General features: G+C 67.7%; 54 protein-coding genes (2 of these 54 cut by a window edge). 24 read left to right on the forward strand and 30 right to left on the reverse strand.

Going from position 1 to position 56,363, the window contains the following annotated elements; translation table 11 throughout:
- Together SLW55_RS14725 and acpA are read left to right on the forward strand one after the other, a co-directional pair.
- Positions 1-152, forward strand: the 3' portion of a protein-coding gene (locus SLW55_RS14725) for a hypothetical protein (protein ID WP_320745345.1). The gene continues 139 nt to the left of window position 1, outside the view; 152 of the gene's 291 nt are visible here — the last part of the coding sequence; the start codon falls outside the window, past its left edge; its stop codon occupies positions 150-152.
- Between the two features lie 159 nt (positions 153-311).
- Positions 312-2,030: an acid phosphatase gene (acpA, locus tag SLW55_RS14730; protein ID WP_320745346.1), complete on the forward strand. Its 1,719-nt coding sequence runs from the start codon at positions 312-314 to the stop codon at positions 2,028-2,030.
- A gap of 68 nt (positions 2,031-2,098) precedes the next feature.
- Here acpA and SLW55_RS14735 read toward each other — a convergent pair whose 3' ends face one another.
- Positions 2,099-3,403 (reverse strand): MFS transporter, encoded by a 1,305-nt coding sequence (locus tag SLW55_RS14735; RefSeq protein ID WP_320745347.1) that lies wholly within the window; start codon positions 3,401-3,403, stop codon positions 2,099-2,101.
- A 377-nt stretch (positions 3,404-3,780) separates the two neighbouring features.
- On the opposite strand from SLW55_RS14735, the gene SLW55_RS14740 reads away from it, so the two are divergent.
- Both SLW55_RS14740 and SLW55_RS14745 read left to right on the forward strand, forming a co-directional pair.
- Positions 3,781-4,248: a metallophosphoesterase family protein gene (locus tag SLW55_RS14740; RefSeq protein WP_320745348.1), complete on the forward strand. Its 468-nt coding sequence runs from the start codon at positions 3,781-3,783 to the stop codon at positions 4,246-4,248.
- 147 nt (positions 4,249-4,395) lie between these two features.
- Positions 4,396-4,824 (forward strand): hypothetical protein, encoded by a 429-nt coding sequence (locus SLW55_RS14745; protein ID WP_152181846.1) that lies wholly within the window; start codon positions 4,396-4,398, stop codon positions 4,822-4,824.
- A gap of 58 nt (positions 4,825-4,882) precedes the next feature.
- On the opposite strand, the gene SLW55_RS14750 is transcribed toward SLW55_RS14745, so the two are convergent.
- The 14 genes from SLW55_RS14750 to aroE form a co-directional block, all read right to left on the reverse strand.
- Complete coding sequence (locus SLW55_RS14750) at positions 4,883-6,454, reverse strand: SDR family oxidoreductase (RefSeq protein ID WP_320745349.1); 1,572 nt, start codon at positions 6,452-6,454, stop codon at positions 4,883-4,885.
- A 234-nt stretch (positions 6,455-6,688) separates the two neighbouring features.
- Positions 6,689-7,246 (reverse strand): ankyrin repeat domain-containing protein, encoded by a 558-nt coding sequence (locus SLW55_RS14755; RefSeq protein WP_320745350.1) that lies wholly within the window; start codon positions 7,244-7,246, stop codon positions 6,689-6,691.
- 66 nt (positions 7,247-7,312) lie between these two features.
- Complete coding sequence (gene katB, locus SLW55_RS14760) at positions 7,313-8,836, reverse strand: catalase KatB (RefSeq protein WP_320745351.1); 1,524 nt, start codon at positions 8,834-8,836, stop codon at positions 7,313-7,315.
- Between the two features lie 530 nt (positions 8,837-9,366).
- On the reverse strand, positions 9,367-9,864 hold the full coding sequence (locus SLW55_RS14765; protein ID WP_267100109.1) for a hypothetical protein: 498 nt from the start codon (positions 9,862-9,864) through the stop codon (positions 9,367-9,369).
- A 365-nt stretch (positions 9,865-10,229) separates the two neighbouring features.
- Positions 10,230-10,757, reverse strand: a complete 528-nt coding sequence (locus SLW55_RS14770; protein ID WP_106405187.1) for a DUF6624 domain-containing protein — start codon at positions 10,755-10,757, stop codon at positions 10,230-10,232.
- Positions 10,758-10,834: 77 nt separating this feature from the next.
- Complete coding sequence (locus tag SLW55_RS14775; RefSeq protein ID WP_267100108.1) at positions 10,835-11,977, reverse strand: hypothetical protein; 1,143 nt, start codon at positions 11,975-11,977, stop codon at positions 10,835-10,837.
- Between the two features lie 11 nt (positions 11,978-11,988).
- Positions 11,989-12,156: a hypothetical protein gene (locus SLW55_RS14780; protein ID WP_157835383.1), complete on the reverse strand. Its 168-nt coding sequence runs from the start codon at positions 12,154-12,156 to the stop codon at positions 11,989-11,991.
- 26 nt (positions 12,157-12,182) lie between these two features.
- Positions 12,183-14,354, reverse strand: coding sequence for a peptidase domain-containing ABC transporter (locus SLW55_RS14785; RefSeq protein ID WP_152181842.1), 2,172 nt, complete (start codon positions 14,352-14,354; stop codon positions 12,183-12,185).
- Positions 14,351-15,634, reverse strand: a complete 1,284-nt coding sequence (locus SLW55_RS14790) for an HlyD family efflux transporter periplasmic adaptor subunit (protein WP_017907402.1) — start codon at positions 15,632-15,634, stop codon at positions 14,351-14,353. The genes SLW55_RS14785 and SLW55_RS14790 overlap by 4 nt, the downstream gene beginning before the upstream one ends.
- A gap of 210 nt (positions 15,635-15,844) precedes the next feature.
- Positions 15,845-17,974 (reverse strand): ATP-dependent DNA helicase DinG, encoded by a 2,130-nt coding sequence (gene dinG / locus SLW55_RS14795; protein WP_017907401.1) that lies wholly within the window; start codon positions 17,972-17,974, stop codon positions 15,845-15,847.
- Between the two features lie 67 nt (positions 17,975-18,041).
- Positions 18,042-18,401: a hypothetical protein gene (locus SLW55_RS14800; RefSeq protein ID WP_267100107.1), complete on the reverse strand. Its 360-nt coding sequence runs from the start codon at positions 18,399-18,401 to the stop codon at positions 18,042-18,044.
- Between the two features lie 43 nt (positions 18,402-18,444).
- Positions 18,445-18,789: a hypothetical protein gene (locus SLW55_RS14805; protein WP_267085649.1), complete on the reverse strand. Its 345-nt coding sequence runs from the start codon at positions 18,787-18,789 to the stop codon at positions 18,445-18,447.
- Positions 18,790-18,919: 130 nt separating this feature from the next.
- Positions 18,920-19,249: a hypothetical protein gene (locus SLW55_RS14810; RefSeq protein ID WP_267100106.1), complete on the reverse strand. Its 330-nt coding sequence runs from the start codon at positions 19,247-19,249 to the stop codon at positions 18,920-18,922.
- 52 nt (positions 19,250-19,301) lie between these two features.
- Complete coding sequence (gene aroE / locus SLW55_RS14815) at positions 19,302-20,150, reverse strand: shikimate dehydrogenase (RefSeq protein ID WP_267100105.1); 849 nt, start codon at positions 20,148-20,150, stop codon at positions 19,302-19,304.
- Positions 20,151-20,202: 52 nt separating this feature from the next.
- Here aroE and SLW55_RS14820 point away from each other — a divergent pair, with 52 nt between their 5' ends.
- The gene (locus SLW55_RS14820) at positions 20,203-21,093 is read left to right on the forward strand and encodes a TolB-like protein (RefSeq protein WP_267100104.1); all 891 of its coding nucleotides are present in this window, start codon (positions 20,203-20,205) and stop codon (positions 21,091-21,093) included.
- Positions 21,094-21,362: 269 nt separating this feature from the next.
- Here the strand turns inward: SLW55_RS14820 and SLW55_RS14825 are convergent, their stop codons facing one another.
- Positions 21,363-23,870 (reverse strand): sulfite reductase flavoprotein subunit alpha, encoded by a 2,508-nt coding sequence (locus SLW55_RS14825; protein WP_320745376.1) that lies wholly within the window; start codon positions 23,868-23,870, stop codon positions 21,363-21,365.
- 200 nt (positions 23,871-24,070) lie between these two features.
- On the opposite strand from SLW55_RS14825, the gene SLW55_RS14830 reads away from it, so the two are divergent.
- Complete coding sequence (locus SLW55_RS14830; protein ID WP_295906980.1) at positions 24,071-24,826, forward strand: DNA/RNA non-specific endonuclease; 756 nt, start codon at positions 24,071-24,073, stop codon at positions 24,824-24,826.
- Between the two features lie 116 nt (positions 24,827-24,942).
- Here SLW55_RS14830 and SLW55_RS14835 read toward each other — a convergent pair whose 3' ends face one another.
- Positions 24,943-25,830, reverse strand: coding sequence for a LysR family transcriptional regulator (locus SLW55_RS14835; protein ID WP_295931518.1), 888 nt, complete (start codon positions 25,828-25,830; stop codon positions 24,943-24,945).
- A 91-nt stretch (positions 25,831-25,921) separates the two neighbouring features.
- Between SLW55_RS14835 and SLW55_RS14840 the strand changes: the two genes are divergently transcribed.
- Positions 25,922-26,911 (forward strand): NAD-dependent epimerase/dehydratase family protein, encoded by a 990-nt coding sequence (locus SLW55_RS14840; RefSeq protein ID WP_320745352.1) that lies wholly within the window; start codon positions 25,922-25,924, stop codon positions 26,909-26,911.
- A gap of 246 nt (positions 26,912-27,157) precedes the next feature.
- On the opposite strand, the gene hemB is transcribed toward SLW55_RS14840, so the two are convergent.
- Positions 27,158-28,150 (reverse strand): porphobilinogen synthase, encoded by a 993-nt coding sequence (hemB, locus tag SLW55_RS14845; RefSeq protein ID WP_152181559.1) that lies wholly within the window; start codon positions 28,148-28,150, stop codon positions 27,158-27,160.
- A 207-nt stretch (positions 28,151-28,357) separates the two neighbouring features.
- Positions 28,358-28,606 carry a hypothetical protein gene (locus SLW55_RS14850; RefSeq protein ID WP_010340624.1) on the reverse strand — a complete coding sequence of 83 codons (249 nt, stop codon included), beginning with the start codon at positions 28,604-28,606 and terminating at the stop codon, positions 28,358-28,360.
- A 172-nt stretch (positions 28,607-28,778) separates the two neighbouring features.
- Here SLW55_RS14850 and SLW55_RS14855 point away from each other — a divergent pair, with 172 nt between their 5' ends.
- Positions 28,779-29,222: a hypothetical protein gene (locus tag SLW55_RS14855; protein WP_152181558.1), complete on the forward strand. Its 444-nt coding sequence runs from the start codon at positions 28,779-28,781 to the stop codon at positions 29,220-29,222.
- A 213-nt stretch (positions 29,223-29,435) separates the two neighbouring features.
- Complete coding sequence (locus SLW55_RS14860; protein WP_295957579.1) at positions 29,436-29,813, forward strand: hypothetical protein; 378 nt, start codon at positions 29,436-29,438, stop codon at positions 29,811-29,813.
- Between the two features lie 41 nt (positions 29,814-29,854).
- Here SLW55_RS14860 and SLW55_RS14865 read toward each other — a convergent pair whose 3' ends face one another.
- The 4 genes from SLW55_RS14865 to SLW55_RS14880 all read right to left on the reverse strand — a co-directional run bounded on the left by SLW55_RS14865 (position 29,855) and on the right by SLW55_RS14880 (position 35,533).
- Positions 29,855-31,660, reverse strand: coding sequence for a DUF885 domain-containing protein (locus SLW55_RS14865; protein ID WP_295928821.1), 1,806 nt, complete (start codon positions 31,658-31,660; stop codon positions 29,855-29,857).
- A 244-nt stretch (positions 31,661-31,904) separates the two neighbouring features.
- Complete coding sequence (locus SLW55_RS14870) at positions 31,905-32,489, reverse strand: cytochrome c oxidase assembly factor Coa1 family protein (RefSeq protein ID WP_148827527.1); 585 nt, start codon at positions 32,487-32,489, stop codon at positions 31,905-31,907.
- A gap of 52 nt (positions 32,490-32,541) precedes the next feature.
- Positions 32,542-34,773: a S9 family peptidase gene (locus SLW55_RS14875; RefSeq protein ID WP_267087642.1), complete on the reverse strand. Its 2,232-nt coding sequence runs from the start codon at positions 34,771-34,773 to the stop codon at positions 32,542-32,544.
- A 70-nt stretch (positions 34,774-34,843) separates the two neighbouring features.
- A complete protein-coding gene (locus tag SLW55_RS14880; RefSeq protein WP_043094212.1) occupies positions 34,844-35,533 on the reverse strand; it encodes a glutathione binding-like protein in 690 nt (229 codons plus the stop codon).
- A gap of 113 nt (positions 35,534-35,646) precedes the next feature.
- Between SLW55_RS14880 and SLW55_RS14885 the strand changes: the two genes are divergently transcribed.
- Positions 35,647-36,255: a TIGR00645 family protein gene (locus tag SLW55_RS14885; protein ID WP_017908501.1), complete on the forward strand. Its 609-nt coding sequence runs from the start codon at positions 35,647-35,649 to the stop codon at positions 36,253-36,255.
- A 171-nt stretch (positions 36,256-36,426) separates the two neighbouring features.
- A complete protein-coding gene (locus tag SLW55_RS14890) occupies positions 36,427-37,443 on the forward strand; it encodes an energy transducer TonB (protein ID WP_267100096.1) in 1,017 nt (338 codons plus the stop codon).
- 96 nt (positions 37,444-37,539) lie between these two features.
- On the opposite strand, the gene SLW55_RS14895 is transcribed toward SLW55_RS14890, so the two are convergent.
- The 7 genes from SLW55_RS14895 to SLW55_RS14925 all read right to left on the reverse strand — a co-directional run bounded on the left by SLW55_RS14895 (position 37,540) and on the right by SLW55_RS14925 (position 43,998).
- Entirely contained in the window at positions 37,540-38,448 is a 909-nt protein-coding gene (locus tag SLW55_RS14895; RefSeq protein ID WP_267121767.1) for a CPBP family intramembrane glutamic endopeptidase, read from the reverse strand.
- A gap of 173 nt (positions 38,449-38,621) precedes the next feature.
- Entirely contained in the window at positions 38,622-39,803 is a 1,182-nt protein-coding gene (locus SLW55_RS14900) for an ABC transporter permease (protein ID WP_048491277.1), read from the reverse strand.
- Complete coding sequence (locus SLW55_RS14905) at positions 39,800-40,546, reverse strand: ATP-binding cassette domain-containing protein (protein ID WP_017908432.1); 747 nt, start codon at positions 40,544-40,546, stop codon at positions 39,800-39,802. Before SLW55_RS14905 ends, SLW55_RS14900 begins: the two co-directional genes overlap by 4 nt.
- 31 nt (positions 40,547-40,577) lie before the next feature.
- The gene (locus tag SLW55_RS14910; protein WP_017915439.1) at positions 40,578-42,092 is read right to left on the reverse strand and encodes an alpha/beta fold hydrolase; all 1,515 of its coding nucleotides are present in this window, start codon (positions 42,090-42,092) and stop codon (positions 40,578-40,580) included.
- Positions 42,093-42,182: 90 nt separating this feature from the next.
- Complete coding sequence (locus SLW55_RS14915) at positions 42,183-42,383, reverse strand: helix-turn-helix transcriptional regulator (RefSeq protein ID WP_010340539.1); 201 nt, start codon at positions 42,381-42,383, stop codon at positions 42,183-42,185.
- Positions 42,380-42,958, reverse strand: a complete 579-nt coding sequence (locus tag SLW55_RS14920; RefSeq protein WP_026144274.1) for a hypothetical protein — start codon at positions 42,956-42,958, stop codon at positions 42,380-42,382. Before SLW55_RS14920 ends, SLW55_RS14915 begins: the two co-directional genes overlap by 4 nt.
- Positions 42,959-43,287: 329 nt before the next feature.
- The gene (locus SLW55_RS14925) at positions 43,288-43,998 is read right to left on the reverse strand and encodes an FAD-binding oxidoreductase (RefSeq protein ID WP_267087645.1); all 711 of its coding nucleotides are present in this window, start codon (positions 43,996-43,998) and stop codon (positions 43,288-43,290) included.
- A 137-nt stretch (positions 43,999-44,135) separates the two neighbouring features.
- Between SLW55_RS14925 and SLW55_RS14930 the strand changes: the two genes are divergently transcribed.
- The 13 genes from SLW55_RS14930 to SLW55_RS14990 form a co-directional block, all read left to right on the forward strand.
- A complete protein-coding gene (locus SLW55_RS14930) occupies positions 44,136-45,137 on the forward strand; it encodes an ABC transporter ATP-binding protein (RefSeq protein ID WP_295965734.1) in 1,002 nt (333 codons plus the stop codon).
- A gap of 19 nt (positions 45,138-45,156) precedes the next feature.
- Positions 45,157-45,972: an ABC transporter permease gene (locus SLW55_RS14935; RefSeq protein ID WP_017907701.1), complete on the forward strand. Its 816-nt coding sequence runs from the start codon at positions 45,157-45,159 to the stop codon at positions 45,970-45,972.
- A 132-nt stretch (positions 45,973-46,104) separates the two neighbouring features.
- A complete protein-coding gene (locus tag SLW55_RS14940) occupies positions 46,105-46,440 on the forward strand; it encodes a hypothetical protein (protein ID WP_043094202.1) in 336 nt (111 codons plus the stop codon).
- A gap of 852 nt (positions 46,441-47,292) precedes the next feature.
- Positions 47,293-47,565 (forward strand): hypothetical protein, encoded by a 273-nt coding sequence (locus SLW55_RS14945; protein ID WP_043094200.1) that lies wholly within the window; start codon positions 47,293-47,295, stop codon positions 47,563-47,565.
- Positions 47,566-47,683: 118 nt separating this feature from the next.
- The gene (locus SLW55_RS14950) at positions 47,684-49,216 is read left to right on the forward strand and encodes a pilus assembly protein TadG-related protein (protein WP_267100094.1); all 1,533 of its coding nucleotides are present in this window, start codon (positions 47,684-47,686) and stop codon (positions 49,214-49,216) included.
- Between the two features lie 113 nt (positions 49,217-49,329).
- Positions 49,330-50,007: a hypothetical protein gene (locus tag SLW55_RS14955; protein ID WP_152236809.1), complete on the forward strand. Its 678-nt coding sequence runs from the start codon at positions 49,330-49,332 to the stop codon at positions 50,005-50,007.
- 13 nt (positions 50,008-50,020) lie between these two features.
- Positions 50,021-50,842: a TadE/TadG family type IV pilus assembly protein gene (locus tag SLW55_RS14960; protein ID WP_152236808.1), complete on the forward strand. Its 822-nt coding sequence runs from the start codon at positions 50,021-50,023 to the stop codon at positions 50,840-50,842.
- A gap of 4 nt (positions 50,843-50,846) precedes the next feature.
- Positions 50,847-51,506, forward strand: coding sequence for a hypothetical protein (locus SLW55_RS14965; protein ID WP_267100093.1), 660 nt, complete (start codon positions 50,847-50,849; stop codon positions 51,504-51,506).
- A gap of 11 nt (positions 51,507-51,517) precedes the next feature.
- A complete protein-coding gene (locus tag SLW55_RS14970) occupies positions 51,518-51,703 on the forward strand; it encodes a hypothetical protein (protein WP_052250845.1) in 186 nt (61 codons plus the stop codon).
- A complete protein-coding gene (gene cpaB / locus SLW55_RS14975; RefSeq protein WP_267100092.1) occupies positions 51,700-52,479 on the forward strand; it encodes a Flp pilus assembly protein CpaB in 780 nt (259 codons plus the stop codon). Before SLW55_RS14970 ends, cpaB begins: the two co-directional genes overlap by 4 nt.
- Before the next feature lie 57 nt (positions 52,480-52,536).
- Positions 52,537-53,970 carry a pilus assembly protein N-terminal domain-containing protein gene (locus tag SLW55_RS14980; RefSeq protein WP_267085503.1) on the forward strand — a complete coding sequence of 478 codons (1,434 nt, stop codon included), beginning with the start codon at positions 52,537-52,539 and terminating at the stop codon, positions 53,968-53,970.
- 25 nt (positions 53,971-53,995) lie between these two features.
- Positions 53,996-55,723, forward strand: a complete 1,728-nt coding sequence (locus tag SLW55_RS14985) for an ATPase, T2SS/T4P/T4SS family (protein ID WP_295965742.1) — start codon at positions 53,996-53,998, stop codon at positions 55,721-55,723.
- Positions 55,716-56,363 carry the 5' portion of a type II secretion system F family protein gene (locus tag SLW55_RS14990; RefSeq protein ID WP_043094193.1) on the forward strand. The gene runs 204 nt beyond the window's last position, so the window shows 648 of its 852 coding nt (coding positions 1-648); its start codon is at positions 55,716-55,718; its stop codon lies off the right edge, out of view. Before SLW55_RS14985 ends, SLW55_RS14990 begins: the two co-directional genes overlap by 8 nt.

Consider the following 56,363-nt stretch of genomic DNA (forward strand, 5'->3'; position numbering starts at 1 on the left):
AGTTGACGGAACTGGCCGTGCGCCTGGGCGAGGCGCGACTCGGCGCGGCGCTGAGCACCGCCATCGCCAGCGGCGCGGCCGCGCGCGACGGCTCGGGCGACTATGTGGTGCTGTGCGAGGAGGTATTCGGCCGCGCGCGGGTGCGCCGCTGACGGCCTCGGGCACCGACTGGCGCAGCGTCATCCAGCGTCACGGGAGCGCGGCCTGCGATACGGCCGCTGAACGCCGGTCCCGCGCTGGGACCGGCTGGCTTTGACTTGTCATTCACGCGGCCCACACTGGCGGGTGCCTTTCCCTCGCCCGATGACCCCGTGAAGAAGCCGCCCCAGGATCCCGCGTCCACCCCGCCCGCCGACACCGACACCGACACCACCCCCGAAAACCCGCAACGCCGGCGCCTGCTCGGCGGCCTGGCGCTGGCCGGCAGCGCCCTGGCGCTCGGCGGCCCCGCCGAAGCCCACGCCGAGAGCCCCAAGCGCGCGCCAGCGCGTGCGCTGTCCGCGACAGAACTGGATCGGCAGCTGCGGCAGAAGATCGAGCACGTGGTGGTGATCTACGCCGAGAACCGCAGCTTCAACAATCTGTTCCCCGAGTTCCCCGGGCTGCAGCAGCCGCTGTCCAAGGTGACGCCGGCGCAGGCGCGGCAGATGGACCGCGACGGCAGCGTGCTCGACATCCTGCCGCCGATCTGGGGCGGACTGGCGCCGGACGAACAGGTGGTGGCGCATCGCCGCTACAAGATCGGCGAGGACGCGATCGGGCCGCTGCCCAATGCGCCGTTCGCGCTGCGCACGCCGGACGGCCAGCTGCTGCCGCACGGCATCGTGACCCGCGACCTGGTGCATCGCTTCTACGAGAATCAGATGCAGATCAACGGCGGCCGCAACGACGGCTTCGCCGCGTGGAGCGACGCCGGCGGCCTGGTGATGGGCCACTACGCCGACGCGCCGGCCACGCTGCGGCTGTGGAGCCTGGCCCGCGACTACACGCTGTGCGACAACTTCTTCATGGGCGCGTTCGGCGGTTCGTTCCTCAACCACCAGTACCTGATCGCCGCGCAGGCGCCGTACTACCCCAAGGCCGACAGCAGCCCGGGGCGGACGCAGATCAGCGTGCTGGCCAGCGACCGGCCCGACGAGATCCGCCTGGCGGTGCAGGACGATTCGCCGGGTACCGCGCTCAACGGCCGGCCGCGCTTCGTGCGCAACGGCGCGCTGACCCCGGATTTCTGGGCGATCAATACCCTGAGCCCGCCGTTCCAGCCCAGCACCAGCCAGGACCCGACGCGCCCGGACTACGCCGACCCCAACAGCCCCAACACGCTGCCGCCGCAGACCCACCGCCACATCGGCGACGCGCTCGACGCCAAGGGCGTGGACTGGGCCTGGTACGCCGGCGGCTGGGCGCTGGCGGTGCAGGGCAAGGGCGACACCGGCGACACCAACGAGTTCCCGGGCAGTCCCAACTTCCAGATCCACCACCAGCCGTTCAACTACTTCGCCAACCTCGCCCCGGGCACGCCGGCGCGGGCGCGCCGGCTGCGCGACGGCGGCCTGGGCGACACCGCCCCGGAGAACCGCTTCCTCGCCGACGTGCAGGCCGGCACGTTGCCGCCGGTGACGTTCTACAAGCCGCAGGGCAACCTCAACATGCACGCCGGCTACTCCGACGTGGCCGCCGGCGATCGCCACATCGCGATGGTGGTGGACGCGCTGCGCAACAGCCCACTGTGGGAGAAGACCGTCGTGTTCATCACCTTCGACGAGAACGGCGGCTGGTGGGATCACGTGGCCCCGCCCAAGGCCGACCGCTGGGGCCCGGGCTCGCGCATCCCGGCGCTGGTGGTGTCGCCGCACGCCAAGCGCGGCCACGTCGACCACAGCGTCTACGACACCGGCTCGATCCTGCGCTTCATCACCCGCCGCTTCGGCCTGGAGCCGTTGCCGGGCCTGGTCGAGCGCGAACGTGCGATGCACGCTGCCAGCGGCGTGGTGCCGGGCGACCTCACCGCCGCGCTGGACCTGGCCTAGGCCGGCGCGGGTTGCGCAGGGCGGGGCGGACTGCCGCCGCCCTGCCCCGCGTCCAGGCAATGCGGCACTCAGGCGGCGTGGAACGTGCCAGCGCCGCGCTGGCGGCGGAACAGCAGCAAGGTGCAGGCCAGGCCGATCAGCGCCGCCAGCGACAGCCACAGCGCCGGGGCAGCGCGGCTGTGGGTGGTATGGATCAGCCAGGTCGACACCGCCGGGGTGAAGCCGCCCATCGTCGCAGTGGCCAGGCTGTAGGCCAGCGAGAAGCCGGTGGTGCGCACCTCGGCGGGCATCACCTCGGTCAGCGCCACCACCATCGCACCGTTGTAGGCACCGTACAGCAGCGACAGCCACTCGCCGACCAGCAGCAACCGCACGAACGAGGGCGCGTCGACCAGCCACTGCAGCGCCGGCCACACCGTCAGCAACATGGCCACGCTGGCGAACACCAGCAGCGGCTTGCGGCCGATGCGGTCGCTCAGCGCGCCCATCACCGGCAGCCACACGAAATTGGACAGGCCGATGCAGCCGGTCACCACCAGGCTGTCGAGCTCGCTCAGGTGCAGCTCGGCGCGGCCGTAGGTCGGCATGTAGGCGGTGATCAGGTAGAACGACACGGTGGTCATCATCACCATGCCCACGCCGGCCAGGATCAATCCGACATTGGCGCGCAGCGAACGGGCGATGCCGGCCAGGTCCGGGGCCTGACGCGCGGCGAACTCCGGGGTTTCCTGCAGCGAGCGGCGGATCAGGAAGATCAGCGGCACGATCAGGCTGCCGATGGCGAACGGCACGCGCCAGCCCCAGCTGTCCATCGTGCTGTCGGAGAGCAGCGCGTGCAGGGCCACGCCGAGCGCAGCGGCGAACACCACCGCCACCTGCTGGCTGGCCGACTGCCAGGCCACGTAGAAGCCGCGCCGGCCCGGCGTGGCGATCTCGGCCAGATACACCGACACGCCGCCCAGCTCGGCGCCGGCGGAGAAGCCCTGCAGCAGGCGGCCGAGCAGCACCAGCAACGGCGCCAGCACGCCGATGGTGCCGTAGCCGGGGACGAAGGCGATCAGCAGCACGCCGGCCGACATCAGCCCCAGGGTCAGGATCAGGCCCTTGCGACGCCCGTGCCGGTCGATGTAACCGCCGAGCACCAGCGCGCCGATCGGCCGCATCAGAAAGCCGGCGCCGAACGTGGCCAGCGACAGCATCAGCGAGGCGAACGCGCTATGCGACGGGAAGAACGCATGGCCGATGGCCGTGGCATAGAAGCCATAGACCATGAAGTCGTACATCTCGAGGAAGTTGCCGGTGACCACGCGGAACACGGCGGCGGCGCCGTGCGGCGCGGCCTCGGCGGCGGGGGGCGTAGCGGAAGAAGTCATCGATCGGAGTCTGCTGGAGAAGAAACGGCACCGCCTTGCGATGTCGTGCGACGGCACGGGCGGCGCGCGCGGCAACGGTACAACACGTCGCGTACGCATGCCGCCATGACGCTGCACGTCGCTACGTACGGGTTAATGCACAGCGGTACGACGCCCAGGCCGGAACTGCCGCTGATGCAACATCGGGTGCATCCCGATACGCGCCGGTGATGCACCAAGCGTCGATGTCGATGTCGATGTCGATACGATCTCTACGTCCGCTCTCGGCTCGCTGGCGCCATCGCCTCACGAAACAGGCCAGCACGCGCAGGTCGCAACGACGCCACCACGTCCGAACGGGTAGCCTGCACGCTGTCACGCACCAGGAAGCGCCACCGATGCGTCCCGTTCGACCGCTACATCTCGGCGTGATCGCCGATACCCATGGCCTGCTGCGCCCCGAGGCGCTGGCGGCCTTGCGCGGCTGCGCCGCGATCGTGCATGCCGGCGACATCGGCAAACCGGACGTGATCGACGCACTGCGGGAACTGGCACCGCTACACGCGATCCGCGGCAACATCGACACCGCGCCATGGGCACAGGCGCTGCCCGAGACCCTGGACCTGGACATCGACGGCGTGCGCCTGCACGTGCGCCACGACCTGAAGACGCTGGATCACGTCGCCGACGGCGTGGACGTGGTGATCAGCGGCCACTCGCACAAGCCCTTGCTGGAGACCCGCGACGGCGTGCTCTACCTCAACCCGGGCAGTGCCGGGCCGCGCCGTTTCCGCCTGCCGATCAGCCTCGGCCACCTGTATCTGACACCGACCGGCCCGCGCGGCGAGTTACAGATCCTGGGCTAGCGCAGGCGGTTCCCGCGCCGTGGCGCAGCGACACGCGACGGGCAGGCGACGAACGCGCGCGATCTTCGCTACAGTGGAGGCGGGGAGGCGTGCGGCCAGCGGAAGGCGTGGCGACGCCAGGATGCGGCAATGCGATGGGGAGCGAGCATGCGCAAGGGATGGAACGTGTTCGGCAAGGTCGGCCTCGGCCGCATGACCAGGGACGAGTACCAGGCCAATCTCAACGGCCTGAACATGTTCTTCGGTGCCGTCCTGGGCCTGGTGCTCACCGGCACCGAGCGCCTCAACGCCTGGCAGTTCGGTGTGGTCCTGGGCGTCCTCGCCAGCCTGGTCATCTCGATCCTGTTCATTTCCAGCAGCCGGCACCGGGTGGCGTACGCGATCTACACTCTGCTGATGGTGCTGGCGCTACCGAAGGTGATCGACGTGATGCTCAAGGGCCAGGCCCTGCTGCCGGACAAGGTGCAGCCGACGCTGATCGTGTGGACCATGATGACCATCATGGTCGAGTTCTGGGGCCGCGAGAAGGACGCCGAGAACGCTGCCGCGACGGCCGTGGACCGCACGCTCGGCTAGACGGCGCGCAGGCGCGGACGCACGTCGCGCACCGTCGCGATCGCGGCGGCGCGTCGCCTCACCAATCCGTCGGCGCGTAGTCCTTGAGGAACTGGCCCCACACGTGCTCGCCGGTGTTGAAGCCGTGGATGATCGGATCGACGATGCGCGCGGCGCCGTCGACGATGTCCAGCGGCGGATGGAAGCGCTCTTCCTCCACCTTGCGCGCGGCGATCTCGGCCGGATCCTCGTCGGTGACCCAGCCGGTGTCCACGCTGTTCATGTGGATGCCGTCGTTCTGGTAGTCGGCCGCCGAGGTGCGGGTCATCATGTTCAACGCGGCCTTGGCCATGTTGGTGTGCGGATGCCGGGTGGTCTTGAAGTTGCGGTAGAACTGCCCCTCCATCGCCGACACGTTGACGATGTGCTTGTCGCGCTCGGGCGTGCGCAGCATCAGCGGCTTGAGCCGCGCGTTGAGGACGAACGGCGCGACCGCGTTGACCAGTTGCGTCTCCAGCAGTTCCACCGAGGACACTTCGTCCAGCAGCAGGCGCCAGGAGTTGCGCCCGCGCAGGTCGACCTGCTGCAGGTCCTGGTCCAGGCGCCCCTCCGGGAACAGGTGCTGCTGGGCGAGCAGGTCGTCGGCCAGCAGCGGCACCTGCGACAGTTCGGCGGCGCGCAGCAGGCCGTCGGCACCGCTGCGCCCCTGGCCCGCCCCGGCCATCTGCGTGTTGCCCCCAGCCGGCAGCAGATCGGGACCGCGCAGGCCTTCGTATTGGCCCACCAGCCGGCGCACGTGCTCGGGCAGGTCGTGCAGCGCGGCGGTCTCGCCGGCCAGCATGTGCGCGTAGAACTGCGGCGGCCGGCGCACGGTCTGACAGGCGTTGTTGACGATGAAATCCAGGCGGCTGCGAGTCGCCAGCAGCTCGCTGCAGAACGCCTCGACGCTGGGCGTGTGGCGCAGGTCCAGCCCGTACACCTGCAGGCGGTGGCCCCACTCGGCGAAATCCGGCTCTTCCGCGTAGCGCGCTGCCGAGTCGCGCGGGAAGCGCGTGGTCACGATCAGCTCCGCACCCGCACGCAGCAGCTTGAGCCCGGCCTGGTAGCCGATCTTGACCCGGCCGCCGGTGAGCAGCGCCACGCGCCCGCGCAGGTCCGCGGTCTCGGTGCGCTTGAAGTAGTTCAGCTCGGCGCAGGGCGGGCACATCTGGTCGTAGAAGTGATGCAGCTCGGTGTACTTCTGCTTGCACACGTAGCAGTGGCGCAACTCGGGCGAATGCACCGCCGGCGCCTCGGCCACGGCCTGCGCATGGGTCAGCGCTTCCGGGGTGTGCGGCGGGAAATAGTTGGGCGTACTGAATACCGGTTTGCGCCGCAGCGCGCGGATGCCGGTCTGCGCCAGCAGCTCCTCGGCCTTGCGCACCTTCTCCTGGTGGCGCTCGCGCGCCTGTTCCTTGAGCAGCTTGCGCCGCGCCTTGGGCTCGGGATTGAAGACCTGGGCGACCACCTGCAGCAGACGCACCCGCTCGGCTTCCGGCAGGGTATCGAGCACGCGCCGGTCGGCGGCGATGGTCTCGAGCAGGTCCAGGGCGATGCGCAGGCGCTCGGCCAGGGGCAGGTCGTCGGGAGAAACAGGGGCAGTGGCGTTCAAGAAAGATCCGGGATGGGCGACGGCGAGCCGCGGCAGAGCGCCGGCACGATGCCGACAGGGCAGCACGCGGCCCTGATGCGCCACCGTCCGCAGAAGCGGGAACGGCAGCGGCACAGGCCGCGGCGGGCCGGAGGGACCGGCCACCCCAGCATTTTCGCCGATCCGCGGCTTGCGATCCACGCGCGCTGCGATCGCCGTGCCCGACACCCCGCCCCGGAGGCGGGCCGGGGCCGCTCAGCGCGCTGGTGTGGTCGCGAACTCGCCGCGCTGCAGCTTGGCCACGTCGTTGCCTTGCGCATCCCTGGCCTGCAGGTCGGCGCCCTTGGCGGCGAGGTCCTTCAGCACCTCGGTGCGCTGGAACAGCGCCGCATACATGGCCGCGGTCTGACCGGCGTTGTTGCGCTGGTCCGGCGCGCAATCGGCCTGCATCAGCCGCTTGGCGATGCTCAGCTCGCCCTTGAAGATGGCGCCCATCAACGCGGTGTTGCCGCGCTTGTCCTGCGCGCAGGGGTCGGCCCCGGCGCGCAGCAACTGCTCCACCGCTGCCTGCTGGCCGTGGTAGGCGGCCAGGATCAGCGCGGTGTAACCCTTGTCGTCGCGCGTGTCGAGGTCGTAATGGGCGCGGATGAACTCGGCCAGCATGTCCTGGCGGCCCTGCCGCGCGGCATCGAAGAAGTAGCTGCGCAATTGCGCCTGGACCGCGGCCGGATCGGGCGCCGCAGGCGTAGGTGGTGCGGCGGCGGCCGTGGCGCTCACGGCGAGGCCGAGGAAAAAGAGAACAACACGACGCATGGGGGGGTCTCCGCAAGAAAGGTGCGCGGCGCGGCGATACCGCCACCGGGCCGCGCATGGGACGGATCAATCCTGCAGCTGCGCGGCCAGTTGCTTGACCCGCGCCAGGTCGCCCTTGGCCACCCGCGTCACGCCACTGCCGTAGGCGGGGTCGGCCTTGTACAGGAACGACAGCATGAGGTGCTTGCTCGCGTCGTCGGTGCCGGCCAGCGATTCGCCGAAGCTCTGGATCAGGTCCTGCTGCTCCTTCTTGCTGTAGCTGCGGAACAGTTCGCCGGCCTGCTTGAAGTTCTGCTCACGCGTGATTTTGGCCTGCTGGGTGGTGCCGGATAGCGGCAACTGGCTGTAGCGCGCGTTCGGATCCTGCGGCCGCGGGCTGAGCCGGCTCGGTTCGTAGTTCACGCCGCTGCTGGTGCTGCCGGCATTCATCGCGCCGTCCTGGTTGCCGTTGTTGACCGCCACGCGCGGCCGGTTCACCGGCAGGCCCAGGCCATTGGTGCCGACGCGGTACAACTGCGTGTCGGCGTAGGAGAAGATCCGCCCCTGCAGCAGGCGGTCTTCCGACGGCTCGATGCCCGGTACCAGGTTGGCCGGCGCCATCGCCACCTGCTCGGTCTCCTGGAAGAAGTTGTCCACGTTCCTGTTCAGCACCATCTGCCCGATCTTGCGCTCGGGCACGCCCGGCCAGATCTTGGTGGCATCCAGCGGGTCGAAATCGAACTTGGCCAGGTCCTCGGGCGCGAGCACCTGGATGTACAGGTCCCACTTCGGATAGTCGCCGCGCTTGATCGCGCCGACCAGGTCATTGGTCAGGTGGCTGTAGTCCTTGCCCTGGACCGCCACCACCTGCTGCGGATCCAGGTTCTTGAGGCCCTGCAGGCTCTTCCAGTGGAACTTGACGTAGTGCACCTGGCCCTGCGCGTTGACCAGCTTGTAGGCATGCACGCCGTTGCCGTCCATGAAGCGGTAGCCGGCCGGCGTGCCTTCGTTGGAGTACAGCAGGGTCAGGGTGCGGGTCGCCTCGGGCACGTGCGAGAAGAAGTCGAAGCGGCGCGCATCGTCGTCGAGGTTGGTGCGCGGGTCCGGCTTGAACGCATGCACCATGTCCGGGAACTTGATCGCATCGCGGATGAAGAAGGTCGGGAAGTTGTTACCCACCAGGTCCCAGTTGCCTTCGCTGGTGTAGAACTTGGTGGCGAAACCGTGCGGATCGCGCAGCGTCTCCGGCGAATGGTTGCCGTGCACCACCGAGGAGAAGCGCACGAATACCGGCGTCGTCGTGCCCGGCGCGAACACCTTGGCCTTGCTCAGGTCGGAGATGTCGGCGGTGGCGGTGAACTCGCCATGCACGCCGGTGCCGCGCGCGTGCACCACGCGCTCGGGGATGCGCTCGCGGTCGAAACGCTGCAGCTTCTGGATGAGTTGCACGTCCTGCAGCAGCGTCGGGCCGTTGGGCCCGGCGGTCTGCGAGTTCTGGTTGTCGCCCACCGGCGCACCGTTGTCGCGGGTGAGCGTGGACTGCGCGGCGCTGGCCGACAGGATCAGGGAAGGCGACAACAGGACAAGCAACAACAGGGATCCAGGGCGCATGGCGTCGGCTCGTGTGAAGGGAGCTGCAGCATGGCGGGAGTGCGACGCGCAGAACATTCGTTCCTTGCAATCGGTGCCATCGACGCGGCCAATCGCGCGCATGCACTGTGACCGCGAACATTGCTGGAGCGCGAAATGCGTTGCAGCTGGCGTGATGGCGCAGCGTCAATCGAAGGTCGTGTCGGCGCAGATCGGCCGCAAAATGTAGACGCGTGTGGCTAACGGCGGGAGTGGTGCTTGCTGGAATGCGCGGGCAGCAGCCGGGCGCGCGCATCGGAAGAGGCGCGCCCAAAAAACGAAGAGGCAGGCTTGCAGTTCTAAAGGCGCAATGCGTCCACCGATTGCAACGCCACACCGCAATGCCGCGGCAAGGGACGTTGCCGATCGCGCATACCGCATGCCTTGGGGCGCGGCCGACGCTTCGGTGCACGATCGACGCGGCGGCAACTGCGAAGGCGTCATTCCTGGGCAAGAGCATGGTGAGCGAGAGGGCCAGTGCGGCAGCCCCGGCTCTGCCGCGATGGCGGACGCTAGCGCTTCGCGCTCAGCGCGCGGCTGCGGTCGGCGAACAGTGTCTGATCGGCGCGGCTGTAGGCCTCGCGCTGCACGGCCGCATCGATGCCGCGCTGGAAGTCGGCGCGGAACCCCGACTCGGTGATGCGCTGGGCGATCAGGAACACCGCGTGCGCTGTGTCGGCGCCAACCGCCTGCGCATCGGGAAAGCCCTGGCGCCGGATCAGATCGGTCAGGCGCTCCTGGCTTTCCTTCTGCGCCGTTCGCACCTCGCGCGCATACGCGCGCAACGAGACGGTGTCGTGCTGCAGCCGCTGCGGCGAATAATCGCGCTTGAGATCGGCGCGGGCCTGTGCGTCGTCGCTGATCAACTGCAGCAGTTGCGTGCGATAGGCCGGATTGGCCGGCGCTGCCGCTGCTGCGTCTTCTGTCGGTGCGCCCGTCGGCTGCGCCACGGCGATGCCGGTCAGCACGCACAACGCCGCTCCGAACGCCCACTGTCTGGCGATTCGCATCATGATTCCCCCTGTCGCCCGCGATACTAGACCAGCGCGCACGACCTGTCCCCGGTCTGGACTCGACAACACAGATCGCCGCCCGCGAGACAGAGGATTATCAACGGGCGTCACGCCTACAGCTCAAACCAAGTCACACAATAGCCGGCGGTCATGCCAACCCGCAATTCGCAGGGCCATCTGCGCTCAGGCGCTTCCGCGGCAGCCTGCCTCGACGCTGACTTGCGCGCGGCCAGACACCGAACCGCGCGCAGGAGTTCCGTGCTGCCCCCTTGTGCGTGGACGAGCCCGCCGCTGCGATCGAACTCGTCCCACTGGATGCAGGTAGAAGGGCCAGATGCCCGGACCGCGACGCCCCCGTCGCCTCAGTGTGCGGCAACATCAGGCGGCAACCCCATCTCGGCTCGGCGCTGCTGCAGGCGTTCGGGTTGCTCGACGTCGAACAGACTGCCATCGGCCTTGTGCTGGGTCCCGTAGAGTTGTGGCTGCCCGCTCAGGACTCGATTTCGATCCACGTACAGCGCAAGGTCCTCCTTGCTGTAGCGTCCCTTCTCGGCGGCAGCCTGGATACCTGTCAGGAACGCGTCGCGGAACGTCCTGTCCGCGGCATGCTGGGCCACCAGAAATCCCGCGTGTGCGCCGTCACTGCCGGCGACGGCCGTATCCGGAAAACCGTACTTGGCCATCAGCGCGGAGAGTGCCTGCTGGTTCTGTTGTTGCGAGGCATGGATCTTCAACGCGAGCGCGCGGGCGCTGCCGGGATCGTTCTGCAACTGCTGCGGCGTATAGTCCTTCAAGACATCTGCGCGGATCTGCTGATCGGCCTGAGCCAACTGCAGGAGCTGTTGCCGGTAGTCGGCGTTGACACCCTCGACCTCGACGGAATGGGCCATCGGTTGCTCCTGTTGAGGACGGGCAAAACTTCCGCCAGCGATCGCAAGCAGGGTGGCCGTGGTGATCAGGCACATCATCATTCGCATAGGGAATTCGCTTCGGATGGAGTGGATGCCCGTGTGGGGGCTTGGGTGGATGGCACGGCCGCCATTGGTCTCTCGAATTCTTGATAACGTGCGGTTGCCCCATGCACCAGCAAAGCGCAGAACCTGCGTGCGATATCCAGTTGCGCGAGCCTCTGATCCAGATACAGGAACTGGCCGCCAGGATTGAGTTCGATGAAGACCAGCTCCCCTCCGTCCGCCGGCACCAGGAAATCGGCGCAAAAAAAGTCGATGGCCAGCGTCTGCCGCAGGCGCTCGAGCTTGGCCAGCAGCCCATCGGGAAGCGCCGTTTCAGCGTAGGTGATCGCAGTCTTGTGTCGCACGGCGCGATAGTCGATCTCGCCTTCCAGCGCGTGCGTCATCTTGACCGCCACGTACTCCCCCTGGAGGCAGACGATGCGCACATCGCCGCGGTGGCGTACCACCTCCTGATAGTTGGTCGGGCACGCGCTGACATCGCCATCGGCCAGGGGTTCTTCGATACGGATGCGTGTCGCATACGACACGCTGTAGCCGGTATTTTCGGACCAAGCGCCGACGTTGAAGGGCTTGACGACCACGCCCTCCGGTTCGCGATCGCGAAAGTCGCGAATGTCTTCCGCGCGGTGGCTGATCAGCGTCCGCGGGATGCGCAGGCCACTGGACGCGGCGATGGCGAGCTGCAACGCCTTCTGGTCCGCCATCAACGCCTGCATCGGTGCATTGATCCAGCGCTGCACGCCGACGCCGCTTCCCATCACCGCCAGTGCACCGAGGTCGAACAGCATTCCCTCGGAACGAATGAATCCCACATCCTGCTCGTGCACACCTGCAGGTGCCGGCTTTTTGAACAGCAAGCGCCGGCACCACGCAGTGTCGTAGCGCAGCGGCGACCCGTCGCGCACGAAGCGGGCGCCGTGCGTATCGCACAGCATCGACCCGCCTAGACCGCTCGGCCAGGCACTGCTGTCGAACAGGTCCACCCTGTGTCCTGCCGCTCCAATCATGGCGGCGATGGTCGCCGCATGGGTATCGTGCTGCGGTGCCACGATCAATATGTTCTTTGCGTCTTCCTGCATCGTCTGGACCCGTTGTGCATCCTCGCCAGATGCATGGCGGCGCTGCAGCACCGCCATGCGCCGCCCGATTAGCTGAAGATGATGATCGTCTCGGTGTCCACGGCTTCGACGATGATGATGATCAGGGTGTCCTGACCGCCACCGCAAGAGATCGCACTGACTTCTTCCTGGGTCATTTCACGCGCGAAACGCTGTGCAACGGGACGCGAATTTTCCGTGTTCACGACAGTTTCCATTCCACTCTCCTTGAAAGACAGCATGGTTATTCGCCGGCGACGATGCCAGCGAGCTTCTCGACGCTTCGCGACGCGTCAAGTCTTTCGGCGCCAGGTCGCGCGCCTTGATTCCGCTCCGCCCCCAGCACGACCTTGCGGTCGGCCGAGGCGATGGTGTCCTCGCGATGCGCGATCAGCACGCGCGTCATGCTCAGCGCCTTGATGTGCGCATTGACGATCTCGTCGCGCTGCCGATCCAGATGGCTGGTGGCCTCATCCAGCACCAGGATCTTCGGCTGCCGATACAGCGCGCGCGCCAGAATCACCCTCTGCCTTTGCCCACCCGACAGGATCGACCCCATGTCGCCCACCAGCGATTCGTACCCCATCGGCATGCGCACGATGTCGTCGTGGATGGCCGCCAACTTGGCGGCTGCCACGATGCGCTGCAGGCTGGCGTCAGGGTCGAAGAACGCGATGTTGTCGGCCAGGGAACCGGCGAAAAGCTGGTCGTCCTGCATCACCGCACTGACCATGCCGCGATAGGTTTCCAACCCGAGCCGCCGGATCTCCACGCCACCCACTTCGATCTGCCCTTCGGTTGGCGCAAGCAGACCCAACAGAAGCTTGGCCAAGGTGGACTTCCCGCAGCCGCTCGGTCCAACGATGGCCACCGACTCGCCGGCGCAGACCTTGAGATCGAAGTTGCGCAGCACCCAGGGATCATCGTCGGAATAACGGAAGCTGACGCCCTTGAACTCGATCTCCGGCGCGAGCTCGGGCCCACTGTAGTGTCCCAATGCATGCGGCTCGGGGTCGCTCATGGCGATATCGGCAATGCGCTCGGCATGCAGCCGTAGCATGCGGAACTCGATACACTTGTCGACCAGGCTGCCCGCCCGGCTGGTGAACAGATCCGCATAGCTGAGAAACGCCACCAGCATGCCCGCCGACAGCGCGTCCTGCAGCGCCATGTAGCCGCCGATACTGATCAACAGGACGCGCTGGATTCCGAAGACACCGCTATTCAACGCCGTGAACGCCAGGCCGATGCGCTGCGACTGCATATCCAGATTGGCGGCCTGGACGGTCGCCGCGAAAAGTCGGCTTTGGCGCAGGCCCTGCTTGTTGGCCAGCTTGATCGCCTGGATGCCACGGACCGACTCCATCAACTCGCTCTGCTGGCGCGCCGTATGGAACAATTGATCGCGGGTGATACCGAACTGCACGCGATACATCGCAACGCGCAGCAGCAAATAGCAGGCGAATGCCGCCAATACCACGCCGGCGAGCTTGGCGCTGTAGAAGAACAGCACCACCAGCGCCAACATGCCGGTCATGCCGTTGAGTACCGCTTCGACGAAGCTTCCGGTCAGCGTCGTCTGAATCGACTTCAGCGATCCGAACCGCGACAGCACGTCGCCCATGTGCCGCTTTTCGAAATAGTCCAGCGGCAAGCGCATCAAGTGGCCAAACAGGTTGTTGATCCATTGGCTGTTGAGCGAGGCGCCCAGCCAACTGACCACCCAGCTGCGCGCCAGCATTAGCGCCGTCTGGGCGAGTACCGCGATCAGGAATCCGATCGCCAGGATCTTGAGCAACGGCATGTCCGCGGAGATCAGGACATGGTCGATCAACCATTGCATCTGGAACGGCATCAAGAGCACCAGCATCTCGATCGCCAGCGCCAGTGCGAAGACCTGCACGAGTGCCCGACGCAGCCCGCCGATCCTGCCGGTCAGTGCACGCAAGGACACCGGTTGCGGCGCCGCCGCCTTCTCGAAGCTCGGACTCGGCACCAGTTCCAGCAACACCCCGGTGAAGTGCTTGCCCACCTCCGCCAAAGGCAGTCGCAGCAGGCCGCGCGCAGGATCGTGGATCACCGCGACGCCGCGCGTCACGCGCTCCAGGACCACGAAATGGCTCAGATCCCAATGCAGGATGCAGGGCCCGCCAACGGCGGCCAAGTAGTCGAGTTCAGCGCGCATCGGCCTGACCTCGAAACCGATCGCGCGTGCGATTTGCATCAGGCGCTCGAGGCGTGCGCCCTGCAACGAGATGCTGAAGCGTCGACGCAAGCTGGGCAGGTCGACGTTCTGGCCATGGAATCCCGCGACCATCGCCAGGCAGGCCAGGCCACATTCCGCTCCTTCCGTCTGCATGATCGGTACGATGCGCGTCGCGAACGGTGCCCTCCAGGACGACCAGGACCGGCTCATGATCCGCGCTCGTTCGAAGGGGTGTCGCGCATGCCGGAGGCCAGCTCGTAGACCGGCTCGAACATCCACTCGATCAGGTGCCTGCGTTCGAGCAGGATGTCCGCATCCAGCGCCATTCCCGGACGCAGAGGCTCCTGGCGTCCATACGCCACGACATTCTGGCTACCCAGTTCGACGATCACCCGATAACGCTGCTCCTTGATGTCCTGACCCAGCAACCGGGTCAGATCGCCCGAACTCATCGCACTGCGCGAAATCTCCGCGACGCGGCCGGCGTGGCGTCCGAACTTCTGATACGGGAATGCCTGATAGCGCAAGACCACCCGATCACCCGGACTGACGAACCCCACCGCCCGCGAAGACACCCACAGCTCGGCGCGTAGACGCGTATCCCGCGGCAACAGCGTCATCAACGGCTGCTGCGCGGCGACAGGTTGTCCCGGATACACCAGCAGATTGCCGACGATCCCGTCCGATGGCGCGCGCAGGATCACCGCGCGGCGGGCCTCGCTCTCCGAGATCGACTGCGCCACGTCCGCCAGTTGCCGATCGATCTCGTTGTTCTTTCCGATCAGCGTTGCCGGAAGCTGTTCCAACTGTGTCTGCAACTGCGATTGTTGCTGCCGCAACTCCAGCGAATGCTTCTGCAGATCCTTGAGCTGCGCCTGATTCTGAATCGCCACATCCTGCTGCTGCAGCAGCTGCACCTTGGTCAGCACCCCGCGATTGCCGGGACTGGACCATTGCTCATACAGGCGAGCGGCGCTTTCGGCGCGTTGCCGCTGCAGAACGACCTGTTCTTCGGTACTGGCGATCTGACTCTTCAGCAACGCGATGCGCGTACGCAGGTCACGATCCTGCGCTTGCGAGAGGCTGCGCTGTTCCTCGATGTCGGAACGCAAGCGCTCGCGCTTGAGGCGCAACTGCGCGATCACCGATGCCTGCGTATCGCCGAGCGATGCGCTGTCCTGTTCGCCGGAGATCTCAACCAGCGGTTGGCCCGCGCGGACGTTTGCGCCTTCCTTGGCGAACGTACGCACGACACGCCCGGACGCGGAGGGCGTCAGGGTCAGCAGTCCGCGATCGGGAACCAGCGTGCCGTTGACCGCTTCGCGTCGTGTATAGCTGCCGATACACAGCAGCGCCAGCACGATGACGAGCAGCGCGATGCTCACCCAGAAGTAAGCCCAACCGAAGCGCGGCGCGTCCAGGCGCACAGCGCCGAGCCAGCCCTCGCGGCGCGCTCGAAACACTTCTTCCCTGAAGAATCCGTCCGCCATTGCCATCCCCTGAGCGGCGCTGCATGCATTCCTAGCGCGTGATGTTTTATCGCGTGCCGGCTAAAAGCCGTCAAGCGCGCAACTGCATATCCATGGACGGTGCGGTAGACAATTCCGGTTGCGACGACGCCGCACGCAGCGCGTCGTGACATGCGGTGGCCCGCGTGCTCGGCGACAGGCACGCGGCCATCGCCGTCGCGTTTGCAGCGGCTAGCCGATCACCCGCTTGAACGGCGGCAGCGCGTCGATGATGCGCTTGCCGTAGCGCTTGGTCAGCAGCCGCGAATCGAGAATGATCACGCGGCCGTGGTCGTCGGCGGTGCGGATCAGGCGGCCGGCGAACTGGGTCAGGGTGCGCAGCGCGTGCGGCACCGCGATCAGGTTGAAGGCGTTGAGGCCGCGGCTCTCGAACCATTCGCCGAGCGTGGCGGTCTGCGGATCGGTCGGCACCGCGAACGGCACCTGGGTGATGACCACCGTGGTGCAGGCCTCGCCCGGCAGGTCCAGGCCCTCGCCGAAGGAATTGAGGCCGAACAGCACCGAGCCTTCGCCGGCGCCGATGCGGCGCATGTGCTCGCCGATCATCTGCGACTTGGAGCCCTCGCCCTGCACCAGCACGCGGTTGCGCTGCGCGAGCGGCAGCAGGTCGGCCACCTTGAGCATCTTCCAGCGCGAGGTGAACAGCACGATCGAGCCCTTGCCCCAGTCCAGTTCGCGCACCAGGTAGCGCGCCACTTCGCGCGGATGGCCCTCGCGGTCGTCCGGTGCCACCGGGAACGCCGGCACGATCAGTTCGGCCTGGTTGGGCAGGTCGAACGGCGAGGACAGCGACACCATCTCCGCATGCGCGGGCAGGCCGTTGTCGATCGCCAGCGCCTGGAAGTCGCCGCCGCCGGTGAGCGTGGCCGAGGTCAGCACCGCCGCGTCCACCTCGCTCCACAGCAGCGAGCGCAGCACCTGCGCGGCCGACACCGGCGAGCAATGGCAGATCAGATCGGCATCGCGCGAGGCGGTGATCCAGCGCGCCATCGGCGGCTGCCCGTCCTGGTCCTCGCGGCGCCAGCCCAGCCACAGCGCGTACTGCTGCTCGACCATCTCCAGGGCCATGCCCAGGTTGCGCTGCAGGCGTTCCTTGGCCGCATCCTCCTGCTTGGACTTGGCCGCCATCTGGTGCGCGGCCTGCACCCAGTTCAGCAGCGCCCCGGTGTCCTGCGCCTGCGCATCGATCAGCGGCTTCCAGTCCTCGGGCAGGCGGCCGTTGGGCGCGCGCCACATCGGTTCGTCCTGGCCCGGCTCCGGCACCCACACCCGTTCGATCTCGGCGCGGAACGCCTTCAGGCCCTTGGCCACCTGCGCGGCCAGTTCGACCGCCTCGTTGGGCAACTGGTTGCCGATGCGATCCTTGTCGGCGAGCCGGTAGGCGGCGCCGACCAGCGCCTGCAGGCGGCCGGTGCGCCGCGCCATCTCGTCCAGCGGCAGGTTCGCCGCGCCCTGGTCGATGGCGACGCCGGCGATGTGGTGGCCCTCGTCGAGCACCAGCAGCATGTCCGACGGCGGCGCGATCAGCGGCTGGCCGTTGTCGCTGTCGCCCAGCGACAGCGCCGACAGCAGCAGGGCGTGGTTGGTGACCACGATCTGCGCATCGCGCACCTCGCTGCGCGCCTTCAGCACCGGGCACTGCACCGCGAACGAACAGCGGCGCCCGGCGCAGCCGGCCGCATTGGTGGTGATGCGCGCACGCAGCGACGGCGGCACCGGCTCCGGCGCGGCATCCAGGTCGCCGTTCCAGGTCCTGTCGGCGTAGGCCTTGGCCAACGCCCGCGCCTGCTCGGCCTCGGCCGGGCTCAACGGGCGGTCGTACAGCGGCGCCTCGTCCTCGAACATGCTGTCCTGCGCGGCCTCGCCATGCAGCTCGGCGACGTTGCGCGTGCACAGGTAACGGGTGCGGCCCTTGGCCAGCGCCACCGTGGCCTCCAGCCCGGTGGCCTTGAGAAAGGCCGGGATATCGCGCTCGACCAGCTGCGACTGCAGCGCCACCGTGCCGGTGCTGATCACCAGCTTCTTCTTGCTGGCCAGGGCGATCGGCACGCCGGCGGTCAGATAGCCCAGGCTCTTGCCGACGCCGGTGGGCGCCTCGGCCACGCCGACGCCGCCGGAGGTGCCGAGCGCGCGCGAGACCACGCCGATCATCTGGCTCTGCGCGCGGCGCACGCGGAAGCCCGGCGTGTTGGCCTGCAGCTTGGCGTAGGCGTCGCGGATGGCCAGCTTGACCGGTTCGGTGAGCTGACGCGGGGACGGGCCGGACGCGGGCGGCGTCGACGGCGAAGCGGAATCGGTCATCCCGGCATTTTCTCACGTCCCGTCGCAGGGACTGAAACGCTGGAACTGAACGGTGCTGCGCGCCGCGTTATGGCGGCGGCGGCGGCGCGGCCTTGCGCGGCAGCGCCAGCCACAGCGCGCGCAGCAGCAAGGCCAGCCCGGCCACGTACAGCGCATCGTCCAGCAGATGCACCAGCGCATAGGCGTCCGGATGGGTGCCGCGGAACTGGGGCGTCATCAGTTCCACCCAGCCCAGCACCGCGTTCAACAGGCGCGGCAGGATCGCGCCCATCAACAGCACCGTCAGCCCGAGCCGCGCCAGCGTGCGTGCGCGGCCCGGCGCCAGCCGCGGGAGCAGCAGCAACGCGATCAGCGGCAGCAACAGCCGCGCCAGCAGGCCGAGCCCGCCGGTCAGCACGCTCATGTCCAACACCGGGTGCACGCTCATCGCCAACATCCTCGCCTCCCTGGACGACGCACGCCCTTGTTCTTCAGTGCGATGGCGCCCGCCGCGCCGGCAGGGCGAACCACAACGCCAGCACCAGCAACAGCGCGCTCACTGCCGTCAGCAGCGCGACGATCGCCTCCGACATGACCATCCACAGGTTGGATTCGGTCGCGTTCGCCGCGCGCGACATCAGCCACGCCGGCAACAACGACATGCCCGTCGTCAGTACCACGACCAGCACCAGCACGCCCAACCCCCACAAGCCGAGGGTACGCGGCCGGCCAGGGCCGCGCGTGGCCAGCAACCCCAGCCCGACCGCAGACATCGCCAGGATCGGGAACTGGAACAGCGCGGTGAGCAAGAGATAGTTCACGGCGACAGGGTCCACGCAGGACCTCCTCTTGATGAGCAGCGAACGAGGCGATCGGCGCCGACCAGGACCACGCCATAGGCGCGGCCCGGGCGTCCCTGCGGTTCTCGCAGCACGATCTCCCTGGACGCGGGTCGCCGCGACGCCATCAGTGCGGGTTTGCGACGCGCGACGGCATGGCGAAGCGCAACGCCAGCACCACCAGCAGCATGCCCACCGCGAAGATCAAGGCGACCGCGCCGTTGACGATGCCCAACAAGCTCGAGATCGACGAGTAACTATGGCCTTGGGAAATCAACCACATCGGCACGAACGACAACGCCAGCCCCAGGCCCAGGGCCAGCAGCAGGACCGCCAGCCCGCAGATTCCCAAGGTGCGCGCACGGCCGGGACGGCGCGTGAACAGCAGCGCCAGTCCGACCACATAGACCAGCGCGAGCGGCAACTGCGTGAGCAGTCGCGTCAGCACCTGCAGCATCAATGATTCGTCCATGCGTTTATTCCCGGATAGAGGGTGGAGGCGAAGTGTTTCAGTCGGCGCTGACCAGCACGGCATCGCGCTCGCGCAGCGCGGCGTACACCGGGTCGGTGTCCGGGCGCACGCCGTGCCAGGCCTCGAAGCTCTCGGCGGCCTGTTCCACCAGCATGCCCAGGCCATCCACGGTGTCGCGGCAGTGCGCCGCGCGCGCCCAGGCCAGGAACGCGATCGCCACCTCGCCGTAGTTCAGGTCCACCGCCAGGGTCATGCTGTTGATCAGCGACAGCGGCAGGGTAAAGCTGGCGGCCGGGTCGCGGCCGATGGTGGTGGCATTGACGATCAGCTCGAAATCGCCCAGCTCGCGCAGGTCCTCCCAGTAGCGCGAGATCGCGCGCGACGGCTCGCCCAGCGCATCGACCAGCGCGTCGGCGCGTTCCGGCGCACGGTTGACCACCACCAGTTGCTGTACGCCGGCCTCCAGCAGCGCCGGCGCCACGCCGCGCGCGGCGCCGCCGGCGCCCAGCAGCAGCGCACGGCGGCCGCGCAGGTCCAGGCCGTTGCGGCCGGTCAGGTCGCGCACCAGGCCGGCGCCGTCGGTATTGTCGCCATGCCACTGGCCGTCGCGGAAGCTGAGGGTGTTGACCGCACCGGCCGACTGCGCGCGTGCGCTGTGCACCACGCTGTGGGCGAACGCGGCTTCCTTCAGCGGCAGGGTCACGTTGGCGCCGACACCGCCGGCGGCGGCGAAGGCGGCCAGCGCCGCGGCGAACCCGTCGGCCTGGACGTCGATCGCCTCGTACTGCAGGGCGATGCCGGTCTGCTTGGCGAAGGCGGCATGGATGTGCGGCGACAGCGAATGGGCGACGGGATGGCCGAACACGGCAAAACGGGAGTTGGGCATGGAGCGCTCGTTGGTTGTTTTAGACTGGCGGCGACATTCCATGGAATCCCTCATGCGGACCCCTGCCCTGCCGCTCGCGCTGGCCGCGAGTTTACTCTGCGCGCCGTGTGCGTTCGCGCTTTCCGAATTCGGCATCGAGGGCATGGGCGTGGTATCGACCGCCGCCGACGAGACCCGCGCCAGCGTGGCGCCCGACGGCCAGCGCATCGTCTGGGCCAGTCCCGACCGCGCCGGCGGGCCCGGCGGCGGCGACCTGTGGCAGGCCGTGCTGCGCGACGGCCGCTGGCGCGACCCGCAACCGCTGCCGGCCCCCGTGAACTCGCCGAGCCTGGACAGCGACCCGTTCTTCAGCGCCGATGGGCGCTGGCTGTACTTCGCCTCGGATCGCCCCGGCGGCCATGGCGGCAGCGACCTGTACCGCGCGCCGGTACTGGCCGACGGCGGCTACGGCGCGCCGCAGAACCTGGGCGCGGCGGTGAATTCGCCGGGCAACGAGCGTGCGCCGACCCTGTCGCTGGACGGCACGCGGCTGCTGTTCGCCAGCGACGGCCATGGCGGCGCCGGTGGCCTGGACCTGTTCGTGGCACGCCAGGAGGGCCAGGCGTTCGCAGCACCGCAGGCGTTGGCCGGGGTCAACAGCGCCGACGACGAGACCGATGCGGCGTGGCTGGGCGACGGCCGTGCGCTGCTGTTCGCGCGTGCCCATGGCGGTACGAGCAGCCAGGTGCTGCTGGCGCAATGCGCCGGCGGCCGCTACGTGGATCCGCAGCCGCTGTCGCTATCGTTCAACGGCAGCGACGGCCACACCGCCGGCGCCGTGCTGGATGCGTCCAAGCCCAGCGAACTGCTGCTGTCCGGCAGCGCCCGCGCGCCGAAGGCCGGCAAGCGCGACCTGTACCGGATCAAGGCACCGGCCGCCACCGGTAGCGGCGACTGCAGGTAAGCGGATTGCGCGGCGACGCGAGGCAGATGCCGGTCTGCTGCCGCGCCGACACACAACAAGCGGGACCACAAGGCCGTTGTGGGAGGGACTTCAGTCCCGACGCATGGCACTCGGACGCATCGCCCGGTTGCTGCACGCGCGCATTCCGCTCGGATCAGTGGCTCGCTGAAATTGCTGCCACCGTCCTCTGCCCGTCACCATGATGCGCAGCGACGATCGGGGCTGGCACGCAAGAAGACCCTGGATCGCACTGCGATCGGCGCATCGCCTCAATACACATCGCGTCGATAGCGTCCATCCGCGCTGATCGCATCGAGCGTGTCCTCGCCCAGGATCTCGCGCAACGCCGTATCCACGCCGCGCGCCATGCCCGCGAGGCTGCCGCAGACGTACACGGTGGCGCCACGCGCCACCCAGTCGCGGACCGCGTCGGCAGACTCGCGCAACCCGTCCTGCACGTAGCGCTTGTGCGCCTGGTCGCGCGAGAACAGCAGATCCAGACGCTGCAGATGGCCGGCGTCGCGCCAGGCGCGCAGCTCGTCGCCGAACAGCGCATCGTGCGCGACATTGCGTTCGCCGAACAGCAGCCAGTGCCCCTGCACACCGGCCTGCGCGGCCTCGCGCAGCAGGCTGCGCAGGCCGGCGATACCGGTACCGTTGCCGATCAGCAGCATGGGCGCATCGCCATGCCGGCGGAACCCGGGGTTGGCGCGCACCTGCGCGCGCAGCACCGCGCCCACCGGCGCATGCTGGCACAGCCAGCCGGCGCCCACGCCGGGGCGGCCGTCGTCGCGCAGGGTCAGGCGCACCACCAGTTGCAGCAGCCCGTCGGCCGGCACCGAAGCGATCGAATATTCGCGCAGCGGCAGGGTCGGCAGCGCGTCCACCCAGGCCTGCAGGTCGTCGCCCGGCGTTGGCGGCGTCAGCGCGCGTGACGCCAGCGCCTGCCACAGCGGCTGCCGCAGGCCATCGGCCTGTACCGTCTGTTCCGCGTCCAGCGCCCGTGCGGCGAGCCAGGTGCGGATCGCGTCGGCCGCATGGCAGGGCTGCACTTCCAGGATGTCGCCGGCATGCCAGTGCGCCTGCGGCGGCGGCACGAGGTCGATACGCCACACCGGCGCGCCGGCGCTGCCGGGATTGAGCAGGACGCGACCGGCCAGGCCCCAGTCCAGCGGCTCCGGTGCCTGCAGCACCGGCGCCGACGCCGCCACGCCGGTGAGCGCGGACAGTTGCCATTGCCACTGCGCCAGTGCCTGCGGATCGGCGTTGTCCACTTCCAGTGGCGGGAACAGCGCCTGTGCGCCCTGCGCGTCCAGCCAGTGCTGCACCTCCCGCGAGAAGCCGCAGAACTGCGGGTACTGGCGATCGCCCAGGCCGAGCATGGCGTAGCGCAGCTCCGGCAGGGCCTGCGCCTGGCGCAGCACGCGACGCACGAAGCCGCGCGCCGCGTCCGGCGGTTCGCCGTCGCCGAAGGTGCTGACCACGAACAGCGCGCGCTGGCTGCCGCGTAGCTGGGCCAGGTCCAGCTGCGCCAGCGAACGCACCTCCACCGCCAGCCCGGCGGCCTGCAATTGCGCGGCGGTCTGCCAGGCCAGGCGCTCGGCCAGGCCGCTCTGGCTGGCAAAGCCCACCAGCCAGGCGCCGGCGGCATCGCCGACCAGCCCCGGCAGCGCGCGGCGCGCGGCGCGCAATGCGCGCTTCTTGCGCCGGCGGTCCAGGTACAGCATCCAGCCGGTGACGAAGAACAGCGACATGCACAGGCTCGCCAGCAGCATCGCCACGCGCCCGGGCAGGCCGAAGAAGCTGCCGCTGTGCAGCGCGAACATGCTGGTCAGCAGGCGCCGGCCCAGCGGTTGCTGGCGATATTCCAGGTGGCGCACGACGCGGCCACTGGCCGGATCGACCTCCACGCTGTTGTAGGCGCGGTCGTGCGCCGGATCGGGCGGCAGGTAGCGGGCCACGATCGGCTGGCCGCTGCGGCCGGGCAGGCGCAGGTCCAGGTAGGCGCGCTGCGCGGCCGGCACGGTGGCGAGGGCCGCCTGCAGCCGCGCGTAGTCCACCGCCGGTGGCTTCCCGCCACGACCGCCCTCCTTCTCCTTGGGTGCGGCATCGCCGCCGAGCATCGCCACCAGCCCCTGCCGGTACCAGTCGTAGGACCAGTACAGCCCGGTCGCAGCGATCAGCAGGTACACCAGCAGACACCAGGTGCCGATCACCGAGTGCAGGCTCCACAGGAAGCTGCGCCCCTGCCGGTTCCACTCCACCGCCCACCAGGCGCGCCAGCTCCACCAGCGCCGCGGCCAGCGCAGGTACAGGCCGGACAGGCAGAAGAAGATCAGCACGAAGGCGCAAACCCCGGTGACCGCCTTGCCACGCTCGCCGGCGGCCAGGCGCCGGTGCAGGTCTTCGACGAAGGAGAAGAACCCATCCAGGCGCGGCGCCGGCAGCACCGCGCCGGTGTAGGGGTCGAAGTACAGGCGGCCGCCGTCGCGGCCCGGCAGGCGCACCGCGGACGGCCGCGTGCCGGTCGGATCGATCAACACGCGGTTGCTGCGGTGCGCCCCTTCCAGGTCCAGGCGCCGCGCCAGTTCGGCCAGCGGCAGCGGCTGCTCGCCGGCGGCATGACGCACGGCGATGGCGGCCAGCGGCGGATTGGCCAGGCGCACGATCTCGTCCTCGAAGGCGAGCGTGGCCCCGCTCAGGCCCATCACCGACAGCACCAGCCCGGCGCTGATGCCGAGCAGCCAGTGCAGCTGGAACAACAAGGACTTGATCACGTCGGCGCGGTGCGGGACAGGGCGGTCGCGCATTGTAAATGAGAACGCTTATCGCATGCGATTGATCCGTCGCCGCGCGACGTCTACCGCCAAACGTGACCCACGGCGCAGTTGCCATTTGCGGCACATCCAGCGGTCACCCGACAGACATCGAATCTCGCCAGTTTCTTCACCTCTCCTGACCAGCCGAGGTTCCTGCAATGTCCGTCTCCCTGCGCGGTTGTCTTGCCCTGCTTGCGCTGTTCGCCGCCCAGGCGGCAAGCGCCGCCACCAGCTGCCCCACGCTCTACGCCGGCGGCAAGGCGCCGACGCTCGACGCGTCGATCACCAGCCGCACCACCGAGGTCTGCCATACCGAATACGTGCTGATGGCCTCCGGCGTGACCAAGGGCCCGCTGTACTCGGCCGAGCACATCACCGACCAGCAGGTCGCCGGCGCCGAATCCATCGGCCGCGTCGGCTCCTTCCACGACGAGACCGGCATCCCGGCCGCCGACCGCTCGCATACCTCGGACTACACCAACTCCGGCTTCGACCGCGGCCACATGACCCCGGCCGGCGACGCCTCAACCACCAACTCGGAGAAGGAAACCTTCTCGATGGCCAACGTGGTCCCGCAGGACCACAAGCTCAACACCGGCGAGTGGGCGCGGATCGAAGAGCAGGTGCGTCAGTTGGCCAAGCAGCGCGGCGAGGTCTACGTGGTCACCGGCCCGGCCTTCGACAGCGGCACGCGCAGCAGCATCGGCGCCGACCACGTGCAGATCCCGAACTACGTGTGGAAGGCGGTATACGAACCGGGCAACGGCGCGGCCGCCTACATGTGCGTCAACGACAGCACCATCAACTGCGACGTGGTGTCGATCAACGACGTCATCACCATGTCCGGCGTGGATCCGTTCCCGGCGATCAGCGCCAGCATGAAGGCCAATCCGATCGCGCTGACGCTGCCGTAAGCGGGGATTCGGGAGTGGGGAGTCGGGATTGGTAAAAGCGTCCTGATTCCCTGCCCGGGTTGGGGCTGCCGGAGGCGCGTGTGCGCCAGCCGGCCGCCACCGCAAGCGCACGCCCCTCAGGCGGTGTGCGCGGTCATCGCCTCGACCAAGGCCGCGAACACGGCACTGCAGGCGGCGCTGCCGCGCACGTCCTGGTGCATCACGATCCAGCTCTCCAGGCCGACGCGCACCTGCTGCGGCAGCACCGGCAGCAGCGTCGGCGTGCGCCGCGCCAGCGCGACCTGGCAGAAGCCGATGCCGCAGCCGGCGCGCAGCAAGGCCAGTTGCGCCAGGTCGCTGTCGGCGCGCAACGCGAACGCCTCGCGCCGCCACGGCGGCAGCGCACTGCGGGCGGCGCGCAGGAACGGCGTTTCCGTATCGAAGCCGATCAGCGCGTGCTGCGGCAGTTCCTCCAGCGCCTGCGGCAGGCCATGCCGGTCCACGTAGTCTTGGTGCGCGAACAGCGCCACTGCCACCTCGCCGACGCGGCGCGCGACCAGCACGTCCTGGGTAGGCCGGGTCATGCGTACCGCCACGTCGGCCTCGCGGTGCAGCAGGTCCTGCACCCGGTTGCTCAACACCAGTTCCAGCCGCAGCTGCGGATGCGCGCGGCGCAAGGCCGCCAGCACCGGCGGCAGCACTTCCGCGCCGATCACCTCGCTGGCGGCGATGCGCACCGTGCCGCGCACCGCATCGCCGTGGCGGCCCGCCGCGCGCTGCAGCGACGCGGCCAGGCTGCCCATCGCCTGCGCATGCCCGCGCAAGGCCAGGGCGGCATCGGTGGGCAGCAGGCCGGTCTGCGAGCGCACGAACAGCGGCACCGCCAGCGCCTGTTCCAGCGCCGCCACGTGACGGCCGACCGTGGGCTGGGTCAGCCCCAGCGCGCGTGCCGCCGCCGACAACGAGCCCTCCTCCAGCACCGCCAGGAAGGAGCGGTAGAGTTCCCAGCCGATCGTATTGTCCATACAGAAATGTATAGCTGGTCGGCGCTCTTCGCCAATTTTCTTCTGCGGTACCCGCACCGAGACTGAGCGCCGACCCCGACGGAGCGCTGCCATGTCCTCTTCTTCTTCCACGGCCCTGGTGCTGGGCGCCAGCGGCGGCATCGGCGGCGAACTGGCGCGGCAGTTGCGCGACGCCGGCTGGCAGGTGCGCGCCCTGCAGCGCGGCCTCGCCCACCCCAGCGTGGAGCGCGACGGCATCCACTGGCACCGCGGCGATGCGCTGCGACAGGCCGACGTGCGGCAGGCGGCCAAGGGCTGTGCGGTGATCGTGCATGCGGTGAACCCGCCCGGTTACCGGCGCTGGTCGGAGCTGGTGCTGCCGATGATCGACAACACCGTCGCCGCGGCCATCGCCGAGCGCGCCACCGTGGTGCTGCCGGGCACGGTCTACAACTACGGCCCGGACGCCTACCCGGCGCCGGACGAAGACGCGCCACAGGCCCCGGTCACCCGCAAGGGCGCGATCCGGGTGGAACTGGAGCGGCGCCTGCAGGCCGCGACCGCACGAGGCGCATGCGCCATCGTGGTGCGCGCCGGCGACTTCTTCGGCCCGCGCGTGGGCAACAGCTGGTTCGCGCAGGGGCTGGTGAGACGGGGACGGCCGGTCACGACGGTGACCCTGCCGGGCGATCAAGGTGTCGGCCACCAATGGGCCTACGTGCCGGACGTGGCGCGGACCATGCTGGCGCTGCTGCAGCGGCGCGAGCGTCTGCCGGCGTTCGCCCGCCTGCACATGGACGGGCACTGGGACGCCGATGGCACGCAGATGGCCGCGGCGATCGCGCGGGTCGTGCAGCGCCACGGCCTGGCACCGCCACGCACGCGCCGTTTCCCATGGCCGCTGCTGACCCTGGCCGTGCCGTTCTGGCCGCTGGCGCGCGAACTGCACGAGATGCGCCCGCTGTGGCGGCACCCGCTGCGCATGCGCAATGCGCGGCTGCTGGAAGTGCTCGGCGAAGAACCGCACACGCCGCTGGACGTGGCGGTGGAGGCGACGCTGCAGGGGCTGGGCTGTCTGCCGGCGGCGACACCATCGACATGACGCCGCGCCTACGAAGATCCACGCAAATGGATCGCAAGATCGCTGCCTGTACAGGAGCGACTTCAGGGCACCTCGAATGACGCATCATTGCCGCGGCTCGGCATGATGTCCTGTCTCGATGGCAGGAGCGGCTTGAACCGCTCCTCCCAATGGCCTTCGCCGTTGCTGGAGGTGCCCTTCAGTCACGACAGGGCCTTCCCGAGAACGGCGTCGCAACGGAGGCGCCTCCAACAAGCGGACGCCGGCTCAGCGCGCCTCGCGCAGCCAGCGCGCCACCTGCGGCGCGAAGTAGGTCAGCACGCCGTCGGCGCCGGCGCGCTTGAACGCCATCAGCGACTCCAGCACGCAGGCGCGCTCGTCCAGCCAGCCGTTGCCGATCGCCGCCTTGAGCATCGCGTACTCGCCGCTGACTTGGTAGGCGAAGGTGGGCACGCGGAATTCGTCCTTCACCCGCCGCACCACGTCCAGGTAGGGCATGCCGGGCTTGACCATCACCATGTCCGCACCTTCTTCCAGGTCCAGCGCGATCTCGCGCAGGGCCTCGTCGCCGTTGGCCGGGTCCATCTGGTAGGTGGTCTTGTCGGCCTTGCCGAGGTTGCCGGCGCTACCCACCGCCTCGCGGAACGGCCCGTAGAAGGCCGAGGCGTACTTGGCCGAGTAGGCCATGATGCGCACGTGCAAATGTTCGTCGGCATCCAGCGCGCGGCGGATCGCGCCGATGCGTCCGTCCATCATGTCCGACGGCGAGACGATGTCCACGCCGGCCTGCGCATGCGACAGCGACTGCCGCACCAGCGCCTCGACGGTGATGTCGTTGAGCACGTAGCCGCGGTCGTCGATGATGCCGTCCTGGCCGTGGCTGGTGTACGGATCCAGCGCCACGTCGGTCATCACGCCCAGCTCCGGGAAGCGCATCTTCAGCGCGCGCACCGCGCGTTGCGCCAGGCCGTCCGGGTTCCAGGCCTCGGCCGCGTCCAGCGACTTGCCGGCCGGGTCGATCACCGGGAACAGGTCGATCACCGGGATGCCCAGTTCCAGCGCAGCCTCGGCCTCTTTCAGCAGTTCTTCGATCGACAGCCGCTCCACGCCCGGCATGGACGCGATCGGGGTGCGCCCGGGCACGTCGTGCACGAACACCGGCCAGATCAGGTCGTCGACGGTGAGGGTGTGTTCGCGCATCAGGCGGCGCGAAAAGGCATCGCGGCGCATGCGCCGGGGGCGATAGTGGGGATGGGCCACGTGCAGGCTCCTGGGTGGGCGGATGTTGGAAGGCCGCGCCAGTCGCGCGGCCAGTGCCGCCAGGCACCGCAGGCCGCGCCGCCGGCACCGGCATGAACGCAGGGCGGCCCGCGCGCGGGCCGCCGTCGGCTGCGCATGTTACTCCCGCCGGCGCGGCGCGCAGTGCGGGATGCTGCAACACAGCATGCCGGTCGCCCGGCACGCAGGTCAGATCACCCCGCCGCCCAGGCTCAACCGGATCACCCCGACCACGATCACCAGCGCATTGAGCATCAGGCCGGTCTTGGCGCGGCCGCGGTTGGGCGCCGCGGTGAACAGCAGCCCGATCGCGGCGATCAGCGCGCCGACCGCGGCGAACGGGATCAGGAACCAGTTGCCCCAGCCGAGCAGCGGGATGAAGGCCAGGATCATCCACAGCAACGCCACGATGCCCCACAGCAGACTGATCAGGCCCATGCCGGCCTCCGTGCGAATGTCAGCCTGCACCATAGCGCGCGGCGAACGCCAGGCAACCCAACTCTTGGCACGGGGATCACGGCGGCCCTGCGAGGGTGCGACAGCGGCGGGTTCGGCACGATTCACCCGGCCCGCCTATGATCGCGTGAGATCCGAACACGGGGGTAAGGCCATGAACATCCGACCGCTGTTGCCGCTGGCGCTGCTGCTGGCCCTGGCCGGCTGCGCCAGTTCCTCGAAAGTGATGGTCGGCGCGGCGCGCCCGCCGATCGACCCGGCACTGGTGCAGATCTACTCCGCGCCGCCGCCGGGGGCGGTGGATATCGCCCAGCTCGAAGCCTCCAGCGCGGCCGGCTTCGGCACCCAGGGCCAGACCGACGCGGCAGTGGACCGGCTCAAGCGAGACGCGGCCAAGCTCGGCGCCAACGGCGTGGTGCTGATGGGCGTGGGGTCGCAGCGCTCCGGCGGCGGCCTGTCGGTCGGCGCGGGCAGCTACGGCGGCCACGTCGGCGGCGGCCTGGGCATCGGCATCCCCACCACGCAGAAGCGTGCCGCCGGCATGGCGATCTGGGTGCCGCCGGGGGCGCAGGCGCCAGCTGCGCCAGCGGGACGCTGAAACCGCGCCACCGGGCAGGCGTGCAGCGGCGACGTGCTCTGCGCGCCGGCCTGCCTGCATCCAGGCACTGCAACATTGCTACGTTATGGTCCACCCGCTTGAAAGGCGGACGGTCCCGCTTGGCTGCGAACCGCAGGCATTCCGCTCACGTGGGTAGGGAATGCATGAACTGGATCGCCTTCATGCAGCAGAGAACCCTCGTCGTCTTCATCCATGAAGAGAGCCCATGAAGCGCTGGATATGGATTTCCGCTACATGTTTGCTGTCGTTCATGGCACCGCCGCACCGGTCTACAAGACGCTCGTGTGCCGCGACAATGATCCGTTCGTGTTCTGTACCCAAGGTTGCAAGGGTGTCGACAAGAACTGGAGCCCGGTCGATCCGATCAGCGGCACATGGCAAGCGGACCCTGGATACTGCTGGAAGGCGAGTCCGGTCCGCTGCTGCAAGCATGGCTGGCATTGCGGCGCATGGACGCCTACCGCGATCGCCGCGGTGAAGCAATACGAGGAAATCTGTCCGGCAGCCGCCAAACAAGGCAACTGGACGGATCCTAGCCGGCGCCCGGAAAGCGTGCCGTACGAGCACTGAGGGCCGTACCGCTGCGCTTTCGCGCAGCGATGCGATGGCCCTCACTTGCGCTGTGACGGCACGAACTCCTCGTCCACCGCCGCGGCCAACTGGTCCGGCGGGAGCAACCCCTGGTCCAGCAGGAAGTTGTTGAACTTCAGCCGGTCGAACCTGGCGCCCAGCGCCAGTTCGGTGCGCATGCGCAGTTCCAGGATGCGGCTGTAGCCGTAGAAGTAGCTGCCGGCCTGGCCGGGCGCGCGCACCATGTAGCGGTCCAGTTCCTGCCGGGCCATCGCCGGCGACAAGCCGACGTCGTTCTCCAGCACCAGGCGCGCCCGCTCGCGGTCGATCAGGCCGAGATTGAGCATCGGGTCGAGCATGGCACGCGCTGCGCGCAGCAGGCGGAACTGCAGGGCGATCAACTGTCCGTCCAGCGGCTCGTACGGCACCATCTCGGCCTCGGCGTACAGCGCCCAGCCCTCGACGTTGACCGAGTTGAACGCGAACAGGCTGCGCGCCAGCGACACGCCGCGCTCGACCATGGCGGTGAACTGCAGTTCGTGGCCCGGCCGGCCCTCGTGCGCGCTCAACGTCCACGCCGCGGCGCCGAAGTTGAAGTCGTCGTAGTGCTCGCCCTTGCCGGCGCTGTCCGGATTGCCCAGCGGCAGCACGAAGGTGCCCTGCTCGCCGGTGTTGCCGACCAGCGGCGCCGGGCGGAAATGCGGCGCCGGTTGCGCGGCGCTCTCGGCCGGCGAGCCCAGGCGCATCTGCATCGGCCGCTGCGGCACGTCGACGATGCGCTGCTGGCGGATGATCGGATCGATGCGGTCGATGACGCTGCGGTAGTGGGCTTCGAGCTTGTCGTCGGCAATGGTGTCGCGCTTGAGCGCGCGCAGCACCGTGCGGTAGTCGCGGGCATCGTCGCCGCGCAGGCCCTTGGCCGCGGCCACCTGCGGCGCCAGCTGCTGCATCGCCGCGCGGGTTTCCATGAATTCCAGCTGCGCGCGCTGCATCAGCACCTGCGGTGCGATGTCGATGCCGACCTGCTTGAGCTGGAACGCATACAGCTCGGGCGGCAGGCGCGCATCCTCGCGCGCCTGCGGCAGCACCACCGTGCGGGTCCAGGTGGCGTAGTCCTGGAACTGCTTGTCCAGCGCCGCCAGCGCCGCATCCGCGCCGGTGATCTTGTACTCGGCGAACAGCGCGCGAATGCCCTTGGCGTAGGTATCGACGTTGCTCAAGGCCTGCTCGACCTCGCGCCTGGTCGGCTGCAGGAGGTTGCCGTCGGCGCGCTTTTCTTCGTAGCGTTGCCGCGCCAGCAGCAGGATCGAGGTGCTGCCCGGCGCCAGGCCCACGTAGCGCTGCAGCCGTAGCAGCGCCTTGGCGCGGCGCGCCGCCGGCACCTGCTCGGACAACAGGTTGTTGATGCCGCCGAACACGTGCTGCGGCGCGTCGGTCCATGGCAGCAAGAAACGCTCATTGAGCGTGCTGCCCTCGATGGACTGGTCGGCGGCGTGGATCAGGATCGCCAGATCCTGGCGCACGTTCGGATCGCGCTCCACCTGCAGTTTTTCCTGCAGCGTGCGGCGCGCGGCAGCGGTGGCCTCGCGGAAACGCCGCGCGTTGTCGGGCCCGAAATCGGAGACCTGGTCGTCGAATCCCGGCACGCCGAAGAAGCTCACTTCCTCGGCCTGGAACGGCGCCTGCGCCTGCAGCAGGATCTGCGCGAACGCATTGCTGCGCTCCACCCAGGCCGGCGCGCGCGTGGCGGATGCGGCCGCCGGTGCGGCCGCCGCGTCCATCGCCGAAAACGGCAAGGGCGCCGCCAGTGCCAGGGTCAGGGCGATGGCGAGGACACGTGGCTTCATGGCGCAGCTCCGACAGAATGATGTCAGGACCGTACGCGGCGCGTGCCGGCTCGGCCATCTGCCGGAGGTCATGGCCGCAGCCACGCCGCGGTGCAGCATGTGGGTTAAGAGACCACGCCGCCGCGGTCGCGCACATGCTGTGCCGGCAGCAGAGCGCATGATTGCAGGACATGGGCGGTGCGATCGCGCCCTACCCAAGGCGGCCCCACCGCACCACGCGGCGCGGCAGATCGTTCGCCGCTGCTTACTTCGTCGCGTCGGCCTCGGCCGGCGTGGCACTGTCGTCGACGTCTGTGGCGGGCACCGGCGGCGCCTCGACCGCCATCCCGTCCGCCTCTTCGTCCTCGTCCTCGGCGTCCTGCCCGAGCGCATCGAGCAGCGGGATCGCTTCACCCGCATCCGGCAAGACCTGCAAGGTGGTGTAGTGCCACTCGCCCGCATGGCGCTCGGCTTCGATGTACAGGGTGCCGTTGGCGCGGCTGCCGTGCAGCGACACGCTGAGCTCGGCATTGCCACTGCCGCCGCCGCTGCTGTTGAAGCTGCCGCTGGGCATGATGCCGTCCTTGATCGGCGCGCCCAGCGCAGCCGCCACGCGCGGGTCGTGTTGCGCGGCCATCACACCGACCCGGTACGGCTCGGACGACTTGGTGACGCGCGCGATGCCGAGCACGAACACCGCGATCGACGCCAGCAGCAGGGCGCCGAGCACCAGCACGATCAGCGGCACCGCCCACTTCCAGTGCCGTGCCCACCAGCCGCGCTTGGCCGGTGGCAGCGCCGTGGCGGAAGTGGGACCGGGCGTGCCGGGCAGCGGTGGCGGACTCGACATGACGTCACTCCTTGTCGTGCGGAAGCGGGAAGGTGGAAGCGGAACGACGCACTCAGGGCTTGAGGCAGCGCGCCAGGAAGGCTTCGGTGGTGCGATAGCGGTGCAGCGCGTTGCTGCCGGACAGGCCGTGCTTGGCGCCCGGATAGGTCATCAGCTCGAACAGCTTGCCGCGCTTCTGCAGTTCGCTCATCAGCGAGGTGGAATTGGTGAACAGCACGTTGTCGTCGGCCATGCCGTGCAGCAGCAGCAGTTGCGAGGTCAGCCCGTCCAGGTGCGCGGCCACGCGGCTGTCGCGGTAGCCATCGGGATTGGCCTTGGGCAGGTTCATGTAGCGCTCGGTGTAGTGGCTGTCGTACAGACCCCAGTCGGTCACCGGCGCGCCGGCGGCGCCGCAGGCATAGGCCTCGCTGTGCTTGGCCAGCAGCATCAGGGTCATGTAGCCGCCGTTGGACCAGCCGTACACGCCGATACGCGCCGCATCCACCCACGGCTGCGCCTTCAGCCAGGCCACGCCGCGCAACTGGTCGTCCACTTCCACGGTGCCCTGGTGCTGGTACAGCGCACCACCGAAATCGCGGCCGCGGCGCGGCGTGCCGCGGTTGTCCAGCGAGAACACCACATAGCCGTGCTGCGCCAGGTACTGGTCGAACAGCGCATCGCCGCGGCCGGGCCAGCCGTCGACCACGGTCTGCGCGGCCGGACCGCCGTACACATAGACCACCACCGGGTAGCGCTTGCCCGGGTCGAACCCGTCCGGCTTCATCAGCCGGTAGTGCAACTGGGTCTTGCCATCGGCGGCGGTCAGGGTGCCGAACTCGACCGGACGCTGCGCGGCGCGGTAGGCCGCATACGGGTGTTGCGGATCGGCCAGGTCGTTGACCAGCAGGGTGGCGATCTTTTCGCCAGTGGCGCGGAACAGCTCGATCTGCGGCGGCGTGGTGGTGTTGGACCAACTGTCGACATACACGCTGGCGTTCTTGGCGAAGCTGGCGGCATGCGTGCCATTGGGCTTGGACAGCTGCGCGATGGCACCGCCGGCCAGCGGCACCGCGTAAATCTGCGTCTGCGTCGGCGACGCCTTGGTCGCGGAGAAATAGACCTTGCCGGCCGCCTCGTCCACCGCGAGCAGTTCGTCCACCACCCACTCGCCCTGGGTCAGCGGGCGCAGCGTGCGGCCGTCTTCCGAGGCCAGGTACAGGTGCTCGTAGCCGCTGCGCTCCGAGCCCCAGACGAAGCGCCCATCCTTGAGGAAGTGCAGGTCGTAGGTGAGCGGCACCCAGGTCGGGCTGGTCTCGGTGATCAGCACACGCTGCTTGCCGGTGGCCAGGGTCGCCTCGATCAGCTCCAGGCGCTTCTGGTCGCGCGACTGGCGCTGGAAGGTGAGCCGTTGCGGATCGCGCCAGTCCACCCGCGCCAGGTAGATGTCCGGGTTCTTGCCCAGGTCGATCCACTGCGGCTGCGCGCCGGCACGCGGCGCGATCGTGCCGAGCTGGATCTTGACGTTGGGCTGGCCGGCCTGCGGATAGCGCTGTTCCACCACCTCGGTATGGTCGGCGTAGACCTCCGGGCGCTTCTGCACCGGCACCTCGGTTTCGTCGATGCGCGCGAAGGCGATCGCCGAATCGTCCGGCGCCCACCAGTAACCGGTGTGGCGATCCATCTCCTCGTCGGCGACGAACTCGGCCACACCGTTGCCGATGGTCTCGCTGCCGTCGCGGGTGAGCTGGTGCTGCTGGCCGCTGGCCAGGTCGATCACCCACAGGTTGCGCCCGCGCACGAAGCTGACGTAGCCGCCCTTGGGCGAGATCTTGGGATCGGTGACGAAGCCTTCGCCGTGGGTGAGCTTGCGCACCGCGGCGCTGCCGCTCTTGCGCAGGTCGTACAGGTACAGCTCGCCGCCGAGCGGGAACAGCAGCGCATGCGCGTCCGGCGCCCACTGGTACTCGACGATGCCGGTGTAGGCGGCGATGCGCTGGCGCTCGCGGCGCGCCTTCTCCTCGTCGCTCAGGGTCTCGGTGCCGGGCAGCACCAGCTTGGAATCCACCAGCATGCGGGTCTGCCCGCTGGCGATGTCGTACTCCCACAGATCCAGCTGGTTGCGGTCGCTGTCCTTGCCGCGCAGGAAGGTCACCCGCGAGCCGTCCGGCGCCACCTTGGGCTTCATCAGGGTCGGCCCGGACAGCGGCTTGCTGCCGGTGATGGCCTCCAGGGTCAGTTTCTCGGCGTGGGCGGGAACGATGGGGGTGGCGAGCATGAGGGCGAGAGCGGCGAACAGAGAGCGCATGAAGGTTCCTGATGGAGCACCGAGCGCACGGATGATGCGCGTGCGCCCGGGATTTGAGAAGCGCGCCGGCTCAGCGCTGTCCGAACAGGTGCTTGCGCTCGGCGTCGCTGAGCGGCTTGCCCGCGTTCGGGTTCACCTGCTCCTTCAAGGCGTAGGCACGCTGGGTGGCCGGGCGCGCGGCGATGGCCTCGTGCCAGCGCTTGAGGTGCGGGAAGGCGGCGTAGTCGGGAGTCAGCCCGTTGTACACCTCGATCCACGGGTAGCTGGCCATGTCGGCGATGCCGTAGTCGTCGCCGGCCAGGTAGGCGCTGTGCGCCAGACGCTTGTCCAGCACCCCGTGCAGGCGCCGCACCTCGTTGCCGTAGCGTTCGATCGCATAGCCGATCTTCTCCGGCGCGTAGACGTTGAAATGGCCCATCTGCCCGGTCATCGGGCCAAGCCCAGCCATCTGCCAGAACAGCCATTCCAGCGCGACCACGCGCCCGCGCGGATCGGCCGGGAGGAAGCGGCCGGTCTTCTCGGCCAGATACAGCAGGATCGCGCCGGATTCGAACACGCTCTGCGGCGCGCCGCCGTCGGCTGGGGCATGGTCGACGATGGCCGGCATCTTGTTGTTGGGCGAGATCGCCAGGAATTCGGGCGCGAACTGCTCGCCGGCACCGATGTTGACCGGCTTGAGCGTGTAGTCCAGCCCGGCTTCCTCGAGGAACAGGGTGACCTTGTGCCCATTGGGGGTGGGCCAGTAGTACAGATCGATCATGGCGGCGTTCCTGGACAGGGGATCCCGAGTGTAGCGGCGGCCCCCGGCTTGGCAGCGTCATCGCCGGCCGGGTACCCTGGCCGCTCCCGCAACGCAGCATTCCAGACCACGCCATGACTCCAGAGCGGCCCCGCCTGCATCCCCTATCCAACCTGATCTTCGCCTCGCGCTGGCTGCAGTTGCCGCTGTACCTGGGACTGATCGTGGCCCAGGGCGTCTACGTGTTCCTGTTCGGCAAGGAGCTGTGGCACCTGATCCACGAGGCGCCGAGCCTGGGCGAGCAGCAGATCATGCTGATCGTGCTCGGCCTGATCGACGTGGTGATGATCTCCAACCTGCTGGTGATGGTGATCGTCGGGGGCTACGAGACCTTCGTGTCGCGGCTGGGCCTGGAGGGCCATCCGGACCAGCCGGAGTGGCTGAGCCACGTCAACGCCAGCGTGCTCAAGGTCAAGCTGGCGCTGTCGATCATCGGCATCTCCTCGATCCACCTGCTCAAGACCTTCATCGCGGTCGGCGCGCTCGGCGGCATGCCGATGTGCTCGCCGGAACAGCTGGCCAGCGCCGTGGGGACGGTGGACCTGAAGAGCTGCGCGACGCTGACCGCCACCGGCGTGCTGTGGCAGACCATCATCCATGGCATCTTCATCCTGTCGGCGATCGGCATCGCCTGGACCGACCGGATCATGTCCGCGTCCGCGCCGGCGCGGCCGGCGCATTGACCGGCGCGCGCCGCGTCACGCTTTTTGCCGCATGGCAGCGGCTGCCACGCACGCGGCGGCCGCGGATGCTAGATTGACCGATGGGGTGCGCTGGCGGCATGGGGGCCGCAGCACCGCGAACGCACCGCCGTCGCATCGTTGATTGCCAACACCGGGGATTCAGGGGGACGCATGTCGCAACTCACCACACTCGCCAAGGCGCGCCGGGTCGCGCCGATCCTGTTGCTGGCCGCGCTGGCGGCCTGCTCCAAGCAGGAAGAGGCCGCACCACCCAGCGCTGCACCGGCCACCGCCGCGGCCAACGCACCGGCACCGCCGGCGGTCTCGGCCAAGGTGCAGTCGATGGGCACCGAACAATTGCACGACTCGGCCAGCCAGGCGCTGCGCGAGAACCGCATGTATGCACCGGCCGGCAACAACGCGGTCGAGTACTACCTGGCGTTGCGCGACAAGCAACCCGACGACGCCGGGGTCAAGAGCGCGCTGACCGACCTGATGCCGTACACGCTGATCGCCGCCGAACAGAGCATCAACCGCGAGGACTTTCCGGAAGCCCAGCGCCTGATCGGCCTGATCGAGAAGATGGATCCGCATGCGCCGGCGCTGCCGCGGCTCAAGCAGGGCGTGAGCAAGGGCATGGAGGCCGTGGCCCAGCGCAGCCAGGACGAGACCGACAAGGCCAAGAAGGACGCCGAGCAGAAGGCCAAGCTGGCGGCCGAGCAGCAGAAACAGGCGCAGCAGCAGGCCAGCGAGGCGCAGGCGGCGCAGCAGATCGCCGCACAGCAGGAGGCCGCGCGCCGCGAGAGCGCACGCCAGGAGGCCGAACGCCAGGCCGCCGCGCGCCCCGCCACGCCCGCCGCCACCGCGCAACCGACGCCGGCACCGGCAGCAGCCCCCGCGGCCGCGCCGGCCGCTGCCGCTACCGCTACCGCACAAACGCTGCGCCCGATCAGCACCCCGGCGCCGCGCTATCCGCCCGAAGCGCTGCGCTCGGGTACCGCGGGCGAAGTGCTGGTGGAGATCACCGTCGGCACCGACGGCGCGGTCACCAATGCGCGCGTGCTGCGCTCCACGCCGCCGCGGGTGTTCGACCGCGAGGCGTTGAACGCCACCAAGCGCTGGCGCTTCGAACCGGTCGGCGCGCCGGTGACCACCCGCCGCACGCTGGCGTTCAATCCCGGCGGCTGAGCCCATCAATGACACCTGCGTGCCCGGCAGCGGCCGGGCGCGCAGAGAACGCTCAGGCGCAACACCGCGCCGACCGCAACACGTCGACCAGCGCGATCAGGACGTCGGTGTCATGCCATCACTGCGCGCGGAGACGCCGAAGCGCCCCTTGCGCCAGGCCATCCAGGTCGCGATCGCGCCCACCACCGTGCACACCAGCAAGCCGGGCAGCGAGGCCTCCGGACCGAACGCGCCACCGCTCAACCATTCCGGCACCCCGGCCTGCGCCGTGCTGCGCGCGATCGCCGGCCCCATGTCGGTCCCCGATACCGCCGCGCCGAACAGATAACCCTGGGTGAAGTTCCAGGCCGCATGCACGCCGATGGAGACCCAGAGCCGGCCGCTGAGCACATAGAACGCGCCCAGCATGACGCCCGCCTCCACCGCGATGCACAACGCGGCGAACACGCTCGCGTTCGGATTGCCGAGGTGGGCCAGGCCGAACAGCAGCGCCGACAGTGCGAACGCCAACCATGGCCCGAACGCGCGCCACAGCAGCCGCAACAGGATCGCGCGCAACATCAGCTCTTCCACCACGCCGGCCTGCAAGGCCTTCCCGAGCGGCGCCCACAGCGGCGCCGCCCCGGTCCAGCGGATCGTGTAGACGCCGAACGCCGCCATGATCGCCATCACCGCCGCGAACATGGCCGCCCCCAACAGCAGCCCCACGCCCAACTGCAAGGGCGCGGCGCGCCAGGCGAGTTCCGCCGGCCAGCGCCGCTCGCCCAGGCTCACCGCGATTGCGTAGAACACGGCGGCCGTCAGCGCCGTCGCATACGGCGCGAACCGATCCGCGCCCGGCGGAAGCAGCCTGGCGCACAGCAGCGGTACTGTCGTCGCCACGACGATCATCAGCGCCAGCAACGCGATCGCCCAGAGCAGCGCCCGCAGCCAGCGCACCCTTCCCGGCTGCAGGATGCGCGCCTCGCCCAGCACCAGCAGGCGCCTGGCGCCGGCCGCCATCATTGCTGGGGCATCGTGTGGATCTGGAGACATGCAAAGGCTCGCTGCGGAGGAAGCATCGGCAGGACGGACAACGCCGCTGCGCGCAGCGAGTGTGCATCACGATCGCGTTTCCTGCGCGGCTCCGCGACGACGGGCGTGCAGCGCGCGGACCCGGCCCGCGCGCTGCCTCCTGCTCAGCTGGAGATCGCCAGCTGTTCCTGCCGGTAGCGGCGCACCGCCGCCAGCCACAGCACCGCGGCCAGGCCGAAACCGGTGAGCAGGTACACCGCCCAGATCTGCGGATCGATCGTCTCGCGGCGGATGATCTTCATCAGCATCTGGTTCTGCGCCAGGAACGGCACCGCGAACTGCCACAGCGTGGTCTTCAGCGGATACACCATCAACGCATAGCCCGGCAGCATCGGCAGCAGCATCAGCCAGGTCATGTGGCTCTGCGCCTCCTTCATGCTCTTGGCCGAGGCCGCCAGATAGGTCAGCAGCGAGGTGCCGATGAACAGCATCGGCAGCAGCACGAACAACATCTGCAGCATCGCCACGAAGCTGACGTTGAGCTGGCGGCCGATGCCGCTGGCCACCTGCGCGCTGAGCTTGAACGCGAGCAGGGTCAGCAGCAGCGAGACCAGGCCGACCACGCAGGCCGCGGCGATCTTGCCGCTGACGATGGCGCTGCGCGAGGCCGGCGTGGCCAGCAGCGGCTCCAGCGATTGCCGCTCGCGTTCGCCGGCGGTGGCGTCGAGGATCAGGTACGCGCCGCCGATGAACGAGGTGATGGTCAGCAGCACCGGCAGCAGCATCGCCAGCAACGCGCCACGCTTGGCCTCGGGCGTGGCCAGGTCCTGCAGTGCCACATCCAGCGGCCGCGACACCTGCGAATCGATGCCGCGCGCCAGCAGGCGCAAGGCCCCGACCTGCTGGCCGTACATGCTCAGCGCGGCCTGCACCCGCTGGGTCGGGATGTCGGCGTCGCGGCGGGTGCTGTCCTTGATGATCTCCACCAGCGCCGGGCGTCCTTCGTGCCAGGCGTTGGCGTAGTCCTCGTCGATCTTCAGCGCAAGATCCACGTCCTGGCTGCGGATCGCCCCGGTCAGGTCCTTCGGCGGCGCGACCGCGTTCAAGCCCTGCGCGGCGAGGAAGGCGACCAGGTTCGGCGCGCGTTCGCGGCCGATCACCGGAATGTCCAGCGGCTTGTCGATCTGGGTGCGCACGCGGCTCTCGGCCAGCGCGCCCATGCCCAGGATCAGCGCCGGATACAGCAGCGGGCCCAGCAGCAGCGCCAGCGCCAGGGTGCGGCGATCGCGTGAAAGGTCGCGCAATTCCTTGCGCATCACGGTGAATACGGTACGGAGCAGGCTCATGCGTGCAGTCCCTCGTCGCTGCCGATCGCCTTGACGAAGGCGTCTTCCAGATTGGGTTCGCCGGTCAGGGCGCGCAGTTCATCGGCGGTACCGGCGGCCACCACCGTGCCCTTGGCGATGATGACGATGCGATCGCACAGCGCCGCCACCTCCTGCATGATGTGGCTGGAGAAGATCACGCAACGCCCTTCCTCGCGCAGCTCGCGCAGGAAGCCGCGCAATGCGCGCGTGGTCATCACGTCCAGGCCGTTGGTGGGTTCGTCCAGGATCACGTTGCGCGGATCGTGGACCAGCGCGCGGGCGATCGCGGTCTTGGTGCGCTGGCCCTGGCTGAAACCTTCGGTCTGGCGGTCGAGGATGTCGTCCATGTCCAGCGCCTTCGACAGCAACCGGGTACGCTCGGCGATACGTGCCGCCGACAGCCCATGCAGCTCGCCGAAGTAGGCGATGTTCTCGCGCGCGGTCAACCGCTTGTACACGCCACGCGCATCCGGCAGCACGCCCAGCGCGCGCCGCACCGCCATCGGATCCTGGCCCACGTCCACGCCGTCCACGCGCACCTGGCCCTGGTCCGGCGCCATCAGCGTGTACAGCATGCGCAAGGTGGTGGTCTTGCCGGCGCCATTGGGACCGAGCAGGCCGGTGATCTGGCCGTCGGCAGCCTGGAAGCTGACCCCTTGCACCGCCTGCACGGCGCCGGCGCGGGTCTTGAATGCCTTGTGTAGATTGTCGGCGACGATCATGCGTGCCCCTCCCTGTCGAACGCTGCGCAGCTCATGGTTCCCATCCGTTGAATGAAGTGAAGGCCGGCACGCCGCTCATCGCGTCCAGGCAGGTGGCATCGAGGTGCTTGGCATCGGCGGTCTCGAAGAACTGGCCGAGCAGCTTGGGCATGCAGCCCAGGGTCATGGTGCCGTGGCCCTGGCCACGCACCACCAGATGGCGGCCGTTGGGCAGGCCCTTCAGCACGCGCTCGGCGTAGCGCGGCGGCGTCACCGGATCCAGCTGGCCGGAGGTCAGCAGCACCGGCAGGGTGGAGGTGAACGGCGCGGTGAAGTCGGCCGGGCGGGTGCCGGTGGGCCACACCGGGCACGGCGCGAAGAACATCTGCGCCACTTCCGGGCCGAGCAGCGTGTCGTGCGTCTGCGGCGCGCGGTAGCGGTCGGCGTCCTCGGCGCAGATCACCGACCACTGCATGCCGCGGTTCATCTGCCCGTCCAGTTGCCCGCCCATCATCTTTGCCAGCGACATCAGCGGCCCGTAGCGGCCGTTGGCCGCTTCGTCCAGCACCAGCGGCAGCAGCGACGCGGTCTGCGGCGCATAGGAGAACGAGAACGCCAGGCTGGTGACGGTGTCGGCGGTGACCCGGTCGTGGCGGCTCTGGCCGCTGGCCGGATCGCGGTAGTCCACTTCCACCGGCGCCTGCCGCAGCCGCTCCACCACTGCGCGCAACTGCGTGCGGGTATCGGTGGGAAAGCGCTTGGCGCAAGCCGGATCGGCCTTGCACTGCTCGGCCTGCAGGGCGATCGCATCCTCGAAGGTGGTGGCGAACTCGCCGCCGACCACCAGGTCGTTCGGCGCCACGCCATCAATGACCACGCTGCGCACATGCGGCGCGTAGCGGCGCGCGTACTGCTGGGCGACGCGCGTGCCGTAGGAGCCGCCGATCAGGTTGATCTTGTCCACGCCCAGCGCGGCGCGCACCGCATCCAGATCGCCGATCGCCTGGGTGGTGGTGTAGTAGCGAGGATCCGCGCGGCCCTGCAGCGACTGCGCGCAGCGCCGCGCGTAGTCGACCAGTTCGTTCGCGGTGGGCGCGCGTGCCGGATCGGCCAGCGGCATCTCCTTGCCGTCCGGTCCCAGGCAGCTCAGCGGATTGGACTGGCCGGTGCCGCGCTGGTCGATCAGGAACACGTCGCGGCGCTTGCGGGTCTCGCGCAGCGCCATGTCGACGATGCTGGCGACCTGGGTAGCGGCCTGGCCGGGACCGCCGGCGAGGAAGAACACCGGATCCGGGTCGCTGCCGCCCTCGCCGGTGACCGGCAGCCAGGCGATGTTGAGTTCGATCTTGCGGCCGTTCGGCGCCGCCGGATTCTCCGCCACCGCCATGCGCGCGCACTGCGCCGGCACGTTGTTGGAGGCCACCGGATTGGTCAGCGTGCACGGGTGGAAGCGCAGCGCGCCGTAGCTGCGTTCGGATGTCTGCGGCGTCGGTGCCTGGGCCGCCTGGCAGGCGGCGAGCAACAGGGTGGCCGCCGCGATGGCGAACGGCCGGGAAGGGTGTCGCATGGTTCGCATCCTTGAGTTCATGGCTTGCAGAATGCCATGCCGGAACATGGCGTCGTCGGTGCCCGGTGGGGCATGGAACGGAGTGCGTGCTTACTCGGCCTCATCGAACAGGAACACCTGCTCGATGCTGTGCGCGAACAGCCGCGCGATACGGAACGCCAGCGGCAGGCTCGGATCGTACTTGCCGGTCTCCAGCGCATTGATGGTCTGACGCGACACGCCCAGCCGCTCGCCCAGTTCGCCCTGCGACCAGCCGTGCGCCTCGCGCAGTTCGCGGATGCGGCTGTTCATTGGTAGCGGCGCGCGTTCGCGACCTTGACCACCCCATAGGTCATGCACAGCGCAGGAAACACCCACAGCATCGCGCTCGAGGCCGGCACCGCGATCACCTGCGCCGCCTGCAGGAAGCCGGCGGCCATGTAGACACCGCAGGTCAGCCCGGCGGCGATGGCGATGGATTCCAGCTCGATGCGCCGCTGCAGTTCGTCGGAGTCGCGCACGAAGCGCGCCACCGCGCGGATCACCAGCGCCAACGTCAATGCCGGCAGCAGCGCGACCACCACGCGCAGCCAGTGCGCGTCGACGCTGTCGAGCAGGCGCTTCCAGAACAGCATCACCACCACGTACGCGCCCATCGGCGGGAAGAACTCGCGGTAGTAGCGCCGTGCCAGCGCCCGCGGCGCGCTGTCGGCCAGGCTGCCCCGCGACCACCACAGCAGCAGCGCCATGAACAGGCCGCCGATGCCGACGCCCATGCACACCCCGCGCAGATAGTCGCTGCCGCCGAGCGGCAGCCAGGCCCCGGCCGCCAGCAGCGCCAGACTCACGCACAGCACCACGATCGCGTTGCGCCTGCAGTTGCCCATCATCTGTCCCCGATACTCAGCCGATCCCCGATCCGGCACCCTCGCGGCTGCCGCGTATGCCGTGCCGACCATTCCCCCTGTCAAGCACGCTTGACAGGAGAATGCGCGCGCCAAGGTCGGCTGTCAAGCGTCCTTTACAGACAAAACGAAATCACCGGCAGCCAGCGTAACGAGCCCCTCTCCCCACCGGGAGAGGGGTTGGGGTGAGGGGACGGGCGCGAAGCGCGCTCGACGCTTCGGAAACACGCAGCTTCGCCCTGGACGGACCGCAGGTGTGGCGGTCGCGGCTGAAGCCGCGCCTACGGGATGTCCGGCGCCGACAGCAGCCGTTACTTGCTGCTGACGTACTTCTCGCGGCGGATGTGCTGCACCGGTAGGCCAGCCTCCTTCAGCGCATCGAAGCAGGCGTCGACCATGTTCGGATTGCCGCACAGGTAGGCGATGTCGCCGTCGGCCTGCGGCGCGAACTCGGCGAGGAACTGCTGCACGTAGCCATGCCGCACATCCGCATGCGGCGCCTCCGGCAGCTCGCGCGAGAAGCACGGCACGAAGCGGAAACCGGGATGCGCATCGGCGAAGGCGCGGAATTCGTCGCCGTACAGCAGTTCGGCCGGGGTGCGCGCGCCCAGCAGCAGCACCACTTCCACGCCGCGCTCGGCCATCGCCGCTTCCAGCAGCGGCAGCATCGAGCGGTACGGCGTGACGCCGGTGCCGGTGGCGATCAGCAGATAGCGACGGTTGGCGTCGCCCGGCTGCAGGCAGAAACGTCCATACGGTCCGCTGGCGCAGACCTGCCCGCCGATCTCCAGGCCTTCGAACAGCGCGGTGGCCGCGCCGCCGGCGACGAAGCTGACCGCGATCTCCACGGTGGCATCGGCCGGTTGTGCCGGATCGTGACGCGTGGCCAGCGAGTAGCTGCGCTTGGTCGCGGTGCCATCGGCATAGTGGAAGTGCACCTGCACGAACTGGCCGGGCACGAACGGCAGGGGTTGGCCGTCATCGCGGACGAAGCGGTAGTGGCCGACGGCCGGGGCCAGCATGTGGCGGTCGACCAGTTTCAGCGGGAATTGGGCAGGCACGGAGATGCAACAGTCTGTGGCCGGGGGCGACCCCACGAGGTCTTCTATAATAACGGCTGCACTTCTCCTGCGCCGTCGATGCGGCGCGAAGGCCCGCCTTGACTCCCGCACCTGCTCTTTCTCCCCAGACGCCGGCGCCCGCCCTGCGCGTGCGCGACCTGCGCAAGACCTACGACAACGGCGTGCAGGCCCTGCACGGCGTGTCGCTGGACGTCCTGCCCGGCGACTTCTTCGCCCTGCTCGGCCCCAATGGCGCCGGCAAGTCGACCCTGATCGGCATCATTAGCTCGCTGGTCAACCTCAGCGCCGGCCAGGTCGAGGTGTTCGGCACCGACCTGAGCAGCCAGCGCAGCGCGGCGATGCGCCTGATCGGCCTGGTACCGCAGGAAATCAACTTCAACCTGTTCGAGCAGCCCTTCGACATCCTGGTCAACTACGCCGGCTTCTACGGCATGCCGCGCGCCGAGGCCGAGCGCCTGGCCGAAGCCGAACTCAAGCGTGCGCACCTGTGGGAGAAGGCCCAGGTGATGAGCCGCACCCTGTCCGGCGGCATGAAGCGGCGGCTGATGATCGCCCGCGCGATGATGACCCGGCCGCGCCTGCTGATCCTGGACGAACCCACCGCCGGCGTGGACATCGAGATCCGCCGCGACATGTGGCGCGTGCTGCGCGAGATCAACGCCGCCGGCACCACCATCATCCTCACCACGCACTATCTGGAGGAAGCGGAGAGCCTGTGCCGCAACCTGGCGATCATCGACCGCGGCCGCATCGTCGAGCAGGGCCCGATGCGCGCTCTGCTGGCCAAGCTGGACGTGGAAGGCTTCCTGCTGGATATCGACGGCGAGTTGCCGGCGCAGTTGCCGGCGATCGAGGGCACCACCCTGCTCGCCCAGGACGCGCACACCCTGGACCTGGACATGCCGCGGGCGATGGACCTCAACCGCGTGTTCGCCGCACTGGGCGACGCCGGCATCCGCGTGCGCTCCATGCGCACCAAGAGCAATCGCCTGGAGGAACTGTTCGTGCGCCTCACCGGCGAGCACCGCGATGCCGCTGCGGCCACGACCGGCACGGCCACGCCGTCCGCCACTCCCTGATGCCCCCACGGCGACGACCATGACCACCCAGACCGATTCCACCCTTCCCGTTTCCGACGCCACGCCCGCTCAGCGCAACTGGGTCGCGCTGGGCACCATCGTGCGCCGCGAGGTCAAGCGCATCCTGCGCATCTGGGGCCAGACCCTGGTGCCGCCGGCGATCACCATGACCCTGTACTTCCTGATCTTCGGCGGGCTCATCGGCTCGCGCGTGGGCGACATGGGCGGCTACAGCTACATGCAGTTCATCGTTCCCGGCCTGGTGATGATGAGTGTGATCCAGAACAGCTACGGCAACATCAGCTCCAGCTTCTTCGGCGCCAAGTTCGGCCGCCACGTCGAAGAACTGCTGGTCAGCCCCATGCCCAACTGGGTGATCCTGTGGGGCTACGTCGCCGGCGCGGTGCTGCGCGGGCTGATGGTCGGCGTGATCGTGCTGATCATCGCCATGTTCTTCACCCCGGTGCGCATCCCGCACCCGCTGGTGACCCTGACCACGGTATTGCTGGGCGCCACCATTTTCTCCCTGGCCGGCTTCATCAACGCGGTCTACGCGAAGAAGTTCGACGACGTGGCGATCGTGCCGACCTTCATCCTGACCCCGCTGACCTACCTGGGCGGCGTGTTCTACTCGGTCAAGCTGCTGCCCGGCTGGGCCGAGGCCGCCACCCACGCCAACCCGATCTTCTACATGGTCAACGCCTTCCGCTACGGCCTGCTCGGCAGCAGCGACGTGCCGGTGTGGGTGGCCTACAGCCTGATGCTGGGCTTCGTCGCGGTGCTGGCGGCGCTGGCGCTGTGGCTGCTGCGGCGCGGGGTGGGGTTGCGGAGCTGATTCTGTTCGCTCCTTGAACGCCCCCCGTTAGCGCCGCCCGAACGGGGTTGGGCGTTGCGCATGGCATTGCTATCCTCCGCGCCACAGGGGTTTTACTGGCCCGCTCGCCGCGGGCCGCAAGAGGAGCAAGGAATGAACCGATACACGGCAGTCATCGCAGCAGCAGTGCTGGCATGTGCAAGCGGCGGGGTTCACGCTCAGGACGACGGAATCGTCAATTTCGGCAAGATCGTCGGCGGCAACGCCGAGAACGGCAAGGCCTGCGGCGCCAGCCAGGCCCAGATCGACAGCTACAAGGCCAAGCAGAAGCAGTTGATGCAGGGCATGTATGCCCAGGTCAAGAATTTCGGCAGCGACTTCGACAACGGCTACAAGCAAGGCCAACAGACGATGCAGAAGGCCCACGCCGCAGGCACTTATAAACCTGACGCAGCGATCTGCAAGCAGTTGCTGAGCGATATGCGCTAAACCTAAGCGCTTCCCCCTCCGCACTCAAGATTTCCGATGGCCGCGATGACCCCCACACCGCGCCACGCTCAGCGTTTGCCTGCTCCTGATCACCGCCGCTGCCAGCTGCAAACGGTCTGAGCCGCAGCAGGCAACCGACGCTCCCGCTCCGCCGGCGAACGCCACAACGCCCACCTCATCCGCATCAGCCGTTGCCGCCGATCGCCTGCGCGCAGTCGGATTCGGCCAGGAACAGCCAATCGCGGCTAGTACCATCGAGGAAAGCAAGGCGCGTAACCGGCGGGTAGAACTGGTCAAGCTCTGAACGTGCTGGCGTACACGTGCCCGCTTTTTCGCTGCGCTCGACGCGCCGCGCTGCACTAAGACGATACGCGCAGGTCGACTGTGGCAGCACACCGCGCTGCCACGATGCAGGGGGTGCCATTTGCCCGAATCGACGCCTGCGACAATGAGGCTGCGCTCCGTACGCGGCCCATTCCCAGGCAAAAACACGGCAGCGGCGAAAAATTCGACTTCAACCACAAAAATTTTCCAGCCAGCCGACAAACAGCACTTTGCCGCACTTCATATCCGGACCTACGTATCGCCAGCCCATGCCTGATATTTGACAAGATATGTGATGCAAACTCCATTGCGCGTCAATTTATTAACGCAACCTTTCTTGTAACGGCAATATCTTGACGTTACATTGGCGCCGTCCGCATCCATTCTCGTTCGATGCATCTGCGGGCCAGAGATCAGCTTCATCTCTGTGAATGACTTCACTTAAATAATCCACTCGCCACACGTTGCCGCGCGGGACGTAGGTGTGCTGCCGGTGATTGGGCGAAAAGAACCAAGGAGAGGATTCAGATGAAGAACCATCGTCGCCAGATCAAGTTTGGCCGCAAGCAGCAGGGCCAAGGCATGACCGAATACATCATCATCACCGCCCTGATTGCTATTGCAGCGATCACTGCCGTCACCCTGTTCGGCGGCACTGTCCGCAGCGGGATCGCTGGCATGTCGAAAGAACTGGCGGGCCAGAGCGCCACGCAGTCTATGAACCGTGCCAAGAATCTTTCCACCGACGCGCAGAAGGAAGCCGACAAGACCAAGGGCATGGACGCGTACAACAACAAATAACTTTCTTGTTGCCCTGATGTCCCAGGTACCTGGGCAGTCACGCTGCCCAGGCCCCTTCCTATTTTCCGACATGCCGGTGACGCCGCTGTAGGAAGTGCATTCGGCAAAGGAACTGCAGATGCGTGCAGCGATCGCGATTGCCAAGTCACGGGTGCCGCCCCGCCTGGACGGGAAACGCAGCATGGCCGGTCAAGCCATGGTACTGGGGTTGGTTCTGATCCTTGTACTGTGCGTCGGCGCCATCGTGCTGTTCGACAGCGGCCAGTCCGTCAACAAGAAAGTGGAACTCACCAACGCCGCCGACGCCGCGGCGTACAGCGTCGCGGTGCAGCAGGCGCGTGCACTCAACTTCGCTGCCTATATGAATCGCGCGCGAGTCGCCAATGAAGTCGCGATCGCGCAGACGATCAGTCTGTACTCATGGATGAACCAACTGCAGATGACCACCATCACGATGCGCATCACGATGGATGTGTTGTCAGCGATCCCTTATGTCGGTCCCATCTTCCGAGCGATCGGCACCGCCTTCAAAGCGGCGGAAAACATATTGAAAGGCGTGCGAAAAACCTTTCAACCAGCTGCACAGGTCATTGTTACCACGCTCGACGAACTCAATGGCATCTTTGCCACGGCTGCAACCGCGGTGATCGAAGGCGTATCGCGTGTCGATGGCATGTTGATCGCAAGAGATGTGGTCCAGCGAAATTCACCCAGTGCCAGATTGGGTGCTGTGGGAACCGGCGTATTGGGCGAACAATTGCTCACCGCCGAAAGCAAGTTTCTGGATTTCAACAGGATTCCGCGTTCTGCCGGTACCGGCAGCGCCGCGCAACGCAGTGGTGCCGATCGCTTCCGAAATGTCGTGATGCAATCGCGAGATGGCATCAGCAAGGACCGAGGCGATCGGGTCGGCCTCGGGCTGATCAACTTCGAGAGCACCGGCGGCACCGACATGGTCGACTACAACCGCTGGGCGGCACTGGACACCATGTCGCTGGACATCAACCTTCCCTGGCCTCTGCCCGACATCGATCTGCCATTGGGTTGGGGCGGCGCTCAAGCAGTCGACCGCTACCGTAACCAGCGTTTTCTCAATGGCTTCGGCAATGGGCAGGGCTGGTATTCCGACTGGGACAAGCGCCGCTATCGCCCCTATGGCGACAGCCTGCGCAGGAATGGCTTTGTCGCGCGCCTGGTGGAGCGCGACGCAAATGTCAGAGCTGCCGGCGGACAACACAAGAATGCGTTCTTCACCAGCTACAACGGTTTACGTGACTACCACGACGTAAAGAAGAACATGGCCATGCGTCCGTATTCCAGCAATGGCAATCAGATCTTCGACGAAAACGCCGGCCCGGTCTTCACCGTCTATGCCGTGACCGACATGCGCAATGCGCGCACCAGCGAAACCGTCGGCATCGGCAATGCGGCGGGGTCACGCATGGCCATGCAGAGCAAGGCGCAGAAGGGTGAATTGGGTGCGCTGTCCTCGGCGCAGGTGTATTTCAATCGGCCACCCAACTATGCGTTGTTCCGTCGTGGCGACAACAAGGTCGAGTCGGGCAACCTGTTCAGTCCGTATTGGCAGGCACGTCTGGTCGATACGCCGACAGCGATCAAGGCCGTGGTCGCAGGAGCCGGTGGACTATGAGGCCTGTACTCCTCCGCAGCCGGGACGGTCTGTGTGCGGCCCTGTTTCTGTCACTGTGCAGTTGTAGCGCCACCGCCGTGGATGCGGGGGGCGCCGAGGACACGCGCAACTCGATGCCACCGATCCACGTTCGGCAGACCGTGGAAATGACGCGCAACGGCGTCAACGAAGCGCGAGAGAACTACCTGGCGACGCTGCGCGACTGCCAGGCAGGGGGACTGCAGAGCCGTGCCTTGTCAGATAAGGATGTCGCCTTGCTCGGCACGACCCGCTACGAACTCTGGTTCGATCGCGAGACCGAGGTCGTCCGCGAGACCAGTTGGAGTGTCGCCAACGATGGCGGCGGCGGCACCTGTCTGTTCCGGCTGGAAACAACTGGCACCCAGGAAACCACCACTGCCAGTCGCTACCAACAGGTAGATCTGGCGACCGGGGAGAAAACCGACGAAGCGGCACCGCAGGACGCGTTGATCCGCACGCCGGTGGAGAAGAGCGCGCCTGCCGCCCTGTCCGATTTCCGAGGCCCGACCCAACGCAGTGTTGCCGGTCAGCCCTGCAACGAATGGGTCAAGCCGACCGGGCTGCGTCAGTGCGTCTGGTCCGCCGGAACGAAGTGGGGATTCACTTCCGAGCCGGCCAACGACCATCGCCCCAACCGTGGCTTCATTGTCCTGGAACAAACACCGGGTGCCTATGCGGATTACAAGGTCACCACCCAGGTGATCAGCGTCGGCGAGGCATTCGACTCCGCCGCACTGGAAGCACAGCGCGCGCCGGGGAAGATCAACTAGGAGGACCGCAAGCATGCGCCAGCGTCGACAACCGCGATTGCGCGGACGCCAGGACGGTCAGAGCCTCACCGAGGCCGCGGTGCTGTGCGCCGTGCTGGTTCCACTGTTCCTGTTGATTCCGATCATGGGGAAGTACATACATTTGCGCCAGGCCACTCAGCAGGCGGCGCGCGCCGCCGCTTGGGAGGCGACGGTGGCGAAGGACTACACCCTGCCGTCCGCCACGCGCATGCGAGACCTGACGGTAGACCGGCATTTCGGCAAGGCGGATGCGCCGATCATCAGCCGCGCAAGCACCGGCACTGCGCGCGACCGCGTGGACAACCCGCTGCTGAATACCTTTTCCAACCAACCGTTGCTGGAGCGCGGCGATATCCGTGTCAACGCCTACAGGAACGAGCGGTCCTCCGGCATCCTTGATCGCCTCGGCAATCTCATCAGCAAGATTCCCGGCAACTTCCCACCCAATGACAAAGGCTTGGTGACGTCCAACCTGAGCGTCAGCGTGCAGGACCTCAAGCTTGCCAACGGCGGGTCAGCGTCGTTCCTGGAACCGTTCGACCAACTCGGGCTGCGTATGCAAGGCAGCAACAGTTTGCTGGCCGACCCATGGAATGCAGCCGGACCAGGCACCGCGAAGAACCCGGCCAAGCGCTCCGTCATCGGCCAGGTGCGCACGCTGGTGCCCAGTTCTTACCTGAGCGACTCGGCGAAGCTGTTCGATCCGCTCAAGATCATCCCGATCGTCGGCACCATCAGTCGGTTCGAGCCGGGTTACATCGCTCCCGACGTGGTGCCCGTGGACAAGCTGGAACCTTATGCCCCGCCGCGCTGAGCCTATGTTTCACCTGATCCTGGCGCTTCTGGTCCTGCTGGTGCCGGCGACCGCTTGCGCCGCGGAGTGGCCCGACGTGCCCGAGCCCGACGACGCGAAGAGCGAGTGGGTGTCCAAGCACATGATCTACAACGGCCTGCACATGCGCTCGGCGCGCTATACCAGCCAGCAGTCGCCGCAGCAGCTGATCGCGTTCTATTCGAAGCAATGGCCGGGGCAGGTCACGATCAACGACGTCGGCAGCAAGACCATCGTTGGCCATGCCCAGGACGAGCATTACATCACCGTGGAAATCAACGGAGCGGGTACCGGCAGCGAAGCACAGATCGGAATCGTGCGCCTGCTAAAGGAAAAGCCGCGCACCGCACCTGGCGCCGACTTCATGAAGCCGTCCGGCACTACGGTCGTCAACGACATCCAGTACCTGGACAACCCGGGACGTACGCTTGCGATGGAAAGCACCCTATCGCCGTATCAGAGCGAGGCGTTCTATCGCAACCGGTTGCCGGCCGAAGGCTGGACGGCGCAATCCTCCGCCACGGCCTGTTCGATGATTTCCAACAGCTGCGTCAGCAGCTATAGCAAGGGCAAGCAGCAGATGACCCTGACTTTCAACCGCCGCGAGAAGGGCACCTCGATCGTGGTCAATCAGCTCCAGCAATGAGGACGAATGCCGTGAGATCCGCCTTCCCGCCCTCCGCCCGGCACCAACGCGGCGCGGCCCTGATCGAGTACAGCATCGTCACCATGCTGGCGGTCATCGTGCTCGTGGCGCAGCCCAACATCATCCTGGAACTGATCGATTCGCTGCGCAAGGCGTACGCCAGCTTCACCTACGCACTATCGTTGGGGTGGCTATGAAGGCCCCCGCATTCAAGCCGAACCGCAACCTGCTCTTCATCGTGGTCGCCCTGGGTCTTGGCGCCTTGGCGGCCTTCGTGGCAGTGCGCTACGTCCAGAGCGCAGTGGCCGCGCGCACCAAAGATGTTGGCCAGACCGTCGCGGTGGCCGTGCCCAAATCCGATATGGCCCCTGGCACGGTAGTCACCACATCCGACCTGGCCGTCCGCGAAGTGCCGGCGGACCTGCAGCCCGCCGATGCGGTGACCCCGGAGAACGTGGACCAGTTCAGCGGGCGCGTGCTGCGCGCGCCCGTCCGCCATGGCGCTCCGCTGGGCGCCAGCGCGCTGGTGCCGCTGTACGACCAGTTCTCGCGCGTGATCAGGCCGGGCAATGTCGGCTATACGTTGCCCGTCGACGAGACCAACTCGATCTCCGGCATGATCGCACCTGGCGACCATGTCGACATCCTGCTGACCGTGGAACAGGAAAACGCCGGCTCCCGGGTCATTCCGCTACTGGAGAACATCAACGTGCTCGCCACCGGCAACCGCGTCGGGGACACGCCTGCGCAGGAAGACCAGCAAGGCTTCTCCAACATCACCCTTGAACTGAGCCCGCAGCAGGCAGAGCGCCTGACGGTGGCGGCCAAGGCCGGCGCAATGCGGGTGATGCTGCGCCAGGTCGAGGACCGAAACTCATTCGGGCTCAATGGCATGACCCAGAAAGAGTTGCTCGGCACCGCCAAGCCCGGCGGTAGCAGTGGCGTGGAATTCATCATCGGAGGCAAAGGCTGACGCATGCGCAGGACTACATGGAGTGTTTCTTTCCTTCCCATGCTCGCCGCAGCGACCATGACCATGAACGGCGAAGTGCAGGCGCAACAGCAATCGGGACTGGTGCCGGTGCCAGTCAGGGTCGCGCCAGATACCAGGACCCAACCACAACCCCAGCCGACGGGCAATCAGTCGCCCGTGCCGATGAGTGGCAGTTTTCCCACCCCTGTGCCCAACCCGGCCTATCAGCGTGCTGCGGGCAATGCCCAGGTCACGCCGCTGCCCGAGCGCGCGCGGATCTATGCGGGTCAGGCCGCCGTGCACAGCCTGCCGCAGGCACTAAAGCGTGTGGCCGTCGGCAACGGCGAACTGGTCCAGGTGACCAACATCGGCAAGCGTGAACTGGTCATCATCGGGCAGAAGCCGGGCGCGACCAGCGTGCATCTGTGGCTGCAGGACGGGCGCCAGATCGATGTGCCGGTCGAAGTCATGGACGGCAACGCCGGCGCCACGGTGGAGACCATTCGCGCCTTGCTCGCGGACGTGCCCAACCTGGGCGTGCACGCTGTCGCGGATCGGGTGGTGATCACCGGCCAGGACATCAACCCTGGCGTGGCCAAGCGTATCGAGGCGCTGATGAAGCTCTACCCGAGCGTGCTCGACTTTACCTCCGCCGACCCGGTGGGGATGCGTCCGATGGTGCTGATGGACGTGAAGATCATGGAGTTCGACAGCAATGCCCTCGAAGAGCTTGGCATTCAGTGGGACAACGTGATTCAGGGACCGGTGGGTGGTCTGCTGAAGGACTTCACCACAAACGATTACTACCGGATCAATCCACCGGGCACCCCGGCCGCGGGCGTGGTTCTGCCCAATCGCGTGCCCGGCACCCAGGCCTTCTTCGGCATCGCCACCCAGATCGGCTCGGCGATCAACCTGCTGATGAACAAGGGCAAGGCATTCCTGCTCGCGTCGCCGCAGCTCAGTGCACGCAGCGGCGGCCAAGCCAAGTTCCTGGTCGGCGGCGAGGTGCCGATTCCGATCCCGCAGGGATTCGGCCAGGTGACCGTGGACTTCAAGGAGTACGGCATCAAGCTGGACATCGAGCCCCTGGTCAACGGCAACCAGGAGATCTCCACCCGCCTGCTCGCGGAAGTCAGCCGGGTCGATCCCACCGTGACAGTGCAGGGCGTGCCCGGCTTCACCACGCGTCGCACCGAATCGGAACTCAACGTCAAGGCGGGCGAGACCATCGTGATTTCCGGCCTGATCGATTCCAGCGCGCAGCAGGACGCCAAGAAGCTTCCCCTGTTGGGCGAGATTCCGATTCTGGGCAAGCTTTTCCGCTCCGATGGCTTCCGCGGCAATCGGACCGAACTGGTGATGTTCGTGACCCCGCGCATCCTCACCCCCGATTCGGCAGAAAACCAGGAAGGCCTGGAACGTGGGCGTCGCATCCAGGAGCGCGGCAAGGAGGCGATGCCCAAGCGCAGCAAGGACTACGTCCAGTAATCGCCACGACTCGTAGACAGACGCCATGTTCAACATCTTGATCGACACTCCCAACCGCGACCGGCGCCACGTCCGCTGTCTGCATCGCGAATGCGGCATCGGCCGCGGCGACGGCAATCTGGTGGTCCTGCAAGGCTGGAGCATCGCGCAGCAGCATGCGGCGCTGAAGCGAGAGGACAACGGTATCTTCATCGAGACGCTCGGTGGCCGCGCGTCCGTCCTGGTCAACGGTGAGAAGGTGACCGGCAGCCGTGGCCCGCTGAGCAGTCGCGACCTGGTGCAGATCGGCGACTATCGTCTCCAAGTGGTGGGCGACGAACCCGAGTCGGCACCGACGCCGAGGCAGGACGCCAACACCTTCAATGCGCCAGCGGCACCGATCGGTGAGCACGTCGCTGCGGCGGCCAATCAGCCGATCGCCGAGCCTGAGCAGCAGCGACAGCTGGCGCGACCACAGGATCTGCCACCGGACATCGCGGTCTACCGCGCAAAAGTGCATGCCGCGCTGGTCAAGCAGATGGATCTGCGACGCCTGGATGTGCGTAGCATGGGCGACGACACCTTGCGCGCCACCACTATCAGTCTGATCGACGACGTACTGGAGCGTGAGTTCGCCGATCTTCCCAAGACCATCAACCGCCGCCGCCTGGCCAAGGAAGTGCTGGACGAAGCGATCGGACTGGGGCCGCTGGAGGACCTGATCGAAGACAATACGGTGACCGAAATCATGGTCAACGCCTACGATCAGATATTCATCGAACGCGCCGGCCGCATCGAGCAGTCCGCGGTCTGCTTCACCAGCGATCGTGCCGTGCTGTCGGCGATCGAACGCATCGTCACGCCGCTCGGTCGGCGTATCGACGAGAGCTCACCGATGGTCGACGCGCGCCTGAAGGACGGCTCCCGTGTCAACGCGATCATTCCTCCGATCGCTCTGCGCGGGCCCAGCATCAGCATCCGAAAGTTCGCCAAGCGCAAGCTGGAAGGCAACGACCTGATCGACTTCGGGTCGCTCAATGCGCCGATGCTGGAATTCCTGACCATGGCCGTGCGCGAACGGCGCAACATCGTGGTCACCGGCGGCACCGGCTCCGGCAAGACCACACTGCTCAACATCCTGTCCAACTTCATTCCCGACACCGACCGCATCGTGACCATCGAGGATGCGGCGGAACTGAAACTGGTCCAGCCCAACCTGGTCGCGCTGGAAGCGCGGCCACCGAACATGGAAGGCAAAGGACATATTTCCATCCGCGACCTGGTGCGCAATGCGCTGCGCATGCGGCCCGATCGGATCGTGGTCGGCGAATGCCGCGGCGGCGAAGCGCTGGACATGTTGCAGGCGATGAATACCGGCCACGAGGGCTCGCTGACCACGGCGCATGCCAACAATCCGCGAGAGGCGCTATCGCGCCTGGAAGTCATGGTGATGATGGCCGGCATGGAACTGCCGATGACGGTGGTCCGCGAGCAGATTTCCTCTGCCGTCGATCTGATCGTGCATCAGAAGCGTTTCCCCTGTGGTTCACGCAAAGTCAGTCATATCACCGAAATCACCGGCGTCGAGAGCGGCACGATCCAGTTGCAGGACGTCTTCCTGTTCAAGGCCAGGTCCAACAGTGGCCGCGATGGCAAAGTCAGCGGCGAGTTCATCGCAACCGGCGCCGTGCCGGAGTTCTACGAGGAGCTGGCAGAGCGCGGCGTTTCGGTCGACCTGTCGATCTTCCGCAACGGCGGCCAGGGCAATGGATAATATCTGGCTCGTCGCGCTGCTGGCCTTCAGTTGCGTCACGGTCTCCGGACTGATGCTGGTTCGGGCCAGCGCGAACTTCATGCAGCGCTACCACGAGCGCTTCGTCGACCAGGCGCGCCTGAACCTCGCGGACATGTTTCTGTTCGTCGATCCGCAGATGCTCTTCGTCGCCAACGGCGTCGTACTGCTGTTGATTCCGCTGTTGCTGTGGCTACTCAGCGGCAACCTGCTGCTGCCGGTCGTGGCCGTGATCGTGTTGGCGATCGCGCCGCGCAAGGTGTATCTGTGGCTCAAGCAGCGCCGCCTCGACCAGATCCAGCAGCAGTTGCCGGACAGCCTGCTGATGATGTCCGGCAGCCTGCGCGCCGGTGTCGGCTTCAACCCTGCGCTGGAGGCGCTGGCGCATGACGGGCAGCCCCCGCTCGCGCAGGAACTGGCCCTGGTGCTGCGCGAGCAGCACATGGGCGTGCGGACCGACGAGGCACTGGAAAACTTCGCTAACCGCGTTCCCATTCCCGACGTGAAGCTGTTCGTGGCTGCCGTCAGCATTTCGCGCGAGGTCGGCGGCAACCTCGCCGAAAGCCTGTCCACGTTGGCCGAAACCCTGCGCCGCAAGCTGATCATGGAAGGCAAGGTCAAG

Origin of the sequence: Xanthomonas sp. LF06-19, from assembly GCF_034105425.1 — a bacterium.
Lineage (GTDB): Bacteria > Pseudomonadota > Gammaproteobacteria > Xanthomonadales > Xanthomonadaceae > Xanthomonas_A > Xanthomonas_A sontii.

Excerpts from the sequence above, each read along its gene's own strand:
- SLW55_RS14735 (WP_320745347.1), bottom strand. The coding sequence starts at position 3,403 with ATGACTTCTTCCGCTACGCCCCCCGCCGCCGAGGCCGCGCCGCACGGC.
- SLW55_RS14740 (WP_320745348.1), top strand. The coding sequence starts at position 3,781 with ATGCGTCCCGTTCGACCGCTACATCTCGGCGTGATCGCCGATACCCAT.
- SLW55_RS14745 (WP_152181846.1), top strand. The coding sequence starts at position 4,396 with ATGCGCAAGGGATGGAACGTGTTCGGCAAGGTCGGCCTCGGCCGCATG.
- SLW55_RS14755 (WP_320745350.1), bottom strand. The coding sequence starts at position 7,246 with ATGCGTCGTGTTGTTCTCTTTTTCCTCGGCCTCGCCGTGAGCGCCACG.
- katB (WP_320745351.1), bottom strand. The coding sequence starts at position 8,836 with ATGCGCCCTGGATCCCTGTTGTTGCTTGTCCTGTTGTCGCCTTCCCTG.
- SLW55_RS14765 (WP_267100109.1), bottom strand. The coding sequence starts at position 9,864 with ATGCGAATCGCCAGACAGTGGGCGTTCGGAGCGGCGTTGTGCGTGCTG.
- SLW55_RS14770 (WP_106405187.1), bottom strand. The coding sequence starts at position 10,757 with ATGGCCCATTCCGTCGAGGTCGAGGGTGTCAACGCCGACTACCGGCAA.
- SLW55_RS14775 (WP_267100108.1), bottom strand. The coding sequence starts at position 11,977 with ATGGCGGTGCTGCAGCGCCGCCATGCATCTGGCGAGGATGCACAACGG.
- SLW55_RS14780 (WP_157835383.1), bottom strand. The coding sequence starts at position 12,156 with ATGGAAACTGTCGTGAACACGGAAAATTCGCGTCCCGTTGCACAGCGT.
- SLW55_RS14785 (WP_152181842.1), bottom strand. The coding sequence starts at position 14,354 with ATGAGCCGGTCCTGGTCGTCCTGGAGGGCACCGTTCGCGACGCGCATC.
- SLW55_RS14790 (WP_017907402.1), bottom strand. The coding sequence starts at position 15,634 with ATGGCGGACGGATTCTTCAGGGAAGAAGTGTTTCGAGCGCGCCGCGAG.
- dinG (WP_017907401.1), bottom strand. The coding sequence starts at position 17,974 with ATGACCGATTCCGCTTCGCCGTCGACGCCGCCCGCGTCCGGCCCGTCC.
- SLW55_RS14800 (WP_267100107.1), bottom strand. The coding sequence starts at position 18,401 with ATGAGCGTGCACCCGGTGTTGGACATGAGCGTGCTGACCGGCGGGCTC.
- SLW55_RS14810 (WP_267100106.1), bottom strand. The coding sequence starts at position 19,249 with ATGCTGCAGGTGCTGACGCGACTGCTCACGCAGTTGCCGCTCGCGCTG.
- aroE (WP_267100105.1), bottom strand. The coding sequence starts at position 20,150 with ATGCCCAACTCCCGTTTTGCCGTGTTCGGCCATCCCGTCGCCCATTCG.
- SLW55_RS14820 (WP_267100104.1), top strand. The coding sequence starts at position 20,203 with ATGCGGACCCCTGCCCTGCCGCTCGCGCTGGCCGCGAGTTTACTCTGC.
- SLW55_RS14830 (WP_295906980.1), top strand. The coding sequence starts at position 24,071 with ATGTCCGTCTCCCTGCGCGGTTGTCTTGCCCTGCTTGCGCTGTTCGCC.
- SLW55_RS14835 (WP_295931518.1), bottom strand. The coding sequence starts at position 25,830 with ATGGACAATACGATCGGCTGGGAACTCTACCGCTCCTTCCTGGCGGTG.
- SLW55_RS14840 (WP_320745352.1), top strand. The coding sequence starts at position 25,922 with ATGTCCTCTTCTTCTTCCACGGCCCTGGTGCTGGGCGCCAGCGGCGGC.
- SLW55_RS14850 (WP_010340624.1), bottom strand. The coding sequence starts at position 28,606 with ATGGGCCTGATCAGTCTGCTGTGGGGCATCGTGGCGTTGCTGTGGATG.
- SLW55_RS14855 (WP_152181558.1), top strand. The coding sequence starts at position 28,779 with ATGAACATCCGACCGCTGTTGCCGCTGGCGCTGCTGCTGGCCCTGGCC.
- SLW55_RS14860 (WP_295957579.1), top strand. The coding sequence starts at position 29,436 with ATGAAGAGAGCCCATGAAGCGCTGGATATGGATTTCCGCTACATGTTT.
- SLW55_RS14865 (WP_295928821.1), bottom strand. The coding sequence starts at position 31,660 with ATGAAGCCACGTGTCCTCGCCATCGCCCTGACCCTGGCACTGGCGGCG.
- SLW55_RS14870 (WP_148827527.1), bottom strand. The coding sequence starts at position 32,489 with ATGTCGAGTCCGCCACCGCTGCCCGGCACGCCCGGTCCCACTTCCGCC.
- SLW55_RS14875 (WP_267087642.1), bottom strand. The coding sequence starts at position 34,773 with ATGCGCTCTCTGTTCGCCGCTCTCGCCCTCATGCTCGCCACCCCCATC.
- SLW55_RS14880 (WP_043094212.1), bottom strand. The coding sequence starts at position 35,533 with ATGATCGATCTGTACTACTGGCCCACCCCCAATGGGCACAAGGTCACC.
- SLW55_RS14885 (WP_017908501.1), top strand. The coding sequence starts at position 35,647 with ATGACTCCAGAGCGGCCCCGCCTGCATCCCCTATCCAACCTGATCTTC.
- SLW55_RS14890 (WP_267100096.1), top strand. The coding sequence starts at position 36,427 with ATGTCGCAACTCACCACACTCGCCAAGGCGCGCCGGGTCGCGCCGATC.
- SLW55_RS14895 (WP_267121767.1), bottom strand. The coding sequence starts at position 38,448 with ATGATGGCGGCCGGCGCCAGGCGCCTGCTGGTGCTGGGCGAGGCGCGC.
- SLW55_RS14900 (WP_048491277.1), bottom strand. The coding sequence starts at position 39,803 with ATGAGCCTGCTCCGTACCGTATTCACCGTGATGCGCAAGGAATTGCGC.
- SLW55_RS14905 (WP_017908432.1), bottom strand. The coding sequence starts at position 40,546 with ATGATCGTCGCCGACAATCTACACAAGGCATTCAAGACCCGCGCCGGC.
- SLW55_RS14910 (WP_017915439.1), bottom strand. The coding sequence starts at position 42,092 with ATGCGACACCCTTCCCGGCCGTTCGCCATCGCGGCGGCCACCCTGTTG.
- SLW55_RS14915 (WP_010340539.1), bottom strand. The coding sequence starts at position 42,383 with ATGAACAGCCGCATCCGCGAACTGCGCGAGGCGCACGGCTGGTCGCAG.
- SLW55_RS14920 (WP_026144274.1), bottom strand. The coding sequence starts at position 42,958 with ATGGGCAACTGCAGGCGCAACGCGATCGTGGTGCTGTGCGTGAGTCTG.
- SLW55_RS14925 (WP_267087645.1), bottom strand. The coding sequence starts at position 43,998 with ATGCTGGCCCCGGCCGTCGGCCACTACCGCTTCGTCCGCGATGACGGC.
- SLW55_RS14935 (WP_017907701.1), top strand. The coding sequence starts at position 45,157 with ATGACCACCCAGACCGATTCCACCCTTCCCGTTTCCGACGCCACGCCC.
- SLW55_RS14940 (WP_043094202.1), top strand. The coding sequence starts at position 46,105 with ATGAACCGATACACGGCAGTCATCGCAGCAGCAGTGCTGGCATGTGCA.
- SLW55_RS14945 (WP_043094200.1), top strand. The coding sequence starts at position 47,293 with ATGAAGAACCATCGTCGCCAGATCAAGTTTGGCCGCAAGCAGCAGGGC.
- SLW55_RS14950 (WP_267100094.1), top strand. The coding sequence starts at position 47,684 with ATGCGTGCAGCGATCGCGATTGCCAAGTCACGGGTGCCGCCCCGCCTG.
- SLW55_RS14955 (WP_152236809.1), top strand. The coding sequence starts at position 49,330 with ATGCCACCGATCCACGTTCGGCAGACCGTGGAAATGACGCGCAACGGC.
- SLW55_RS14960 (WP_152236808.1), top strand. The coding sequence starts at position 50,021 with ATGCGCCAGCGTCGACAACCGCGATTGCGCGGACGCCAGGACGGTCAG.
- SLW55_RS14965 (WP_267100093.1), top strand. The coding sequence starts at position 50,847 with ATGTTTCACCTGATCCTGGCGCTTCTGGTCCTGCTGGTGCCGGCGACC.
- cpaB (WP_267100092.1), top strand. The coding sequence starts at position 51,700 with ATGAAGGCCCCCGCATTCAAGCCGAACCGCAACCTGCTCTTCATCGTG.
- SLW55_RS14980 (WP_267085503.1), top strand. The coding sequence starts at position 52,537 with ATGACCATGAACGGCGAAGTGCAGGCGCAACAGCAATCGGGACTGGTG.
- SLW55_RS14985 (WP_295965742.1), top strand. The coding sequence starts at position 53,996 with ATGTTCAACATCTTGATCGACACTCCCAACCGCGACCGGCGCCACGTC.